General features: G+C 38.9%; 38 protein-coding genes. 7 read left to right on the top strand and 31 right to left on the bottom strand.

Annotation, left to right across the window (positions count from 1 at the left end; genetic code table 11):
• Positions 1-218: 218 nt before the first annotated feature.
• From safA to H0185_RS15850, 11 genes are all read right to left on the bottom strand, one after another.
• Positions 219-824 (bottom strand): SafA/ExsA family spore coat assembly protein, encoded by a 606-nt coding sequence (gene safA, locus H0185_RS15900; RefSeq protein ID WP_221874496.1) that lies wholly within the window; start codon positions 822-824, stop codon positions 219-221.
• A gap of 76 nt (positions 825-900) precedes the next feature.
• Positions 901-1,380 (bottom strand): ribonuclease E activity regulator RraA, encoded by a 480-nt coding sequence (gene rraA, locus H0185_RS15895; protein WP_221874495.1) that lies wholly within the window; start codon positions 1,378-1,380, stop codon positions 901-903.
• 94 nt (positions 1,381-1,474) lie between these two features.
• Positions 1,475-2,284 (bottom strand): bifunctional DNA-formamidopyrimidine glycosylase/DNA-(apurinic or apyrimidinic site) lyase, encoded by an 810-nt coding sequence (gene mutM, locus H0185_RS15890; RefSeq protein ID WP_221874494.1) that lies wholly within the window; start codon positions 2,282-2,284, stop codon positions 1,475-1,477.
• 99 nt (positions 2,285-2,383) lie between these two features.
• On the bottom strand, positions 2,384-3,109 hold the full coding sequence (locus H0185_RS15885) for a CBS domain-containing protein (RefSeq protein ID WP_221874493.1): 726 nt from the start codon (positions 3,107-3,109) through the stop codon (positions 2,384-2,386).
• 136 nt (positions 3,110-3,245) lie between these two features.
• Entirely contained in the window at positions 3,246-3,383 is a 138-nt protein-coding gene (locus H0185_RS15880) for a hypothetical protein (protein WP_221874492.1), read from the bottom strand.
• A gap of 62 nt (positions 3,384-3,445) precedes the next feature.
• A complete protein-coding gene (locus H0185_RS15875) occupies positions 3,446-4,924 on the bottom strand; it encodes an amidase family protein (protein WP_221874491.1) in 1,479 nt (492 codons plus the stop codon).
• A 104-nt stretch (positions 4,925-5,028) separates the two neighbouring features.
• Positions 5,029-6,174 (bottom strand): DEAD/DEAH box helicase, encoded by a 1,146-nt coding sequence (locus H0185_RS15870; protein ID WP_221874490.1) that lies wholly within the window; start codon positions 6,172-6,174, stop codon positions 5,029-5,031.
• Positions 6,175-6,878: 704 nt separating this feature from the next.
• A complete protein-coding gene (locus H0185_RS15865; RefSeq protein WP_221874489.1) occupies positions 6,879-8,057 on the bottom strand; it encodes a hypothetical protein in 1,179 nt (392 codons plus the stop codon).
• A 137-nt stretch (positions 8,058-8,194) separates the two neighbouring features.
• Positions 8,195-9,418, bottom strand: a complete 1,224-nt coding sequence (locus tag H0185_RS15860) for an HD-GYP domain-containing protein (RefSeq protein ID WP_221874488.1) — start codon at positions 9,416-9,418, stop codon at positions 8,195-8,197.
• A 182-nt stretch (positions 9,419-9,600) separates the two neighbouring features.
• Positions 9,601-10,824 carry an ATP-binding protein gene (locus H0185_RS15855; protein ID WP_221874487.1) on the bottom strand — a complete coding sequence of 408 codons (1,224 nt, stop codon included), beginning with the start codon at positions 10,822-10,824 and terminating at the stop codon, positions 9,601-9,603.
• Between the two features lie 524 nt (positions 10,825-11,348).
• Positions 11,349-11,690, bottom strand: coding sequence for a helix-turn-helix domain-containing protein (locus tag H0185_RS15850; RefSeq protein WP_221874486.1), 342 nt, complete (start codon positions 11,688-11,690; stop codon positions 11,349-11,351).
• A 577-nt stretch (positions 11,691-12,267) separates the two neighbouring features.
• On the opposite strand from H0185_RS15850, the gene H0185_RS15845 reads away from it, so the two are divergent.
• From H0185_RS15845 to H0185_RS24520, 3 genes are read left to right on the top strand one after another with little or no spacing between them, the layout of a single operon-like run.
• A complete protein-coding gene (locus H0185_RS15845; protein ID WP_221874562.1) occupies positions 12,268-13,101 on the top strand; it encodes a glycoside hydrolase family 16 protein in 834 nt (277 codons plus the stop codon).
• Positions 13,102-13,106: 5 nt separating this feature from the next.
• Positions 13,107-14,471, top strand: coding sequence for a glycosyltransferase family 2 protein (locus H0185_RS15840; protein WP_246629237.1), 1,365 nt, complete (start codon positions 13,107-13,109; stop codon positions 14,469-14,471).
• Positions 14,472-15,407 (top strand): polysaccharide deacetylase family protein, encoded by a 936-nt coding sequence (locus H0185_RS24520; RefSeq protein ID WP_221874485.1) that lies wholly within the window; start codon positions 14,472-14,474, stop codon positions 15,405-15,407.
• A 907-nt stretch (positions 15,408-16,314) separates the two neighbouring features.
• Here the strand turns inward: H0185_RS24520 and H0185_RS15830 are convergent.
• Complete coding sequence (locus H0185_RS15830; RefSeq protein ID WP_221874484.1) at positions 16,315-16,614, bottom strand: DUF5658 family protein; 300 nt, start codon at positions 16,612-16,614, stop codon at positions 16,315-16,317.
• A 401-nt stretch (positions 16,615-17,015) separates the two neighbouring features.
• Complete coding sequence (locus H0185_RS15825; protein WP_343223164.1) at positions 17,016-17,366, bottom strand: DUF454 family protein; 351 nt, start codon at positions 17,364-17,366, stop codon at positions 17,016-17,018.
• Positions 17,367-17,562: 196 nt separating this feature from the next.
• Between H0185_RS15825 and H0185_RS15820 the strand changes: the two genes are divergently transcribed.
• Together H0185_RS15820 and H0185_RS15815 are read left to right on the top strand one after the other, a co-directional pair.
• Positions 17,563-18,687, top strand: a complete 1,125-nt coding sequence (locus H0185_RS15820) for an ABC transporter ATP-binding protein (protein WP_221874482.1) — start codon at positions 17,563-17,565, stop codon at positions 18,685-18,687.
• Positions 18,687-20,258: an ABC transporter permease/substrate-binding protein gene (locus H0185_RS15815; RefSeq protein WP_221874481.1), complete on the top strand. Its 1,572-nt coding sequence runs from the start codon at positions 18,687-18,689 to the stop codon at positions 20,256-20,258. Before H0185_RS15820 ends, H0185_RS15815 begins: the two co-directional genes overlap by 1 nt.
• A 189-nt stretch (positions 20,259-20,447) precedes the next feature.
• Here the strand turns inward: H0185_RS15815 and H0185_RS15810 are convergent, their stop codons facing one another.
• The 14 genes from H0185_RS15810 to H0185_RS15745 form a co-directional block, all read right to left on the bottom strand.
• Complete coding sequence (locus H0185_RS15810; protein WP_221874480.1) at positions 20,448-21,065, bottom strand: GntR family transcriptional regulator; 618 nt, start codon at positions 21,063-21,065, stop codon at positions 20,448-20,450.
• Positions 21,066-21,284: 219 nt separating this feature from the next.
• Complete coding sequence (locus tag H0185_RS15805; protein WP_221874479.1) at positions 21,285-23,561, bottom strand: bifunctional diguanylate cyclase/phosphodiesterase; 2,277 nt, start codon at positions 23,559-23,561, stop codon at positions 21,285-21,287.
• A 358-nt stretch (positions 23,562-23,919) separates the two neighbouring features.
• Entirely contained in the window at positions 23,920-25,449 is a 1,530-nt protein-coding gene (locus H0185_RS15800) for an AbgT family transporter (protein ID WP_221874478.1), read from the bottom strand.
• Positions 25,450-25,636: 187 nt separating this feature from the next.
• Positions 25,637-26,593: a calcium/sodium antiporter gene (locus H0185_RS15795; protein WP_221874477.1), complete on the bottom strand. Its 957-nt coding sequence runs from the start codon at positions 26,591-26,593 to the stop codon at positions 25,637-25,639.
• A gap of 170 nt (positions 26,594-26,763) precedes the next feature.
• A complete protein-coding gene (locus H0185_RS15790) occupies positions 26,764-27,978 on the bottom strand; it encodes a benzoate/H(+) symporter BenE family transporter (RefSeq protein WP_221874476.1) in 1,215 nt (404 codons plus the stop codon).
• Between the two features lie 76 nt (positions 27,979-28,054).
• On the bottom strand, positions 28,055-29,572 hold the full coding sequence (gene scpC, locus H0185_RS15785) for a succinyl-CoA:acetate CoA-transferase ScpC (protein WP_221874475.1): 1,518 nt from the start codon (positions 29,570-29,572) through the stop codon (positions 28,055-28,057).
• Positions 29,573-29,744: 172 nt separating this feature from the next.
• Complete coding sequence (locus tag H0185_RS15780; RefSeq protein ID WP_221874474.1) at positions 29,745-30,389, bottom strand: LytTR family DNA-binding domain-containing protein; 645 nt, start codon at positions 30,387-30,389, stop codon at positions 29,745-29,747.
• 142 nt (positions 30,390-30,531) lie between these two features.
• Positions 30,532-30,903 (bottom strand): monovalent cation/H(+) antiporter subunit G, encoded by a 372-nt coding sequence (gene mnhG, locus H0185_RS15775; RefSeq protein WP_221874473.1) that lies wholly within the window; start codon positions 30,901-30,903, stop codon positions 30,532-30,534.
• Positions 30,881-31,165, bottom strand: coding sequence for a Na(+)/H(+) antiporter subunit F1 (locus tag H0185_RS15770; RefSeq protein WP_221874472.1), 285 nt, complete (start codon positions 31,163-31,165; stop codon positions 30,881-30,883). The genes mnhG and H0185_RS15770 overlap by 23 nt, the downstream gene beginning before the upstream one ends.
• Positions 31,165-31,641 carry a Na+/H+ antiporter subunit E gene (locus tag H0185_RS15765; protein ID WP_221874471.1) on the bottom strand — a complete coding sequence of 159 codons (477 nt, stop codon included), beginning with the start codon at positions 31,639-31,641 and terminating at the stop codon, positions 31,165-31,167. Before H0185_RS15765 ends, H0185_RS15770 begins: the two co-directional genes overlap by 1 nt.
• 49 nt (positions 31,642-31,690) lie before the next feature.
• Positions 31,691-33,181: a Na+/H+ antiporter subunit D gene (locus tag H0185_RS15760; protein ID WP_221874470.1), complete on the bottom strand. Its 1,491-nt coding sequence runs from the start codon at positions 33,179-33,181 to the stop codon at positions 31,691-31,693.
• The gene (locus H0185_RS15755; protein ID WP_221874469.1) at positions 33,174-33,512 is read right to left on the bottom strand and encodes a Na(+)/H(+) antiporter subunit C; all 339 of its coding nucleotides are present in this window, start codon (positions 33,510-33,512) and stop codon (positions 33,174-33,176) included. Before H0185_RS15755 ends, H0185_RS15760 begins: the two co-directional genes overlap by 8 nt.
• A 1-nt stretch (position 33,513) precedes the next feature.
• Entirely contained in the window at positions 33,514-33,939 is a 426-nt protein-coding gene (locus H0185_RS15750; protein ID WP_221874468.1) for a Na(+)/H(+) antiporter subunit B, read from the bottom strand.
• Positions 33,936-36,350, bottom strand: a complete 2,415-nt coding sequence (locus H0185_RS15745; RefSeq protein WP_221874467.1) for a Na+/H+ antiporter subunit A — start codon at positions 36,348-36,350, stop codon at positions 33,936-33,938. Before H0185_RS15745 ends, H0185_RS15750 begins: the two co-directional genes overlap by 4 nt.
• Before the next feature lie 144 nt (positions 36,351-36,494).
• Here H0185_RS15745 and H0185_RS15740 point away from each other — a divergent pair, with 144 nt between their 5' ends.
• Positions 36,495-37,190 carry a universal stress protein gene (locus H0185_RS15740; RefSeq protein ID WP_246629235.1) on the top strand — a complete coding sequence of 232 codons (696 nt, stop codon included), beginning with the start codon at positions 36,495-36,497 and terminating at the stop codon, positions 37,188-37,190.
• Positions 37,191-37,276: 86 nt separating this feature from the next.
• Here H0185_RS15740 and H0185_RS15735 read toward each other — a convergent pair whose 3' ends face one another.
• Complete coding sequence (locus tag H0185_RS15735; RefSeq protein ID WP_221874466.1) at positions 37,277-37,840, bottom strand: tyrosine-type recombinase/integrase; 564 nt, start codon at positions 37,838-37,840, stop codon at positions 37,277-37,279.
• A 240-nt stretch (positions 37,841-38,080) separates the two neighbouring features.
• Between H0185_RS15735 and proC the strand changes: the two genes are divergently transcribed.
• Positions 38,081-38,887 (top strand): pyrroline-5-carboxylate reductase, encoded by an 807-nt coding sequence (gene proC, locus H0185_RS15730; protein WP_221874559.1) that lies wholly within the window; start codon positions 38,081-38,083, stop codon positions 38,885-38,887.
• Between the two features lie 168 nt (positions 38,888-39,055).
• On the opposite strand, the gene H0185_RS15725 is transcribed toward proC, so the two are convergent.
• From H0185_RS15725 to H0185_RS15715, 3 genes are all read right to left on the bottom strand, one after another.
• Positions 39,056-40,333, bottom strand: a complete 1,278-nt coding sequence (locus tag H0185_RS15725) for a hemolysin family protein (protein WP_221874465.1) — start codon at positions 40,331-40,333, stop codon at positions 39,056-39,058.
• Positions 40,334-40,476: 143 nt separating this feature from the next.
• Positions 40,477-40,716 carry a hypothetical protein gene (locus tag H0185_RS15720; RefSeq protein WP_221874464.1) on the bottom strand — a complete coding sequence of 80 codons (240 nt, stop codon included), beginning with the start codon at positions 40,714-40,716 and terminating at the stop codon, positions 40,477-40,479.
• Positions 40,717-40,761: 45 nt separating this feature from the next.
• The gene (locus H0185_RS15715; protein ID WP_221874463.1) at positions 40,762-42,324 is read right to left on the bottom strand and encodes an NAD(P)H-hydrate dehydratase; all 1,563 of its coding nucleotides are present in this window, start codon (positions 42,322-42,324) and stop codon (positions 40,762-40,764) included.
• Between the last annotated feature and the right edge of the window lie 149 nt (positions 42,325-42,473).

The raw sequence follows: 42,473 nt of genomic DNA, 5'->3' as shown, positions 1-42,473 counted from the left end.
GGGCTCCTATCATCCTTATTGATTACCTTTCTGACTGCTCTTGCGCTTACTTAGGGTTTCAATCATCCTTATTAATGACCTTTCTTCATCCTTTCGTGCCTTCTTAGGTCACCAATCGTACCTATTGATGACTTTATGCTCCTCTCACATTCCCTCTATGCACCTCATCGAACAAACAAAAAAACACCAGCAAGCCAAATGTGCCGGTGTTCTTTCCATTATTTCGATATAAACATTTGGGTCCAGTAATGTCCGTAGGATCCGCCTGTTGCGTGGCCGACGCCGATATGCGTGTAGCCGCTTTTTAAAATATTTTCGCGGTGTCCTGGGCTGTCCATCCAGGCTTTGACCACTTCTTGTGGTGTGCGCTGTCCCGCGGCAATATTTTCTCCAGCACTTCGATAAGAGACTCCGAAGCTTTTCATCATGTCAAACGGAGAACCGTATGTTGGACTATTATGCTGGAAGTAGTTTTTATCTCTCATATCAACAGATTTGTATCTAGCAACGCGCGAAAGTTCCCAATCCGCTACTAGCGGCTTTAGGCCATGCTTTGCACGTTCCTGGTTGGTCAATTGGATCACCTGATTTTCAATGCTTTTCGTTGCATCGATGTTCGGAATCGAAATTTTTTGACCAGGATAAATCAAAGCTGGATTTTTAATATGTGGGTTTGCCCCAATGATTTCTGACAATCCGACCTGATACCAAACGGAAATTTTCCACATGGTATCCCCTCGACTTACCGTATGTACCTGCTGGGCAAACGATACAGTAGGAATCATGACAAGTAAAACGAGCGTTAACATAATCTTTTTCAGCATAAATTCACTCCTCCTTTCCTCGATTAGGATGAGAAAAAAGAGTGAATTTATACCGGCAACTTTTTAAAAATTTTTACTATAGAAGTTTTTGGTCGGAAACAATTACTCCGTCTTGATCCGCATAAACATAAGCCCCCGGTTTCCAATCAACCCCACCAAACTTAACGGTCACCTGCTTCTCGCCTTTCCCTTCCTTCTTACTTTTTAGCGGATTGCTTCCAAGTGCAAAAATCCCAACATCCAACTTGGCCAAATCCTCCGAATCACGAACACAACCATTAATGATGATTCCAGCAAGCTTTCGAGTCTCGGCAATCCCACCAAGACGGTCCCCCATTAAAGCACAGCGTCGCGAGCCTCCGCCATCGACAACAAGGACACTTCCCTCCGGAATCGACTCTAACATTTCAACAACAAGAACATTGTCCTCAAACACCTTTACAGTCGAAACTGGGCCGAAAAATTTCGGGTTCTTCCCATAAGATTTAAACTCACTTTGACAAACCTCTAGCTTGCTCGCAAAGTCATCACAAATATCAGCTGTTTTAAAGTCCATTCTATTCACCCCTATAGGTTCTTTTTTAAAACAGTTCTCTAAACATTCTGCTTTCTCCTCTTTTTATAATTAGGAAATGAATAGAAGGGCTCCATTAATTCTGGCAGTTAGGGCAATAGAACGTTTTCCGAGATGAAACCGTTTCTAGAATAATTGGTGTTTGACACCTTATACAAGGCTCACCCTCGCGATCATAAACGGCACAAATCTTGTTATAGCCGCCTGTTTTATGATCATTTTTATATAGCGGATTGTCCATATAACCACCGGCTTCAATGGCTCGATGGAACACAGTTTTCATCCCATTAAATAAGGCATTAAACTCAGAGGGTTCGAGCTCACCAAACTTTCGGATTGTCTTAATCCTAGCCTCAAAACAGATTTCGTCTGAGTAGCAGTTCCCGATCCCCGCAATCACCTCTTGGTTCACAAGGGTGGTTTTAATCATGCCACGCCTCTCCGTGAAAATCTCTTGGAACTTTCCTATTGTAAAAGTAGAATCTAGTGGCTCCGGACCAAGGTCACTCAGTTCTGAGGTCAGTTCCTTTGCATTATAAAGGTGTAGAAAACCTAATCGCAGACCAATAAAATAAAGCTCCTCGTTCCCAAAGGAAAGGATTACCTGCTTCGTCCGGTCAGGGTTATCTTCGTCATTCCCAAGATACATCCAGCCTCCAAGCATGAGATGAAGCAGCAGACTTTTCCCAGAGCTTAGTTGAAAAATCAGGTGTTTGGCTCGGCGGTCAATCTTTGTAATGGTGTTTCCTTGAAGCTCCTGAATAAATTGACTCGGCGGGATATTAATGCTCTTTTCACGGTTTACCTCAATCTCAGTCATCGGCTTTCCAACAATTCGTTCACTTAACAACCTTCGATAGGTTTCCATCTCCGGCAATTCTGGCATAAATCGCATCCCCTTTCCCACATCTTTTTCCTTAGTATGTTTGGGAAGGATAAAAATAAAACAAGGCTCCCTGTAATTGGAAGCCTTGTTTTACTTTAATCATCCATTTGGCTCAGGATCAAGTAAATCCCAAGGAGTTAAAATCGCTTTCGGTTTGCTGTTGGACGTGCCATCTTCAGAAAGAATAACAGCCTGTAGTTTTTTATCTTGAGCATGATATTGGTCAAACATCTCTTCGACCTCATACAAGTTTGTTGTTCCTTTAATAAAATCAACATAATATTCCTTGTTGTTGTTCAACAAGTCCCTCACTCTTACATTTCCTAGCGAGATCACATTACTAGTCATTTCCTTCGCCATCCAGCGAATAATATCAGAAGCAGTAAGCAGCCCAATGTATTGATAATTTTTATCATAAATCGGAAAACGAGTAAAATCGAATTTATTGATGGCCTTGAGCACATCCTTTAAATAGGCATCTTCATAATAATAAAATACAGGAGCCGAGGAAATCGCTATTGCTAGGGGCGGCTTCTCAAAATTAGTCGCAATGTATTCAATCCGGCGAACAACTTTTATATGCGGCTCAGCAATATAATAATCAACATCCACCTTTTCATGAACGATGGCATTCCTAAGCCTGGCAAACTGATAGAGCTCATCTTTGTATTTCCGGATAATGGAGTGGCTTTTTTGACCGACATTCAAGAGTTCAACAAAGGAATCGTTATGGGCATCCTTCACCATATCTTTTAAACATCTATGTATGCGATTAAAGGCCACCTCAAACTGACCTGATTGCGTTTGTTCGGCTTTCTTTTCCAAGACGGTTCCCTCCAAATGAAGTAACATGTCCATTTATTGTACCTTAAATATAGTAAAAAACACATAAGGTGCCTCCGCTAGCACGGAAAGCACCTTAATCTTTTATGGTCAGCTTTGTGCTAGCCTTAACTGTTGATCAATCAGATGGATTACTCGGTTCGTTCTTTTTCTTATCACTCGTTGTCCATTCAACCAATTCTTCGCTTACATTCTGACCTTTTTTTCTATTGTTGTTGCGCTGTGCGCCTGGATTACCGTATCTTTGCCTGCCCATATCACTCGACTCCTTTATTAGGGATTACAAGTTTAGTTTGAGCAATTTTAAATGGATTATGCTTAAGAATTCAGTCCTATTAAAGGTGGCTTCCGGACCTTTGTTGCTTGTTCAAACCCATAGGCAAGTGGAATCAAGGTGGTTTCACTATAGGCTGTTCCTGTAAAAGTAATGCCAAAAGGCTCTCCCTCTAAGGTATAGCCCGCTGGGACTGTTATCGAAGGATAACCCGCAATCGCAGCAATAGCACTGCCATGGTCATGTGGAAAGACCAGCGCACTGACATCGTATTTATTTAAGGCATAATCAATTCCTTGTTCTTTAGACATGTATTGATCATGCTCAAGCGCCTGAATATACTCTTTCTCTGTAAGCGTACCGCTGGTCGCTTCGGACTCAAGCAGCACAGCTTGGCCATACTTCAACATTCGCTCAAGATGATGTTTGTTAAAAGCAATGAGCTGGGTTAAGTTGCGGACTTTGACGGATGGGTGAAGCTGACTTAAATAAGCGTTCAAGTCTGGTTTGAACTCATAGGTGAGAACATCGTATCCCCAGTCTACCTTTGCCGCAGAAATTTCTACATCTAATATTTCCGCACCAAGCTGCTTCAACTTCTCCACAGAGTCTTCAAAAATTTTTCGTTTTTCCTCTGATAAGCCTTCGTAAAAAACAGGATCGCGTGGGACACCAAGTTTAGCTCCCCTCAAGCCATTTTTATCAAGAGCACTTTGGAAGTCTTGTGTGTGTCTGTTTGTCATCGTAATTGGATCACGTTCATCTCTACCCGAAAGTGCAGCCAGCAGATAGACTGCATCCTTTACACTTCTTGCCATTGGTCCAGCTGTATCTTGAGTATGAGAAATTGGAATAATTCCTCTTCTGCTAATAAGGCCAACGGTAGGTTTAATGCCGACAAGTGAGTTTTGGCCACTCGGATTTAAAATTGAACCTGAAGTTTCCGTTCCAACAGCAACAGCGGCAAAGTTCGCGGCAATTGCCGCGCCTGAACCAGCACTAGAGCCACCGACAATGAACTTTTTGGGACCATAAGGATTTAAGACTTGACCACCCCTAGAGCTGTAACCAGTTGGCATATCCTCCGCCATAAAATTCGCCCATTCAGTCATATTCGTTTTCCCTAGCAGGATGGCACCCGCTTCCCTTAACTGAGTGGCCACATATGAATCATCAGGCGCAATAGAGTGTTCTAGTGCCAGCGAACCAGCGCTCGTATGCATTTTATCATGGGTATCAATATTATCCTTCAATAGGACTGGAATCCCATGCAACGGACCCCGGGGACCCTTCTCCTTGCGTTCAGCGTCTAACGCCTCGGCAATGTGGAGTGCATCTGGATTGATTTCTAAGATAGAATTAATGGAAGGTCCACTTTTATCAAATTCAGCAATCCTGCTTAAATACAGCAAAACAAGCTGTTTTGAGGTCAACTCACCACTTGCCATTTTGGTTTGCATGTCATCGATTGTCGCCTCAGGAAGCCAATTTTCCAATAGGTTTTGTAATTTAGGGTTTTCCATATAATTTGTGTCCTTTCTAGAGAAGTTCGTTAACTATTAGTTCTTTTATTATCATGCAAATCCCTTTAAAATCACAGAAAAAAAGCTATGGCAAAATACCATAGCTAGCTTCTTACATCAACAATCTTTCCACTATAAAAATCTTTCTGAGTAGGCGTAATCCCTAATTCCTTACAGAACTTCTTTAACTCACGCTCTTCCCGCTCATTCACGATGCTAATAACTGTACCCTCAGCTCCGAATCGACCAGTACGACCTGAGCGATGAATATACTGCTCACGATCACGCGGGAAATCAAAGTGTACTACATGTGTAACCCCTTTAATATCAAGTCCACGAGCTGCAATATCGGTTACCAGCAGCATCTCATTTTTCCCTTCACGGAACTGCTTCATGTTTGCTTGCCGCTGTTGCTTCGTTAGCTCGCTATGTAGCATCATGGCCGGAATATCTTTAAAATTAAGCTTTTCCGTCGTCACCTGAAGAGTACCAATATCTTTAATAAAAACAAGTCCTTTAAACGCATCCAAACGAGACAACTTCTCAAGAACTTTAATTTTATCACGCTGTTCACTGATAAAATAAATATGTTCAACAGTTCCAGATGCAATCGTAGAATCTTGTTTAATTTTAATGACTTCCGGGTCCTTTGTGAGGGCTCTAGCAGCCTGCTCCGTATGGTTCGGAAGAGTCGCTGAAAATAACAGCACTTGACGGCTATCGGCTAGCGTCGATTTGACGATGCTTTCAACCGTATTTCGGTGTTCAGGGGTAAGCAGCTGATCGCCTTCATCAAGAACGACCGTCTTCACTTCATGCATCTTGATTTTCTTTTGTTTGATAAGCTCATTGACTCTACCAGGAGTACCGACAATTAAATGAGGACTCTTTTTGAGTTTTTCTAGCTGTCGCTTCGGATTCGCCCCTCCGATAATTGAGGTGGAAGTAATTCCACTGCCAGTACCCCATTTTTGGACTTCACCAAGAATTTGCATCACCAATTCCTGTGAAGAAGCCAAAATAACCGCCTGGGTATTTTGTTTTTTCGTATCAATTTTATTTAAAACGGGTAACAAATACGCTAATGTTTTTCCTGTACCAGTCGGTGATTCAGCAATCACATCCTGCCCAGCAACGATAAGTGGAATCGTGCGTGCCTGTACATCTGTTGGCGTCGCAAACTCAGCCTTGCCCCACGCTTCCTGTAAAAATGGTTTCAGCTCTTGAATAATAGATTGATTTTCAGTCATTTCCGTCTCCTTTAAAACACTTTCTAACTTCTAAGATGAATACTAGCCTAAAAACCTCACTCAAGTCCAGTATTCCCTGTTTTTTTGGACATAAAAGAAGAACAGTGGGTGGGCTGTTCGGGTGTAAGTAGCTTGAATTTTGGGATAGGATTCATTCTATTTGCAGGTTTTATCCTTTTATTTGCACGATTGTCCAGCATATTTGTAACATTAACTAGTCTATTTGCACTTTGTATTGTTCTATTTGCAGAAAATCTGTTTCTATTTGCATTCCGCTTTTCTATTCACGTTTTTCACAATTCTATTCACGCATTTGACCTTTCTATTAACACTTTTTCTTGTTCTATTCACGAACTTCCATCTTCTATTCGCACTCCACTTTTCTATTCACGTGTTTCAACCTCCTTTTCACCCGACTGAACTTTCAATTCCCCCATATACTTGTTCTATTCATGAATTTTCACCTTCTATTCGCAAACACACTGACATCTAGGGGTTACCTGTGAGATTGCAAGTTGAAGCGCAATACCGTCCAACTTCTTCAAAGCATCAACCAACATCCCTACCCATTCCCTTTAACTATCAATTATGTATTCTCCTCAATTAGTGAAATTCCTTTAACTGGCTAAATGCATATATTACCTAAATAAAAAAGCATCGGGGTCACTCCCGACACTTGTATCACAATTAGAAAAAAGTTATTTTTACACTGTTTTATATTTCTTCAACCAGGAGTATCCTAATAATCCAAAAACAATCACAAACTGTAAGAAAAAGACTGTAGCATCCCAAAATTGGATACTGTTAATCGGTTCCGTAAATCCTGGCATAATAAGAATTCCTGCATGAATTATTAATGGAGTATTATAGAACACCAGGATTATAATGGTAAGTAAGATACCCACAAGATAAAAGATGGCATAAGGACGAACGAGCCTTTCTTCTCCGTCAAAGACTTGGCTTGTCTTTACTGCTGGAAGGAAGGGCGCCCAACGTCTTAAATAACTTTGACCATTTTCCATTAGGTTATAACAACCCGATCTGTTTTCAAGAACATAGTACAAGTCTGTCTTCATGTAAACACAGCATTGATACAGGATACGGAAAAACGTATTAATCACAATCATTTTAGAAATCCCTACCACAATAGCTTGATTTTCAAAAACAAGCTGAGTCAACAATGCAAAAAACAGTACAAAGGAATCAAAATACATCCCTGCAAGGTAAAGTCGCTCTCTTTTTTCATTAGGCAATGACCAAACCCTAGACATATCTGTTTCGAGCACAACAAAAAATAGACGATGACCCACTCCAATTCTGGTTGGCAAATCTTCCGCTCGAACTGCCAGGACATGCCCCATCTCATGGATGAGCACCAAAACAAAAGTTAAGCTGAGAAAAACAAGGATGTTGCTAGTCATTAACTCAAAAAGAAACACATCTTTGTAGGTAGGAAAAAGGTGCGGCTTCCAGATGAAAAGAAAAATACAACCTATAAATGCACATGTATATAATATTATCGTATATCGATTAAAAAAGAAGCCTCCTAGCTTAGGATAAATCCATGCAAACCCATTTTGCATGACCGTTTTCTGCTCATTTCTAGGAATATCCACTCCATCCACTTTACTCACAAGTCCTATTTCCAGAAGATCCTGTATAAATGACTTCACATCCACATCATTAGCTGGATATCGTTCTTTAAGAACATTCTCGACTTCAATGATTTCCCTATCTTGATTTAACATCGTGATTGCATCGATACAGACTTCCGGCATTTCATAAAACTCATTAGTAGCAATATCTTCAACGATATAATGTCTTTTATCTTTGCGAATAATTAGCGGATGAAGATTCACCTTAGAACGATTGCCCAGTACCATTTAATCAGCACCTTTTTAAATAAAATAAGGGTGCGGTCCTATACCACACCCCCTCACTATTCCTCAGCCTCTTCCATACCCCGGTAAAAATGGGCACCACCAGCAAGTTGTTTTTATCTTAGCCAGTTTACGAATTTTCATCCTATTTCCTCCTTATTATTGCTATTTTGAAGGGGAACCGCCTCGGACCAATCATAGGACTTATGGTAGTTCACCCATTCAGGAAAGGTTGTTTCAAAAACTTCTACCAATTTTGGATCAAATTGCGTACCTTTTCCATCAATAATCCGTCTATATGCCTCATCAACTGACATAGCACTTCGATAGGATCTTGAAGAGGTCATCGCGTCAAATGCGTCCGCTATAGAAACCACTCTAGCAAGTAATGGAATGTCAGTGCCAGCTAATTGATCTGGATAACCCGTTCCATCCCAGCGTTCATGATGATATTTAATCACATCAATACTCATATATAAGCCATCGACTTTTCGAATTGCTTCAGTACCAACAACGGGATGGGTCTTTATAATTTCATACTCTTCATTTGTTAATTTTCCACGTTTCATTAAAATTTCGTCAGGAATGCTTACTTTACCGATATCATGCAGCAAGCAGGCATAATAGAAAGATTGTATTTCAGCTTTAGAATACTTATTAAGGGCAATTGCAAGCGTTTTTGCGTAAAATGCTACTCGTTCACTATGACCTCTAGTATATTGGTCCTTTAATTCAATCGTTGCAATAACACCTTTTACAATTCCCTCTAACTGATTATCATAGGAAGTTTTAATTGCTCCAACATATACTTGGAATCTTTTAAGTATAATTGATGCAATAAAAGCAAGAATGATGACAAGCATTGCAGGAAAAATAACCTCTGTTGTTCCTAAAAACAAGCCCATCATTAGATATTTTAAAATTAGACCAATACAAACAAACCAAAAGAAGTGTGTATTAACAAATATCGGTGAAAAAAGTAACAGTAATAGTTCCGCAGCGTTTCCAATCCGGAGCGATTCCGAACTGTATAAAAAGGGAACGGATTCACTAAAAATAGAAATCAAGAAATAGCAAAGGACAAAATAATATTTAACTTGAAAAAGTTTTCCCTTCTTCAGCATAAAGTAAGTTAATGGAAGAAGACTAAAGATTAATACATAAAAGATGTAATTCCATAATACAGGCCCTTCTGCATTCCCATACTGCAAATAATCTAAGTAAAAGAATTGATAATATATTTCGTAAAAGAAATATATTACATAAAAGAGCGCAAGAAACCATTTAAGAGTGTGCTTTTCCGTCTGAAGGAGAGCCTTATCATTTATTTGATTTTTTATTTTGTTACCCCACACGTTAAACATGACTCCATTCCTCTTCTATAAGTTTAATAGGCTATTGATTTCTACCATCTTTTTTAAAGTAAAATACCTATCACCATGAATTTTATTCGCCACCAATCGACAATCCTACATTAATTATAAACCAAAAGTACTACTACAAGAATAGACCAATAGATATTTTTATTAACATTTATCGAAATCCACTAGTAATAGAGAATGACATCAATTGTTGTCCCATCATTAGGCACACTATTAATTTCTAACTTTCCACCGTGCTCTTCAATTATCTTCTTTGTTACCATTAATCCTAGACCTGTACCGTTTGGCTTAGTTGTATAAAAAGGAGCCCCTATTTTTTCAATCTGCGCTTGAGGAATACCTTCCCCTTCATCTTGAACACTGATGATAAATTGATTGTCTTTAAACCGGGCCTTAATATAAATATTTCCACCGTCCATCATCGATTCTACTGAGTTTTTTAATAAATTTAGAAAAACCTGTTTTAATTGGTTCTCATCACAATATATATGCGGTATGGTTTCGTCAATATCAGTCTGTATTGTGATAAATTGCCTAGAAGCTTGTGGTTCTATTACTGAAACAACGTAATTTAGGATCCCTTCTATGCTAACATTCGACTTTGATGTTCCAGTCGGTTTCCCTAGAATTAGAAGATCCGAAACAATTAAGTTAATCCGGTCAATCTCGTTTAACATGATAGGATAAAAATTTTCTTCAGACTTCTCTTTCTCTAACTGTAACTGTGTAAAACCCTTAAGTGAGGATAATGGATTCTTGATTTCATGCGCAATAGAAGTCGCCATTTGTCCAACCACCGCAAGCTTTTCTTTTTGCTTTGCTTCCTCATACGCTAAGTTCATACCGTTAATATAAGAAATAAAGCGAGTCAACACTATCCAGCCGAATAAGGCTAAAAAGAGAACCAGCATAATCGGGAGAAGGACCGAATTACTATGGAATAGCACCCCATAAGCAACGTATTTCAGAACCATAGATATCGAAATAATCCAAAAGAAACGCTTATTCACAAAAATGGGTGAAAAAATCAAAAATAAGACTTCGACAAAATTGCCGTTCATATATGGTGAATCCGTACCCCAATAGATTAATAGATTATTGGTAAAATCCAACAGTAGAAACGCATAAAAATAAATATACTTTATTAAAAATGGCTGCCCTTTTTTAATAAGGTATAGGACAATTGGAAGAAGCAAAAAGAGTGCTCCATACATATAATAGCCTAACCCTTTGTCAGGTAACCCCATATCCTTATGATTAAAATAAGCAAACAAATAATAATAGACAAAATCATATCCTATATAGACAAAATAAAATAGAAGAGTAAACAATTTAATCGCCTTTATCTCTTCTATTCTTAAAACTTCTTCCCTGGTACCATCATTCATACTCCAGGATCTCCTTTTGCTCTTTTTAACATATCGTAACTCATTAAACTTCACAGAAACAACAAATAAATATCCCTAAGTAGTAATGTCTTAACCAATATATATTATTATATCTGATTCTGTTTGGATAGATGAATTAGGAAATCACCATAATTTGCATAAGGATTATGAAAGGAAGAGGATTAACCAAAAGGAAGTTGTTCTACATTAATAATGTGGAAGAATAATTATTTTTGGAGAGAGGATTAAGTGGCAAAGTAAAACTAATTGAAATATAGTGCTTGACCTTAAAAATAAAAAAAGACATAAGAAGACACCTCTTATATTGAAATATTTGATATGACTATTAGATTCTTATGTTATTACTTATATTGATACAAGTTCGACTTTCTTTCTAAAGAGAATAACTTTTGATAACCAGTCAGTATTCCCTTCTCAACTTTTGATATAGAATCCCCCCTATTAACATTCATTATAAATGAATAGTTAAGGCAATATAGTAATGTCTATCAACTATGCATTTATTACTTTTTCAATAGTTCAATAAATTCTTGGATTTTTTCTAATTTCATTGAATTCATTTGTCCCACTGGAAGTTCAATTTCAACCTTAAAAGTGGCTTTTACAGTCAAATCTGGACTAGCTAAACCAGTAGCAGGCGTATCTTCTTCCCCCAATTTTACTAACTCTTCAACTTGGACATCGAATGTCTTGGCAAGCTTATGTAAAATATCCAAACTTGGGTTACTTTGTATATCTCTCTCAATCAGACTTAAGTACGATTTTGAAATACCTGTTCGCTCACTTAAGGTATCCAAAGTGAACCCTTTTCTCCTTCGAAGCTCTTTTAATCTTTTTCCATCCATATTGTTTCCTCTCCTTTTCCTAGTCGTATCCTGTACCGAAAGATTCCTAAAGCTACTAATATTCTAGCTCCTATCAAACCAAAAAAATACGAAAATAAGAATACCATCGGTAACCATATACTTACCGAGGCTTTCATCGCTGATCCAAAGAATATTTCTATTCTCCCCCTATTACACCTTTTTGTTCTTTTTAGTGAACCTTACTTATGTAAAATAATAGTGCTTATTCTTCCGAAAGTAAACATTTTTAACAAAATTCGTTCTCAATATAAGACAACAATATTCGACACTTTTTATTATTTAAAGATTAAAATATTTAATTCACATGGTCAATATTGCCGACGAATGTTCCTTATATGAACAATTTTCATTAAAACCGTTCTTTAAAAAGAAATTTCTACTTTTATTTTCGGAAGACCCATTGTATAATCCAGATATAGTGTTCATTATTTAGAACAAATTTTATAGTGAACAATTAACTGAAAATTGTTAAATCTGGAGGTGATTAATAATTAAAGTGGGCAAAGGTAAAATACTTTTCTCTATCGGGATATTATTTATCATTTCCCTACTGACTATGGTCTATTGCTGTCCCAATAGACCTTCGACATTAAAAGAGAAAGAAGCTGATAAATTGGACACACCTAATAATCCTATATCCTATGCATATGATGACAAAGATGCCCAGTCAACTACAGAGGAGGTACGTCAACAAAGCAAGCAAGAATACATCGATGGTTGGCAATTAGTCTGGGAGGATGATTTCAATTGGGGTGGTCTTGAACCTTCCAAGTGGAATATCGTTGATTGGGCAGCTGAAAAAAATGAGGAACTGCAGTATTATTCTCCTAATAATGTCAAAGTAGAGGATGGCTATCTCAAGTTAATAGCAAAAAAGGAAACGTATGGTGGAAGAAATTATACATCAGGGGCTATAAATACAAAAGGGAAATATAGTTTTTTATATGGGAAAGTGGAAATGCGCGCGAAACTACCAAAGGGACAGGGGATGTTTCCAGCCTTTTGGATGATGACCAATAAAGAGAACACCTGGCTCCCGGAAATTGACATATTGGAAATGCTCGGTCATAAGCCGGAAGAAATTTGGATGGTATTTCATTGGTTAGATGAGAATGAATCACTTAAAAGTGTATCAAATAGCATAATTGGGCCGGACTTTTCTGAGTCCTTCCATACCTTTGGAATAGAATGGTCAGCTGATTCTATTGTGTGGTTTATTGACGGTGAGGAAAGGTTCAGAACAACTAACCATATCCCAAAGGAGGAGATGTATATATATCTTAATACAGCTATTGGTGGTGTTTGGCCAGGGAATCCTGATGAAACGACCAAGTTTCCCACTTTCTATGAAATTGATTATGTAAAGGTCTACCAAAAAAACGGGAGGTAACAATTATGATCTATGCTACTTTAGTATTGTTTTCTCTCTTTATTCTCTTTCAACTACTCTATATCTTTATCCCCCTTTTCTCAGGAAAAGGACGGAGCGAAGGAATCAAGCTGCTGGAGGAAAAAGAGTTCTCTATATTAATTCCTGCTTTCAATGAGGAAAAGACGATTTTGAATTGTTTACAGGGCATCGTAAACCTTGGTTACTCAAATTATGAAGCCATCTTTATTAATGATGGGTCAAGCGATCAAACAATGAAAGTATTATACGAGTATTTAGACTTAAAGCCTATTCAAAGAACTCCTACACAGATAGGACAACATGAACCCGCAAGAGGCTTCTATCAATCTGCTAACTTCCCAAGGGTTTTTTTATTAGATAAAGAGAATGGAGGAAAAGCGGATGCGTTAAACGCAGGAATAGCCTATTCCAAAAAGAGTCTCATCATTACACTCGATGCGGATAGCATTCTTGCCCCCGATGCTCTCGCTGCCATGAACACCTCCTTCGAGGATGAAAAGGTCCTTGCTGCAGGCGGCATGATACAAATATCACAGGGCTTTACCGGTAGCCACATCAAGCCAAAACCTGTATTTAATCTACCTGGGATAATTCGCTATCAAATTATACAATACCTAACTGACTTTTATTTACATAAAACAACTCAGGAAAAGCTGAAATCAATTACAGTTATCGCTGGCGCATTTGGTGCCTTTCGCAGACATGCATTATTAGAGATTAATGGATATCGTAAAACCGTTGGGGAAGACCTTGATATTACTTTAAGAATTCATAAGCTTATTAAAACTAAATATAAAAAGCACAAATTAATTTTTGTACCGCAGGCTCTTTGCTACACGGAATGCCCATCTAGCTACAAAGCACTGTTCAGTCAAAGGTTTAGATGGCAAAGGGGTTTCATTGATTGTCTACTTCATTTTCGAAAATCTTATTTTACGAACTTAGGCTTCCCGGTTTCGATTTATCTCTTGGTTGACTCTCTGATATTAGGTACTTTAAATGCCTACCCAACAATATTAATTCCAATCATTCTCTTATTCACTAAAAATTACAGTATGGCCTTATTCTTCCTATCGTTCACCTTTCTGTTAGCTCTTTTTCGAAGTATAATGGCACTTCTCGTTGCAGGAAGGTTTGGTCACGTGTATTCTCGTAAGGATCTACTAAAGATTACCCTCTTTGTTCCCTTTGAGATTCTAACCTATCGTTTATTGGGGTTAGTATTTGTGACATTTGGAACGATACTTTATTTTAAAGATAAAGATGTTTGGAATAACGTTGACAGAATTGGAACGAATAAGCAAAGTTATGGAGAGGGAATTATGTTAAACAGGAAGGAAGTGGGGTAAGTGAAACGAAATTTAATAAATTTTCTATTCCCATTGGTGTTCCTATTGACCTTTTCCTGTCTCATCTATATTTTTTCAGATACATTGGTCCATGCTTTTAATCCTGGACACTCTGTATTTCCGCAAGATAAAAAGGTTGATATCACTGATTGTCAGGAATGGACTCAAACGGTTAGAGATTTTAATCTAAAACCAGGGGAAGAGGCAAACCGGATTACGGTACTGATGTACCATAAAATCATCGATGACCAAAACATTCAAGAGGGGCATTATCAAGATGGTAATTCCTTACAAGAAACTATCGTCCTAAAATCTGAATTTGAAAAACAAATGGCGTTGTTAAAAAAGCATGATTATGTGACGTTAACCGCAGCCGAGTTTAACCTGTTTATGGATAACAAAATTGACATTCCCCAAAATAGTATCTTACTTACCTTTGATGATGGTTTTAAAAACAATTACCAAGAAGCTTATCCAATTCTAAAAAAATACAACTTTACTGCACTCAACTTTGTCATCACAGGAAATATTACAGAAAAGGATAACAAGTATGATCCAATGGGACAACAATATCTTAGCGTATCAGATATGAAAAAAAGTTGTGATATATTTGATTTTGAAAGTCATACGTATAATTTCCACCAAAGGAATGAAGATGGAAAGGCCTACTTAGTGACCAAAGATAAGGAAGCTATCATGAAAGATCTTAAAATTAGTCTAGGGAATATAAGCGATAACCAGCCACTTTTCTCCTATCCCTACGGTGAATATGATTTAGAGACCATCGAAGTTATAAAAGAACTAGGTATACAATCAGCATTCACTGTAAAATATGACGATGTAAGACCAGGAAAAGATTTATATGAAATACCTAGGAAAACGGTATTCCCAAATGATACAATAGTGGATTTTATGGACAAAATTAATCTAAAATAGCTACGTCTCCTTATCTTTCAATAAAGAGTTGTAGAGTGTTTATAGCACCTATGATGTTCTTTATCAAGAACAAAGTGGAAGACCACTGTTTTGAATTAACAGTGGTCTTCCTTTAAAAGCTGAGAAGGCTAAATTTTTTAAAGTTCAGCGTGATTGATACCTTAATCAGTTATCAGGTAATCCTTATTCGGGTAATCAAATTGTTGAACATGTTCAACCACTTGATGTCATATTCAACGCGAACAATTGGTATTTGGGAATTACTATTCTTTATCAACAATTCTATAAGAGGATTCTCCCCCCTCAAATGGTAACCCTATGCTACTGATATTTATCATGCAATTTCCATTTATGTAGCGCAAGTATGGCTTGTGAGATATGAGCGTATATACATAAATCAACATCTTGAATCATCATTTTTACTGCAAGTGCTTTTCATATGGAAGAACGGTTTCAAAACAGACTAGTTAGGTTGAATGATACGCATGAACTTACATTCCTTCTATTTCTAATCTCTAGGTTTAACTCAGTAAACAAACTGCGAAGATATTCTATACTTTCCTCATTTCCAAGGCCGGTTCAGGTACTTCCCCTTTATTTACACCACGTCCAACCCATTCATCGTATTTGTTTTTAGCGAACGAGGGAGATCAAAAGACCGCTGCTATTCTGGTCCCCGGTAACAAAGATCTCCGAGTACATACACTTTGTCCACATATCTTTTCTTTATATCTGATAGAACAGCATCAAGCACATATGCTTCCCGTGGATGTAGGAAATGAAAGCTAGTCTCATTACCATTACTCCCTTTTATTAATTACTACTATAGTTAGCTTGTCTGGTTTTATGAGTAAAATCAATTTATAATCAAGGCAGCATTAATGTCCATGCTTAAAAATGGATTAGATTAGAGTAAGAATAAAAATAGCCAGAAACAGTGAAGTCCAAAGACAATTGTATACATCCCCGATGCCACAAATGTGACTCCCTTTACTACCCTAGATGATGGAACCACTTTGAAGAAAATGAATAAGTAGAGGCAGAAGGATAGTGAAAATTTCATGAAGAAAAACAGGCTAGAATTCATTTGATAGAGTTTATCCATAAATGGGTTTAACTCAGAAATCAAACCATTTTCGAGGCCGTAGGACGTGACGAAGGCGTCAATCATGTTTAAAAGTGCTAAATAGTAAAATAGCTTTTTCATTGGTACCTCTTTTTCTTTGGTCTTCTCACGCTATATTATTTTTCAGACCTTCAGACTATAGCCCTAGTTACTTTTAAAGGTAAAAAAATGACCTTTATTTTTTCCTGCTAGCTAATCAAAGTCAAAAATCCCAAATACTTGTATTTCTTTTTCAAAGAATATTTGTCACTTTCTTTTCGTTCTTTATAACGTATATACTAGTTTATCTTAAAGGATTCTTCACCTTGTGTAAATAGAAATAGTTGTTTTGTTCCAAGTATTAAGCGACTACTTCCTCTTTTATACGCATCCCAAAATTATTTTTTTCATTGTTCTTCAAAGAATAACTATGAAGTAAAAGACCCTCCTTTCTATGTTAAGGCTTAGAAAGAAGGGTCTTTTATTTTACCTGTTATTAATCCTTACTTACTAGGTCTAGTCTTAATCTTAGTAAAGAAATAATAATACTTATACCCCACAACCCCCAGCAACAACAACCGAATCCAAAGATTATCCAAGATAATAAACGGGATGGCAATCATCACATCAGCAAACAAGTTTATCGTAATCTTCTGCTTCAGGGTCATCGCCTTTTCACGCACAAATCCTTCAAGATGCTTCTTATAAAGATTGGTTTCTTTAAACCAAATTTCAAATTGTTCGGAGCCTTTAACAAAGAAGAATAACGCTAATAGCAGAAGTGGTGTTGTTGGCAATAATGGCAGGATGACACCTAGCATTCCTAACCCCATAAATAAAAAGCCAAATAGTATATATAAAAGTTTTATGAGTTTAATCTCAAATCCCTCCAGTACAGCCTTTTGACGAATCTATTATACCATCCAAATGAATACAGAGAAAAACTCTAGCCTAGTTGTTGTTAAGTCAAGGAGATGCAAAGTAACAACTTTTATGTTAGTATAGGATTGTTGCTTATTCATAGATAACCAGAATAATAGGAGGTATGGAATGATAAAGTTCGAAAATATAACGAAAAAATATAATCGGCACACTGTTATTGATGATTTCAGTTTAAATATTGAAGCCGGTCAGCTGGTTGTTTTTATCGGGCCTAGTGGTTGCGGAAAAACGACTTTGTTGAAAATGATTAACCGGTTGATTCAACCTTCATCAGGAAAGATTTATGTGAATGGTGAGGATATTTCTAAGATTGACCCAATTGAATTGCGCAGGAATATTGGCTATGTCATTCAAAGCACTGGACTTTTCCCGCATATGACCATTAAGGAAAACTTGGAACTTATACCAAATCTAAAGGGTGAAGATCCCGAGGCGATTGAAAAGAAAACTGAAGAATTGCTAGAATTGGTTGGTTTAGACCCTAAGGCATTTTTGCATCGTTTCCCGAAAGAGCTTAGCGGTGGACAGCAGCAAAGAATTGGGGTAGCAAGAGCCTTCTCCACAAACTCCGACATCATCCTAATGGATGAACCCTTCAGCGCGTTAGACCCTGTCACCAGAAGTTCCCTCCAGGAAGAACTTTTCAATATGCAGAAGGAACTCAATAAAACCATTATCTTCGTTACGCATGATATGGACGAGGCTTATAAAATTGCGGATAAAATCTGTCTATTAAAAGATGGCGAGATTCTTCAATATGATACGCCTGAAAATATCTTGAAAAATCCTGCTTCTGAATTTGTTGAAGGTTTTATTGGCAAACGTCGTGTTTGGAACAACCCAGAAGTTCTCAAAGCAGAAGATATTATGATTTCCAACCCTGTAAAAGTAACACCGAAACGGAATGTGCTCCAGGCGATTGAGATTATGAAAGAAAACAAAGTTGATAGTCTGATGGTGACCGATCGACATAATCAATTGTTAGGAATGGTGACCTTAAAGGCGATTAAGCTACAAGAACGAGCTTCCCTTCTTGATGATGTGATGGAGCATAATGTTTATGCAGTATCTGAACAAGAAGACTTAATCTCTGTGTTAAAAATGATGAATGATCATAAAATTGGCTATTTACCTGTGGTCAATGAATCGAAGCAATTGACTGGATTGATTACAAGAAGCAGTATTTTATCTGCTTTAAGCAGCCAGTTAATTGATTTGGAGGTGGCGTTTTAATGAGTAACTTTTTCACTTATGTATCAGGGAACTATGAGCAAATTTTATCTTTATTAGGTCAGCATCTCTATTTAACTGTCTTTTCAGTGCTAATGGCGATTGTCATTGGGGTTCCACTTGGGATTCTTATTTCTAAAAGCAAGAAATTATCAAAACCGATTATCGGCATCACCAATGTGATTCAGGCCGTGCCAAGTTTGGCTTTACTTGGTTTCCTGATTCCATTTATCGGGATTGGAAGTACACCAGCGATTGTCATGGTCATTCTTTATTCCCTATTGCCAATAGTAAAAAATACGTACACAGGCTTGACGAATATTGACTCAGATATTCTTGAGGCCGCAAAAGGGATTGGCTTAACAAGTAGCCAAACCATGAAAAAGGTTCAGTTACCCCTTGCCTTTCCAGTGATTATGGCCGGAGTTCGGATTTCTGCGGTTACCGCTGTTGGGTTAATGACCATCGCCGCATTTATCGGCGCAGGTGGACTAGGATATCTTGTGTTTTCCGGAATCTCGACGGTCGATAATAATATGATTTTAGCGGGCGCTATTCCTGCCTGTATTCTTGCTTTATTGATTGACTTTGTTGTTGGAAAATTAGAAGGAAAACTATCTTATACGAACAAAGTTGGTTCTACCAATACTGTTAAAAAGACTCGGCGTTTCATGAACAAAAAAGTATGGGTTCCAGCTACTGCGGTTGTTTTAGTTTTAGCTGTTGGCATGACGTTTGTTTACCCAATGGTGAACGCAAAAGAGACCATTACAATTGGATCAAAAAACTTTAGTGAGCAAATGGTTCTTGGGCATATGCTTGCTGATTTGATTGAAGAAAAAACAGATATCGAGGTTGAACGAAAGCTAAACCTCGGTGGAACACAGGTGGCCTTTAGTGCGGTGAACAAGGGCGATATCGATCTGTACGTGGAGTATACTGGCACAGGTCTCGTCAATATTTTGAAGCAAGAAGCAATGACAGACCCTGATAAAGTCTATGATATTGTAACGAAAGAATTTGCAGAGAAGTACCATCTTTCAACCTTGAAACCACTCGGCTTCAATAACACGTACACATTAGCTGTTCGTCCTGAAACTGCGGAGCAATATGGATTGAAGACGATTTCTGATCTTGCGGAAGTAAGCAATGAATTAAAGATTGGCGCAACCATTGAGTTCACCAACCGTGAAGATGGATTACCTGGTCTTTTAAATGCTTATAATATGGATTTTGCAGGGAATGAAGCTGTTGATGGTGGTTTAAGATACACTGCCCTTGAAAGCAAGGAGACAGATGTCATCGATGCCTTTTTAACAGACGGTTTGCTTGAAGCGTTTGGGTTAACGGTATTAGAGGATGATAAAAACTTCTTCCCTCCATACTATGCGATTCCGATCGTAAGAGAAGATACGTTGGAGGAATACCCAGAGCTTGAGGAAGTCATTAATTTACTTGCCGGAAAGCTCACCGACGCTAAAATGCGTGAATTGAACTATAAAGTGGATAGCTTGAAAGAATCCCCTGAGAAAGTAGCGGAAGAGTTCCTTATTAATGAGGGGTTAATGAAATAAAACAAGGCGGAGTGATCCGCCTTGTTTTTTTATGTAAAAGCTTTGTGAACGAATAGTGCATGGAGACCCTCTGTTTTACCGTTATATAAGTTCTCAACCTGATTCCGGCAAATAGTACCCTTCTATTTTACCGTTGTATAGATTTCCGACCCAGTTCGGGCAATTAGAGCACCATGTTACTGCCCTCGCTTACTCCCCAATAAAATGAACCACTCGCTCATAAGTTTTCTCATCGCCGATGATGAGAAGAACATCTTCAGGCTGTATGCTTGCATATGGGCCTGGCGATAGGGTAAGTTCGCCCTTCCGCTTTATACCCACAATGGTTCCTCCAGTGTTTTGCCAAAACATAAGCTCTCCAATCGTCTTCCCAATATGGATACATGTTGCTGGAATCTCCACTTCGATTGGACTAAGTGGATTTGTATGCCGCAACTTTCTTGTAAAATCAATCATCTTTTCAAGCGTTTGTCCGAGCTCTTCATCCAGTCTTTCCCGTTCACTAATCAGTGTTCGCATCTGAATCTCAAGCTCTTTCATCGTTGTAAGTCCTGAAAAGCGCTTTATATATTTAAAGGCGTTTTCGCGAGATGAAATCACCACTCCGCTGCCTTTTGTCGATTGAACAATCTCGACATCCTCGAGAATTTTGATCGCTTTTCGGACCGTTTCTGGTGAAACATTATACTCACTCGCCAAGGTAGACCGGCCGCGAATCTTTTCGCCTACTTTAAATTTTTCATCGTAAATTCGATTCGCAATATCAATGGCGATTCGTTCATATGCAGGCATTTTTGCTTGCTGCATCTTGCTCACATCCTTGTTCGTCCACTCCCACCTTCTATAGAAGATGGGTTATTAACACATGCCCCTCGCCACTTCAAGAAAGGAGCAAACCAAATAGGGTTGTAAATAATCGCAGGATTACTCCTAGACAATGAAAGCAAATCCATTCACAACATCTTATTATATCACTCAGATCCGGGACGAGGAAAAATTCACTCTGTTAGATTCATTCACAACATTTTACTCAATAGAAGCCCAAATCTGATTTTTGTATAACAACAATTCTACCTCTGCCAATGAGAGTGGAGGACTATAGAAATACCCTTGCCCTCGATAACAACCATTTTCAATGAGAAACTCTGCTTGTTCCTTTTTCTCAATCCCCTCAGCAATCAATTCAAAGTGGAGATTCTTTCCCATTTCGACGATGGTTTTAACTAGCGAAGCGGCAATCGGATTGGTTGTACTTTCATGGACAAAGGATTGATCAATTTTTATAAAATCAATCGGTAGTTTGCTTAAGACACTTAAAGAAGAATACCCTGTCCCAAAATCATCGATTGAGATTTTCACTCCTAGTTTCTTTAATTCCTGAAGAATGAGGGTTGATTGATGGATGTTTTGCATCACACTTTCGGTAATTTCTAGGCCCAAATACTGTGGAGGGAATTGGTTTTCACTTAGGACTTGATGAACAGTGTCTACGAAGTGCGGATCCTCAAACTGTTTTGCTGACACATTCACCGCCATTTTTACCCTGATACCCGCATCGTACCACTTTTTGTTTTGTTTCCCTGCCTCTTGAAGAATCCATTTTCCTAAAGGAACAATTAAACTACTCTCCTCAGCAATGGGGATAAATTCCGCCGGAGAGATGACCCCTAACTCTGGATGCTTCCAACGAACCAATGCTTCGACTCCATAGATGTGTTCTGTTTGCAGTTCAAGCTTTGGTTGGTATTCGAGATAAAACTCATGGTGATCGATTGCTTGTTTAAGATTGTGCTCTAGCATAAACTTTCGATCAAGCAGGCTCCCTTGTTCGTGAACGTAAAATTTGAAATTGTTCTTCCCGCTTTTTTTAGCTAAATACATCGCTATGTCTGCCTTGGAATTAAGCGTTTCTTTATCATCGCCATCCTGAGGATATAAGCTAATTCCGATGCTAGGTGACGTGTAAAATGGCTTGTTTTGAATCATAAATGGAGATTTAAAAGCTTCAATGATCCTATTTGAAATCCTCCGTATTCTTTCTTCATCCGCCTCTTCCATTAAAATAGCAAACTCATCCCCACCAAGACGGGCTACCAAGTCTTTATCCTGAACGCTATCGCGTAATCTCACAGATACTAGTTTCAACAGCTCATCCCCTGCATCGTGTCCCATCGTATCATTAATGAACTTAAAGCGATCTAGATCTATGAACATCACACCTAATATCTGCTTCTGCTCTTGACTACGTTTCAAAGCGTCTTCAAGATACTCATTATACCTATGCCGGTTTGGCAAACCGGTTAAAGCATCATGGTAAGCCATGAATCGAATGTTTTCTTGGTACTCTTTTTTTGCAGTCACATCGATTGCGACAATCATAATTGCTGGTTTCCCATTAAAATTTATTTCTTTGCCTAACATTTCGAGATAAATGCTTTTACCATCACTAGGTCTGACGATTTTGTATTCTGCATACTCACTCGCGATACTATGTGTTTGTATCTCCTTAATCCTTCTAATTGCCTTACTATTTTCAGAAGGATCGAGAAAATCATAGATGGATCTTCCTAGTAACTCAGAATAATGGTTAACGCCTAACAACTGAACAGTGGCATTGTTGCCATAAACAATACGTTCGTTCTGGTGAATCATGATCATATTAGGCGAAAGGTCCACTACGCTACGATAACGACTTTCGCTTTCTTGTAGCTTTGCTTCCGTCTTTTTCCTTGCTGATATATCAACGACAACCCCATTAATTTTAATAACCTCGCTAGAATTCTCCTTAAATATTGGAGTCCCTGATAAATACACCCAAACGGCTTCTCCATGCACATTAATAAAACGGACTTCCATCTCACTAGATTCTCCCGATAATGCCCTAACGTAAAAATCCAGTGCCCTTTGACTATCTTCAGGGTGAAAAATCTTGGTCCAAAAGGAGTAGTCATTATAAAATTGCTCGACCGTAAACCCTGACAATTTTTCAATTCCCTTTGAGACGTAAATTCTTTGATTCAGAATATCATTGGACCAAATGGTTGCATCAACACTATCAAAAATTTGTTGGAGAAATTCTTTCTGCCCCTGCAATTCCTTTTGACTGATTAATAGTTCTTGATAATAAAAACGAGCCTTATCGTACTGACCTCCCAGGGTCCACGCGGCAATGTTTCCAAGGATAGCAAGCGAGGCGCTAATGATAAAAAGCATGATTCCATTTTCACGATAAGTATGCTGTAAAAGCCATAAACTAATAATGAAAAAAGGGAATGTTGCAGTGATTCTTCCTATGTATTTCATACTTTCTCCTAATAAATGATTTTACTTTCTTGTTTGGAGGCTCGTTTCTATTGCTGCCTCTTTCACATCATAACGGTTTCATTTTAGATTGTATATCACCATTGATTCCTATATCACTACAATTTAGACCAACTAGATTAGTCATTTTCTCCTACTCTCATCCTTACAAAGGTGAAAGTGCTTTAATCAAACGTTTGATTAAATAGGAGTGACTGTATCAAGGGTTTAACCAGCTATGAGTGTAAGTAAATATGTTTGCCCTTCTTCATTCTTTTCCATTATGTCGCTAAAACCAACAAATATGTCTTCCTAAATGCAAAAAACTCCCCTCCTATGACGGAGAGAAGTTTTTTTAAGATTATTTTGTATAGTAAATCGGTGAACCTGGGCCTATATCTTGTCCAGTTAGCATCCAAACAATCAACATAATTACCCAGAAGATTGTAAATGCGATTGAGTATGGAAGCATCGTTGAAATAAGTGTTCCAATCCCAACCTTTTTATCATACTTCTGTGCAAAGGCAATGACGATGGCGAAGTATGGCATCAATGGTGAGATGATGTTTGTTGTGGAATCAGCAATACGATACGTAAGCTGAGTCAACTCAGGTGAATACCCAATTCCCATCATCATCGGAACGAAAACCGGAGCCATAATGGCCCATTTCGCTGATGCACTTCCGATAAACAAATTAATAAATCCAGATATGACAATAAAGGTTAAAATTAGAGGAATTCCTTTAAATCCTGTGGACTCAAGGAACTCTGCACCATTTACCGCCAATACAATTCCTAACTTTGATTCGCTGAAATAAGCGACAAACTGTCCAGCAACGAAAGCGAGCACGATATAAGAACCCATTGTTGCCATTGTCTCTGATAATTGATTGGCCACATCTTTATCATTTTTAATTGACTTCGTGACTTTCCCATAAACAAACCCTGGGATAAAGAACATGATTAAGATGACTGGAACTAAGACTTGAAGGAATGGTGAATCAACGAATTTCTCTACCCCTCCACGTAGTGGTCCCCATTCAGGTACAGCAAGTAAAGCAATTCCAATCCCTGCAACAAGTAGGGAAATAAACGCAGCCCATAACCCCTTCTTTTCTTCCGGACGCAGGTAGTTTACTTCTTCCTTGACGTCCCCTTCATACTTACCAAGTCTAGGTTCAACAATTTTTTCTGTCACTAGCGTACCGACAATGGTGATTAAGAAAACAGAAGCAATCATGAAATATAAGTTCATCGCAACGTTCATCTGATCCGCATACACTGGATCTAACATTGACGCTGCATCTTGGGTAAGCCCACCAAGTAATGGGTCCAATGATGTTAGGAGTAGGTTTGCACTATACCCACCAGAAACACCAGCAAAGGCTGCCGCTAAACCAGCAAGTGGGTGACGACCTAACCCTGCGAATAGTACCGCTCCAAGTGGTGTTAACACAACATAACCAGCATCAGAAGCCATAGAAGACATAACTCCCGCAAAGACTAAGGCCGCTGTAATTAACTGTTTGGGAACAGAAGTAACTAGCCCACGTAGGGCAGCAGAAATTAATCCAGAACGCTCAGCAATACCAATTCCAAGCATAGTAACAAGCACGGTTCCGAGTGGAGCAAAACCAGTAAAGTTCCCAACCATGCTTTGGAACAAGTACAGAATTCCGTCTGAGCTAAGGAGATTTCTTACTTCAATCACTTCTCCCTCATTCATTGGGTCTGGCACACTCATGCCCATACTCGAGAATATCGCAGATAAGACAACAACCGCTAAGGCAAAAATTGCGAAAAGAGTAACCGGGTCAGGTAATTTATTTCCAACACGTTCAATGGTATTCAAAGAACGCATAACAATACCTTGTTTTTTCTGATTCAACATTAGAAGAAAATACTTCCTTTCTTTTATGAAAATTTTCTTACAATATGAAAAAATACAACATATGTGATTATACGGAAGATGATCGATGAAAGGAAGAGGAAAAAGGGAATTCGGAATAGGGAGTATATTAGCAAGAATATAAAAATGGTGCTTAACCACTTAAGTAAAGGAGTTAAGCACCATCTGATTAGTTTCTAATAATGATATAAGTTAGATAAGCAAGATAAACAATCGCAAGGATTGCGCCTTCTTTTTTGGATATTTTGTATCTTGATCTAGAGAAAATCAACAAAACAATGGTAAATACAATCATAAAGATTAAATCAAAAAAGATCTTTGAATCTACAGCTAATGGCGCTATTGATGCAGATGCGCCGATAACGAGCAAGATATTGAAGATATTACTTCCGACTATATTTCCAAGCGCAATCTCGCTCTCTTTCTTCAAGGCTGCGGTGATGGAGGTGATAAGCTCTGGGAGAGATGTTCCGACTGCAACAATGGTTAACCCGACAAGTGTTTCACTCATTCCAATTGATAGAGCAATATCGGTTGCATTATCAACAACCAGGTCTCCACCGAAAATAATCCCCGCAAGTCCACCAAGAGTGAAGAAAATATTCTTCCCCCAGGTAATTCCTGTCGTATCCCCTGTATCGACATTGCCCTTTTCACGGTTATTCCGGGCCACTTCAAATATGTAGTAAAGAAAAATAGCAAAGAACAGGAGCAAGATGATTCCTTCCGTTCTTGTGATCAGGTTTGCACCTGCACCTTGGAGAGCCATGTCACTAATCAATACCCATAAAGCCACACTGGCAAGCAGTGTAAATGGAATTTCTTTACGAATGGTTTCACTTTCTACTTTTAGCGGGTTAAGAATCGCAGTTATCCCGACAACCAACGTAATGTTAAAAATATTACTACCAACTACATTCCCTAAAGAAACATCGCTGTTGCCTTCCAAGGCAGCAATAATACTGACCGTTGCTTCTGGTGAACTTGTACCAAATGCAACAATTGTTAAACCAACCAACATAGGAGGTACCTTTAATAGCCGCGCAATCTTGGAAGAACCTTCTACAAAGAAATCAGCTCCCTTAATTAGCAAAGCAAAACCTACTAACAATAATACATACGTCATTCACTACACCTCTTCATTTACTTATATGAAGCCTTCAAACAATTTAATCGTGGTAGATTCTAACAGGATAACGAAATAATTGGAAATAATCAAACATTTTAACATGAAAAAAGGGGTGACAGGCACCATCCAGAAACTGGATGGTGCCTGTCACCCCTTTAGTCACCCCTTTATCTTTCAATGGTCCTTGCTAACACTGCGCCAACAATTAACCCCCAGACAGGTGCACTAATATGAAAAAAGCTTACATTCGATAAGGTTACGATAAAAGCAGCTAATGCACTAAGGCGATAGCGATTTTCTGAAAAGCCTTTTTGCAAACTGCTGTGAAGAACTGTAATTAATGAGAACCCCGCAACGAGCGAGACAAACGCCCCGGGGAGTGACTGGATGAAGGGAACGATTTTCCAAGCGAATACCCCGAATAAAACAGTTACTATCCCTGAAACGACTGAACCCATATACCGTTTCGCTCGAGGACCAGCATCTGGACCAGAGCAGATTGCTGTCATCATTCCTGCAATATTGGAGCATTGCCCTCCAAAAAAACCTGCTAGTATTGAAAAAGCCCCGCTCGTCGAAACAATTTTTCTTATCGGCGGTTTAAAGTCCGAGCTCTCCAATGCCCCAATCCCTGGAGCCGCATCATTGCTTAAAATCAGCATCGCTAGAGGAAGAGCAAGTGTGATGAGCCCCATTCCAGTAAACTCAGGTGTTTGTAAACTTGGCCAGGAAAACGCCAATTGCTCCGTGGCAAATGCAAGATTTTCTGTTAAGAACAAAACAACAAAAGCAGCAGCTATCGCGATGACAACTGGAGGCACTTTTTTTATATATTTCGTACACAGGAGAAAACTCAATACCGCTGCAGCTCCAACCATCGGCATTTCTTTTACAGCTGGGACGATTTGAACGACATACCCCGTTACCAACCCACCGAGCATAGCCGAAATGACTTCTTTAGGAACCCATTTAATAATTTTTGTAAAAAATCCACTGAGCCCTACCAAAAGGATAATCACTCCAGACATTACATAACCGCCGATTAATTGTGGGTAAGTAAATTGTGTCGTGACCGTGGCTAAAAAGGCAACCCCTGTGATTGAGTGACCTCCGGTAATCGGAATACGGTATAAGAGTGGCATGATGATACTAAAAATACCACCGAAAAAGTACACCGCAAACATCCAATTGATTGTTTGCTGGTCTGTAAATCCACCAGATGCTGCCGCTTGTAATATAATAATTGCGGGGCCGGTCATCACTAAGACACTAGAGACCAACCCCGCTGAAATATTTTGACTGTTTAAATCTCGAAATAGTCCGTTCCATTTTCGAGATTGTGAAGGTGCATTATGTTCCTGATATTCATCTGGCAATCCCATTTCTACCACTCCTGTTAAAAGGTAATACTATTATCTTTAGATAGAAAAGAAGAATTGTCAAATAATTCAGCTTAATTTATTTCACTTCAACTAAGGATACATCTTGCATCGTGCCGTTTTTTGCAAAATTTGTGTGCCAAGCGAAGGCCTTTTCGAGGACATGTGGCGTTTGACCACCTCTAGTTAGTGCCTCTTGATAATATTCCCAAAGTTGTTTGCGGTACATTGGATGTACACAATTCTCAATTATGACCTCCACTCGTTCCCTTGGTGCCAGACCACGTAAATCTGCATAACCTTGTTCGGTGACGATGACATCCACATCATGCTCGGTATGATCCACATGGGAAACAAATGGAACAATGCTCGAAATCTTCCCGTCTTTCGCAATCGATTTCGTTACAAAGATAGCAAGGCGTGCATTTCGTGCGAAATCACCTGAGCCGCCGATTCCATTCATCATTTTTGTCCCAAGAACATGTGTGGAATTCACGTTCCCATAAATATCTAGCTCTAGAGCCGTATTAATGGAAATCAATCCGAGGCGACGAATGATTTCTGGATGATTAGAGATTTCCTGCGGACGCATAATTAACCGATCACGATATTGTTCGAAATTAGAGAAAACCTGCTTCATTTTTGCGTCTGATAGTGTAATCGAGCAACAAGAAGCAAAGCGGACCTTTCCTGCATCCATTAAATCAAAGACTGCATCCTGTAAGACCTCTGAGTAAACCTCTAAGTCTTCAAACTCTGAATCTAGCATTCCATGAAGGACAGCGTTTGCCACAGAACCAATTCCTGATTGAAGGGGAGCAAGCTTCTCTGTTAATCTTCCCTGCTCGATTTCCTTGCGAAGGAAGTTCAATAAGTGATCTGCCATCACTTTCGTTTCCTCGTCTGGTGCTACAATGGTAGATGGGGAATCTTGTTGGTCCGTAAAGACAATTCCCTTAATTTTCTCAGGGTCAACCTTTATTCCTAAGGAACCGATACGGTCGTCTGCTTTTGTTAAGGCAATTGGATCTCTTTCTCCTTGTTTCCCAGGATCATATAAATCATGCAGCCCCTCAAGGGTGGTTGACTGCGCCATATTAATCTCAACAATAATCGATTTGGCATGCTCAGCAAACGTTAATGAGTTGCCAATCGAAGTTGTCGGGATAATCATTCCATCCTCTGTAATCGAAACCGCTTCCAAAATTGCGTAATCTACTGAGTCGATGACATTGGCTCGTACCAATTCTGCTGTATGAGATAGATGCTGATCAACAAATAAAAAGTCTCCATTGTTAATGCCTTTACGCATCGTTGGGTCTGCTTGGAATGGTAGTCTTTTCCCGAGAATTCCAGCTTCAGCAAATAATTTATCAACATCCGAACCTAGAGAGGCCCCTGTATAAACGTTCACTTTAAAAGATTCATGTTTAGCACGGTCAGCCAAGGCAAATGGTACCGCTTTCACATCACCTGCACGTGTAAAGCCACTTAAGCCCAAGGTCATTCCGTCTTCAATCCATGATGCTGCTTCCTCTGGAGTTACTACGCGCTCACGCAAGCGCTCATTTCGTATCCGTGCTATTCTTTTCTCCATTTATTGACCTCTCCTTAAATAGATTTACCATTATTTTACCCAAGAAGAGATAGAAATTTTAATTTTCCGAATACAATACGAATTTTTTTGATAAAACAGCATTTTCATAGTACAAAACAGAAAAAATCGTAAGAATCCAGCAATTTTAAGGATAAAAGAGCAGACTCTACCTTTAAAAACCTAATAATTTCCTAAAATAACTCGAATAGGATTGGCTGACAGGAACTTGCTCCCCATTGTCCATGGCTAATAGAAAGGTAGAATGTGAATCTGGAAAAATCTCTTTTATATGATTTACATTGACGATAAAGGAACGATGGCAACGGATAAACGAATCTTTTGGAAGCAAATATTCAAATTCCTGAAGCGAGTATTTATGCGATCCACAATAAACATCGGTGTAGACATGGGTCTTTTTCTCTTTTGCCTCTAAAAAGACTACCTTTGAAAACGGAATTGGGTTCCAGCCATCTAAGGTTTTCACCGTTACGACCGATTTCCCCTCTGTCAAGGCAGGCGAGATTGCCGTTACACAGCCTTCCACTTCCCCATTATGAAGAAACGGAACCGCCATCCCGTGGTATGGCACGCCAAACAGATCTCGGTTAATAAACTCAGAAACCTTTTGCTCAGTCGCAATTGCTTTATAGGCAATGGTTCCCTTTTTTAAAGGATCCCCCGGTTTAATTTTTAAATCAATGCGTTTACTCGGGCGGTAATAGATATACTCTTTTGTGTTTGATACTGCGATTGAAATTTCATCTGAAAACAATTCGCCAATAACATCGAGCAGCGAACTAAGTGTTATACTCTGCATCCTAGCACCCCACTCCCAAAATTTCAAAGTTTAGAATTCTACTATTATTTTACCGTTATTTTCAGTCTTTGTCCCGCAATTCGATATGTAAAAAAGGCATCACATTTATTTGTGATGCCCATCCTACTACCATAAACTTTCCTCACACCTGATCTTCAACCATGTTTTCTTTTAAATAAGGCTTTAAATCATCTTTAACACTTTCCTTGGCTAATTCCACATTGCTTCGATACGCGGAACGGCAAATCATATGCGCAGCAATTGGTGCGGTAAGGAACACAAAGAAGATACCTAGCAATAACCGTATACTGACATATTCTTCGGTAATTAGGAAAAAAAGAAACGCTCCGAAAAGAACACCAAGAACTCCGAGTGTTGTACTTTTTGAGGCTGCATGTGATCGAGTATATACATCAGGCAAGCGAATTAACCCTACCGCACTAAGAAAGGTAAAAACCGACCCGATAAAAATAAATAGTGGGCCAATAAGCTCACTCCACTCTTTTACGTTCAATGACAACACCTCTTTCTAAGGATCGTGCAAAGGCAATCGTACCAATAAAAGAAAGGATTCCGATAATTAATATAACCTCAAGAAAAGCATGTGTTCGATTAAGGACAGAAAATATTGCAACTCCCGCAACTAGGGTAATTCCAATTGTATCTAATGCCTGGATTCGGTCTGGCATTGAAGGACCTTTCCAGACCCGATAAAGACAGGCCAGTATGGTTAAAACCAACATCACAATTGATCCCAGCATGAGCAATTCAAACATTAGCGGGTCACCTCTTTTATCGCTTTTTCAAAAACTTTCTTCGATTTAATAACACTGTCGCTAGATTCCGGAATATCCATCGCATGGATAAAAAATGCCTTACTATCATGGGATACCTCAACCACGACTGACCCTGGAGTTAGGGATAAGAGTAGAGCCAACAAGGTGACTTCCAATTCTCCTTCCAACTCGGTCTCAAGTCGAAAGATTCCCGGGGTCACTTTTATCTTCGGACTCAAAATTTGACGTGCAACGAGCAAGCTGGATGACATTAATTCCGCTATAAACACAAAGAACAGCTTAATAATTGCCACGAGTCTTTTTCCATAAAAAGAAGTTGGTAAAAATCTGCGTATCATTAACAGAACAATAAAACCAACAATATATCCTACAATAAAGGCTAATGCACTCCACTCTTCTTGAAGAAACATCCATAAAAAGGCAATAAATATATTTAATAGCACTTGGATGGGCAATTGTAACCACCCCTTTATATTTTTTTTGTGGCATCATTCTTAAAATACCTTACTGTAAGGAATTGCTCCCCAATACAGCATGGATATAATGTAAAGGATTCATTAAATCATCGGCTGCTATTTTCACATATGGCTGCATTGCCTCTGCCCCTACCCCTAGTAAAACAGTCAACATGGTCAGAAGAACAATTGGAAACATAACCCCTTTTGTTGTTCCCTTTTCCATTTCCTGACTTAAGTTTGTTTCACCCCAAAAGGCATTCATAAATATTTTCATAACAGAGTACAATACCATTAAACTTGTCATTAACCCGACTCCGCCTAACCAATAATAGCCTGCCTCAAAGGTTCCTTTTGTAATAAACACCTTGCCTAGAAACCCGCTTAGCGGGGGAATCCCGGACACTGACAATGCAGCGATAAAGAACATCCACCCTAAATATGGATGAGTCCGAATAAGACCTGTCACTTCACCCAATTTATCTGTTCCCGTTAGGCTAATAATTGTCCCTCCAATCAGGAAGAGGAGTGCTTTGATAATCATGTCATGAACAAGATAATTGATTGAACCTGTTATCCCGATAAGGCTATAGGATGCCAAACCAGCAATAATAAGCCCAACAGAGATGATGACATTGTATGTCAGTATTCTCTTAATATCTGAAAAGGCGATTGCACCAAATGCTCCTAAAACCATAGTTGCAACTCCCATAATCCCTAATAGAAGATGGGTGATTTGTGGCTCATGATAAAAGATGAGAGTAAACGTACGAAACAACGCATAAATTCCTACCTTAGTTAACAGCGCAGCAAAAATAGCACCGATTGCTGTTGGAGGAGCACTGTAGGACCCCGGTAACCAATAAAATAGGAACAACGCAGCTTTCAAACCGAAGACGATAATAAATAGGAGCGATACTGTCGTCGTCACGCCATCTTGTCCCACTTCGGCGATCCTAGCAGACAGATGTGCCATATTTAATGTTCCTACCACAGCATATAGATAAGCAATCCCAACGAGGAAAAGCGAAGAGGATAGGACGTTAATTAAGATGTATTTGATGGACTCTCGGAGCTGAATCTTTGTGCCCCCTAATGATAAGAGTACATACGAGGAGATAAGCATAACCTCAAAACAAACAAATAGATTAAAAAGGTCCCCTGTCAAAAATGACCCATACACTCCGGTAATCAAAAATAAATACAATGGGTAAAAATAGTTTGCCTCACGCTCAGTCCCTATTGAACGAAATGCATAACCTAAACAAGCAAAGGCAACCAGACTTGTGGTCAGAAGTAGTAGGGCGGAAAACATATCTACCACGAAGCTAATCCCAAATGGCGCTTCCCAGCCTCCAAGTTGGAGAGATTGAATTCCTTTAGTCTTTACTTGATAAATTAAAATTAACGAAATGATGCTGGTAACTAAAAGCGCAGCGGCACTAGCCACACGATGAAACACAATTTTCTTTCGGAAGATAATTAAGACCATCCCAGTAATCAACGGGATAATAATTAGCAAGATAAGCGCATTATTCATCCTCGTAACCCCTTAATTGTTCCATATCATCAGTCCTTAATGTTTTATATGATCTGTATGCCAACACTAAAAATAGTGCGGTTACAGCAAAGTTAATAACAATCGCTGTCAATATTAGCGCCTGAGGCAATGCATCTGTATAGCTCAGGTCTTCTCCTCCAAGCAATGGGGGACCTCCTGTTTTAAGGCCTCCCATTGTAAGGATGAGCAGATTTACACCATGACCAATAATCGATGTTCCCAAGATGATCCTGATTAAACTCTTGGTCAACACCAGATAAGTTCCAAGAGAAAACAGGAATCCAATTGTAATCGCCATTAATGTTTCCATCTTACTCATCCTCACTTATGCTTAAAATAATCGTCACAGAGGAGCCAATGACCGCGAGAGCCACCCCTAAATCGAATAATAGAGCCGTTGCCAACTCTGTCTCACCAAAGACTGGGAGGTGAAAATATCCGTATGTTTGACTTAAAAACGGAGCATTAAATAAAAACGAACCCATCCCAGTTCCTACAGCAATAAGAACACCTATTGCCCCCATTATCTTAAAATCAAACGGGAGGTTTTCCGTTACTGTTTCAATATCATAAGTAAGAAACAGAAGGATTAATGCAGCCGATACCCCTAACCCTCCTATAAAACCTCCACCTGGATGATGATGACCTGAAAAAAAGAGGTTGATGGAGAAGGTTAGAATGATTAATACAGCTACTTTAATCACTGCTTTAAGTAATAGGTCATTTGCACGCTTCATTCTTCCCCATCCTTCCTCGCTAAGCGTAGTTTTATTAAAGTAAATACACCTAAAGACGCGATCATGAGTACGACAATTTCCATCATCGTATCGAAGCCTCTGAAGTCAACAAGAATGGCATTAACAATGTTTTTCGCGCCAGCAAGTTCATATGACTTCTCAAAGAAACTAGAAATCGGTTCAAACAACCGATTCGCATCAGCAGACAAAGCAAGGGTTGTAACGAGTACTCCGACCCCAAGAGAGACAAGCAAGTTTGATAATTTGAACCCGACTCCTTTTCCTCGCTTTTTAAATTCAGGCAGATGGTAAAAACAAAGTAAGAACAGAGCGACCGTGGCTGTTTCAACGACAAGCTGTGTTAAAGCCAAATCTGGTGCTCTAAAAATAACGAAGAGAATGGATACCAAATAGCCTACTGCTCCAAGTGCAATAATAGCTGTTAATCTAGATTTTGCTGTTACGACTAGAACACCTGAGAGAATAATTCCTATTACAATCCCGTATTCATAAAAACTTATAGGAGCATCATTGGTAAAATCAAACGTTAATCCTCCGGACAACAACAAACTACCACCAACAACTAAAATCATAAACGTGAAAATATACACTAAATAACTTCGAACAGAACCATTCATATATCTTCTAGTTAGTCCAAGGGAGAATTCCTCCATTTTGACGATCCCTTGATCATAGAGGATATTTAATCTTCCTTCTGGAGAGAAAAATCTATATATCCCTTGCCATTTTCTAAGGGTAAGATACAGAAGCGTACCAATCACGACAACTCCAATCGTCATATACAATTCTGTTGTCCAACCATGCCATGGCTCAATATGAATATCAATTCCGCCTGTTTCAACGAATGCTGGCAAGATTGCCATTAAAGCTGGTTGTAGAACATAATCAGAAAGGATATTTGGGAAGAAAAATAAAATGATAACCAGTGATGCTAGAATGACCGGTGGAATTAACATCCCAGTCGGGGCTTCATGTGCTTCCTTTTCAAGTCTTTCAGGATAATGTTTGCCTGTAAATGTCTTAAAGATAAGAATCATTGAGTAGATAAAGGTAAAGACACTGGCAACCCATGCGATAACGGGAAAAAGCGCTCCAATATTATCCATTCCAAAAATATCTAAAGATGTCGAGTTTACGACACCAGTAAAAAACATCTCTTTGCTTAGAAAGCCATTAAATGGTGGCAAACCGGCCATTGAAAAACTTCCAATTAAAGCGACCGTGAACGAGATTGGCATCACCGTCAGTAATCCGCCTAATCTACGAATATTACGTGTTCCTGTCTCATGGTCAATGATTCCGACTACCATGAACAAGCTTCCTTTAAAGGTGGAGTGGTTAATTAAATGGAAGATTGCTGCTAGTATTGCAACAGCATAAAATGCAGATTCCTCTCCATTTCCATAATAAATCGCTGCTGAACCAAGCCCTAGGAGAGTCATAATCAATCCTAATTGGCTGATTGTAGAGTAAGCGAGCAAAGCCTTTAAATCTATCTGCCTTACTGCGGTAATTGAACCATATAACATGGTAATGATCCCGACGCTCGAGATCATCCAAAACCACTCTGCGCTTCCACCAAATACCGGGGTAAACCTTGCAACCAAGTAAATGCCAGCCTTTACCATTGTGGCTGAATGCAAGTAGGCGCTAATTGGTGTTGGAGCTTCCATCGCATCCGGAAGCCAAATACTAAATGGAAACTGAGCTGATTTTGTAAAAGCACCTAATAGAAGCAAGATCATCGCAGGAAGAAATAATGTATGACCGTCAATGATCTCTTTTTGACTAATCATTTCTCTAATGCTATAGGTATCCGCCATCATCGAAAGCATCACAAACCCTGCAAGCATTGAAAGTCCACCAAAAATGGTAATTAACATCGACTTTTGGGCCCCATAGCGTGAACGTTGTCGTTCATACCAGTAAGCAATTAACAAGAATGAAGAAATACTCGTCAATTCCCAAAAAACATAAAAAACGAAAATATTATCTGAGAATACGACTCCAAGCATCGCTCCCATGAAAAGCAGGATATACACATAGAAATTGTGCAATGCCTCCCGGTGCTTGGACATATAGTAAATGGAGTATACGACTACCAATGCCCCCACACCACTTATCAAAAGAGCAAATATTAGTGATAAACCATCAATATAAGCAGTGAAGTTGATCCCTACGGACGGGATCCATGGGGCTGTGAGAAGTATCGTTTCTCCGGTTGATACCACCGGGATATAACGAAGCAAGTATATAAATAGGAAAACAGGCACTATTAATACGAACCATCCTGTATGGATTCTAGGTGAGAAAACTTTATATAGGAATGGAACAACGATTGCAAATAAAAATGGCAATAAGATGATGATATGGAACCATGACCAAGCCAATGCTACCTCCCCCTTAAAACAGAAATTTCTTTAATATTTTATTTTCCAATTTGTGATTGACTGTAAACGAACCATGAGCTATAGTCATACATAGTTTAACAGTACAGGTTCATATCAAACCCAGCTAATTTGAGGTGACATTAATTGAAGAAATTTAAAGGACGCATGGATGAAAGCATCCTCGTCTGTGTATATTATGGTCCTAACGGTGAGCGTCTCATTCAGCGTGGATGTAAGATGGCGCAAATGATGGATTGCCCTCTTTATATCCTTACCATTGATGCAAAGCCCTTTGATGAACTGGATGCCGAAAAATCCGATTATATTACAAGATGGAAACAAATAGCAGAACTTCACAGTGCAGAAGCGTTTATTTTAAAAGATAACGAGAAACGCCCTGTATCAAAAGTCATCGCCGAGGTTGCTAGGGAAAAACGAATCACACAAATTATTCTAGGGCAAACTGCACAAAGCCGCTGGGAACAAATAGCAAAAGGTTCCATTATTAATACACTTTTAAGAGAAATTCCTTTTGTGGACCTTCATATCGTTTCAGTCTCACGCGGACTGAATAACCAAGAGGGCCAATTTGAAAAAGGAGTGCGCGCCTATCTTACAAAAGAGGGCGAAAAATATCGTCTAGTTTTCAAACATTCTAAGGATGTTGAATACGAAGGGATCTTCTTTAAAGACATCGGCACAGATTTTAATAATGGTGTTTTTAAATTCATGAAAAATAGAGAAACCGTCCACGTGAATATTACTGAGGATTATGTTACAGATTTCACGTGTAACGTTAACATTAGCGAGCAGATAAATGATGACACTCAAGATAAATAAGTAACCAGCCCCCCTAATTATAGTGGGGGTTTTTTGTATGTTTTCTCACATAAAAAAATCGAACTGAATGCCCTAATAAATGTAGTCTAGAGGTTTACATCCACTTTTATAGGAAGTTGCTCCCCTTTTTCAATGCCTATGTAGCGCAAAGTCTCTGTAGGGCTATTATGATTATAAATGGACTTTAGGATAGATATCGCAATCCCCTTACGGTAAGCATGATATCCAAATGTTTTACGAAGTGTATGAGTTCCGATTTTACCTGGAATCCCAACTTCTTTTGCAGCATGATTGATTATACGGTAAGCTTGCTGACGCGTAATCGGCTGATTGATCTTCTTCGATTTAAACAAATAGTCGGTATGGTTAAATTCATGACTAGCTAAGTAAATTTCTAATTCACTTCTCACACTATGATTTAAGTAGTAAGCCTTTTTTTCTTCATGTTTAGGGTCATCAATATAGAGAAACTCCTTAAGCATACTTCCTTCACGTATATCCTCAACTTTTAGAGAGAGCAAATCACTTACACGAATCCCAGTATTTATCCCTAAGACAAAAAGTAAAAGATCTCGCTGTGATTGTCTCCTTAATAACTTTTTCATTTCATTTATTTTTCCGATATCCTTAATGGGTTCAACGTACTCCACAATTATCCCCCTATTAGCTATATGTTACTTAGTTATAAAAATAACATATACTATGTAACATTACAAACGATAACTCTTGATTAAATAGGTACCTATTTTTCGTAAAATTTTCACTCTATGAGTTATTACGATTCACTTTCCATTCTGGAACATACTCCTACATGTTATAATCAATTATTAATCCTACATGTTATAATCAATTATTAAATTAATAGAAGAAAGAATAAGGAGGATCTAATGATTCATTCTAAAATTGGATTTATTGGCTGCGGCAACATGGCAAAAGCAATGATTGGTGGTCTTGTCACATCAGGCAATGTAAGGGTAGAAAATATGTATGTATCAAACCGCTCACTTCCAAAACTTGAAGAGGTTAAGCGTCAATATGAGATTCAAGTAACACAGGACAATACTGAGGTTGCACGTCAATGTGAAATCATTTTTCTTGCTGTAAAACCTTATCAATATGCTTCTGTTATTGAAGAAATTAAAGAATTTGTCGATCACAATGCAATCATCATCATGATTGCTGCTGGACAAACCATTGACCAAAACGAACAGCGTTTTGGTAGACGAATGAAGATGGTTCGTACGATGCCAAACACCCCTGTCCTAGTTGGCGAAGGCATGACAGGAGTTTGCATCAATGATTTAATCACAGACGAAGACAAGCTTGAACTTGAAACAATCTTTGAGTGCTTTGGTAAAGTAGAATTTATTGAGGAACATTTAATGGATGCAGTTAGTGGTGTTAGCGGTGCTTCTCCGGCATACGCCTACATGTTTATTGAGGCACTTGCTGATGGAGCTGTCCTACAAGGAATGCCAAGGAAGCAAGCCTATACATTTGCAGCACAAGCATTATTAGGAGCTGCAAAGATGGTATTGGAAACAGACCTTCACCCTGGAGAATTAAAGGATCAGGTTTGCTCTCCTGGAGGGGCCACAATTGAAGCAGTCGCAAGTCTTGAAAAAAGCGGCTTTCGCTCAAGTGTAATTCAAGCACTTCATGCCTGTGTAGAGAAATCTAAAAATATGAACGACTAATCGTTGGGGATGGAGTAAAGTACATATAAAACGAGCATAGGAAAATCTACCTGTATTTATAAAACGACGTATATGGAATTCAAATGGTGTCAACAATGCTTAATGTATTCCCCCTTTATATTTAAAAAGCATCTGCCACTTGGGCAGATGCAATTTTTTTATCTTTTTTTAATTTTCTTCTGACTCTTCATTCTGATTTTTCGGGAATATTTCTACCCTTACCTTGCGTACGCGGTGATTATCGACTTCTTGAACAGAGATATGAAGATTCTCATAATCAAAGCCTTCCCCTTCTTTCGGGATTCTTTCCAACGTTTCAAACAACCAACCACCCAAACTATGACTTGAGCTTTCTGGCATTGGCACATGCAAAAGGTCTGAAAAGTCATCTAGTTGGAATTGAGCATCAAATTCATATAACGTTTCACTAAGCTTTGTCATGATGTTAATTTTTTCATCATGTTCGTCCCAAATCTCGCCGACTAATTCTTCGAGAATGTCTTCAAGGGTGATCAATCCAGAAGTTCCGCCAAATTCATCGACCACGATGGCCATATGACTTTTTAACCTTTGTAATTCAGGCAAGAGCGTTGCTACTTTCATTGATTTAACGACGAATACCGGTTTTCGTAATAATGCTTCTACGTTTGCATCATTATGCTGGATAAGTTCCGAAAAGAATTCACGCTCAGATAAAATTCCAATGATATTATCAATATTGTCCTTATATACAGGGACTCGTGAAAATCGCTCCGTTAAGAAAATATCTTTAATTTCTTCAATTGGCTGGTTTAACTCGATGGCAATCATATCCATACGATGCGTTAAAACCTCGCCAACAATCACATCATTAAATTCTAAGGAACGATGCACAAGCTCTTTTTCTTCTTTGTCAATAACGCCTTCTTCTTCACTAATATCAACCATAACCTTGATTTCTTCTTCTGTGATAGAAGGGGTTGACTCGTTTTTAGAGAAGGTTCTTGAAACAAAGTCCTTTAGTTTAGCAAAGATAAAATTAATTGGCGTTAAAAGTTTTATAAGTAAGAATAGAATTCCAGATATCTTTAATGAGTAACTTTCAGCGTTCTCCTTCGCAATGGACTTTGGCAAGATTTCACCAAAGATTAAAATAAGGACTGTCATTCCAAATGTACTGATTATCAGTCCCGTTCCCGCTCCGAATAAACCTGTAAATACACTTGCCGCAATACTGGATGCAGCAATATTAACGATGTTATTTCCAACTAAGATTGTAGATAAGGCATTGTCAAAGTTCTCAGTAATGTGTAAGGCTTTTTTGCTACCAGCCTTATTCTCACTAACGTAATTCCTTAACCTGATTCTATTTACACTTGAAAAAGCTGTTTCTGCTGATGAAAAGAAAGCAGATAAAATAATTAAAACGATTAAAAAAACAATTAACCCTATGGGCACTTCAGCCACAAAAACTCACACTCCGTAATATAAAATTTATACACAATTAATTTTACAGATTAAGCTGTTATAAATCAATTGCTTTACCTTGCTGCATGGACATTCATCAACACTGCTTTAGATTCAAGTGTAATAAATCCTTGTTAAGCGGATTAGGAAGTCAGCTTCGCTAATTTTTCAGCATAGCGACTCTCATTAAAGGGAACCTGGTTCTTCATAATATCGTACATCTCTTCTACTAATATTCCAGCAATCAGCAATTTTGATTCTTCTTCTGTTTTCCCCATTTGCATTAACTTGTTTAACGTTTCTCCTGTACAAGGCGGATCATTTTCCTTTAGTTGGTTTTCAACGATTTCTAGTAACTTTTCTCGAAATTTTGGGTTCACCATTCCTTGATAATCATCCTTTTTCATTTGACTTGTATTTTGACAAAGTTATTTCATATAGTGATTTAATCTATTTTTCACTCCGGCAATCAGATCACCAGGCATGACACCGTAATGGGACAATATTTTTGCCTGATCCTCCCCGGCTTTTGCATGGAGGAAGCTTGCTGCGACAACAGCATGCAGTGGCGATGCACCTTGTGCAAGGAACGAAGTGATAAGACCTGTTAATATATCCCCACTTCCGCCTTTTCCTAACGCATCATGTCCATGCGGATTTATGTAGATCTCTCCGTCCGGTGTCGCAATAATTGAACGGTGACCTTTCAATAGTAGCAACACTTGATACTCTTCTGCAAATCTAAGTGCGATTTCAATCCTGTTTTCTTCTATCTCTTTTACCGATTTCCCAATTAATGTCGCCATTTCTCCTGGGTGAGGCGTACAAATGACGGGGCCATTATGGTGTTGGATGAACTTCAGATTCTTTCGCAGCAGGTAAAGAGCATCTGCGTCGATGACAATTGGCTGATTTGTTAAGCCCCGAAGCAATGTTAACAACCATCCTTCGCCACCTTTAAACCGACTCATCCCAGGTCCAACCGCGATGCAATCGTATTGTTGCAGACGAGGGGTTAGTTCTTCAATCGCTTCCTTTGAAAAGGAACCATCCTTTTCTTCAGGTAATGGTAAAAATAATGCCTCTGGATACTTAGTTGCCGCCATAGGATAGATTCCTTCAGGAATGGCTAAGGTCACTAATCCTGCACCGCTATGTAAGGCTGCCTTTGCGGTAAAAATAGGGGCTCCAACATAGGAGCGCGAACCTCCGACCACAAGGGCGTGTCCAAAGGTACCTTTATGACCGTTTTGTGGCCGCACAGGGATGGACTTTTTTATAAGCAATTCTGTTATTAGTTGTGGGAGCTTAAGTTGGAGGTCTTCTAGAATGGATGGTGGAACAGAAATATCAACAGCTTTCCATTCTCCAATGTATTTCGGTCCATCTTGAAGGAAAAAGCCTTTCTTAGGAAGTACAAAGGTTACTGTCTTTGTGGCTATAATCGCTTCGCCCACTACTTTGCCATCATCGCTGTTCACACCTGAGGGAATATCTACAGAAATGACCGGAATGGAAAGATCTTCGCGTTCGTTAACCATTTTTATTATCTGGTTTAGCGGGTCTCTTACAGCTCCTTTCACACCAGTTCCAAGGATGGCATCCACAATGATATCTGTTTGAGATAGATGCTGCTGGAAATCGTCGATATGCTTTAGGGTATATAGTTTTAAACCCCTATTTAGATAGGCGTTAAGATGGACCTTAGCGTCTCCCGTTATCTTTTCGGTTGGGACCAGTAACCAAAGTTCGGGCTCCCACCCTAGGTCGACAAGTTTTCGTGCCACAACAAAGCCATCCCCACCATTGTTTCCGCCTCCCGCTAGGATGAGTACGTTTGTTTTTTTATTATTGAGACTCTTGGAGGTCGCTATGATTTCCTCGACAATCCTCGAACCCGCATTCTCCATTAACACAACGCCTGGCAACCCAATCTTCTCCATCGTGTACCGATCCATTTGCTGCATTTCCTTTTGACCTGCTACAAACATGACCCACACCTCCGAGTATTTTTATTACTTTTATTATAAGGTAATTGGGGTTTTGATGAGGGCTTTTGTTGGTGGGGAACTTGGGGTTCTAGCTTTACCTTTTTGGTGGTTCACCTTTCTATTTGGGCACGCTGGATTTTCCTCCGTTA

The organism is Mesobacillus maritimus, assembly GCF_019749255.1.
Lineage (GTDB): Bacteria > Bacillota > Bacilli > Bacillales > Cytobacillaceae > Mesobacillus_B > Mesobacillus_B maritimus_A.
This window is presented reverse-complemented; position numbering and strand designations above follow the sequence as displayed.

What these genes read in the sequence shown, in the direction of transcription:
- safA (WP_221874496.1), bottom strand. Translation starts at nt 824, where the DNA reads ATGCTGAAAAAGATTATGTTAACGCTCGTTTTACTTGTCATGATTCCT.
- rraA (WP_221874495.1), bottom strand. Translation starts at nt 1,380, where the DNA reads ATGGACTTTAAAACAGCTGATATTTGTGATGACTTTGCGAGCAAGCTA.
- mutM (WP_221874494.1), bottom strand. Translation starts at nt 2,284, where the DNA reads ATGCCAGAATTGCCGGAGATGGAAACCTATCGAAGGTTGTTAAGTGAA.
- H0185_RS15880 (WP_221874492.1), bottom strand. Translation starts at nt 3,383, where the DNA reads ATGGGCAGGCAAAGATACGGTAATCCAGGCGCACAGCGCAACAACAAT.
- H0185_RS15875 (WP_221874491.1), bottom strand. Translation starts at nt 4,924, where the DNA reads ATGGAAAACCCTAAATTACAAAACCTATTGGAAAATTGGCTTCCTGAG.
- H0185_RS15870 (WP_221874490.1), bottom strand. Translation starts at nt 6,174, where the DNA reads ATGACTGAAAATCAATCTATTATTCAAGAGCTGAAACCATTTTTACAG.
- H0185_RS15865 (WP_221874489.1), bottom strand. Translation starts at nt 8,057, where the DNA reads ATGGTACTGGGCAATCGTTCTAAGGTGAATCTTCATCCGCTAATTATT.
- H0185_RS15860 (WP_221874488.1), bottom strand. Translation starts at nt 9,418, where the DNA reads ATGTTTAACGTGTGGGGTAACAAAATAAAAAATCAAATAAATGATAAG.
- H0185_RS15855 (WP_221874487.1), bottom strand. Translation starts at nt 10,824, where the DNA reads ATGAATGATGGTACCAGGGAAGAAGTTTTAAGAATAGAAGAGATAAAG.
- H0185_RS15850 (WP_221874486.1), bottom strand. Translation starts at nt 11,690, where the DNA reads ATGGATGGAAAAAGATTAAAAGAGCTTCGAAGGAGAAAAGGGTTCACT.
- H0185_RS15845 (WP_221874562.1), top strand. Translation starts at nt 12,268, where the DNA reads ATGGTCTATTGCTGTCCCAATAGACCTTCGACATTAAAAGAGAAAGAA.
- H0185_RS15840 (WP_246629237.1), top strand. Translation starts at nt 13,107, where the DNA reads ATGATCTATGCTACTTTAGTATTGTTTTCTCTCTTTATTCTCTTTCAA.
- H0185_RS15830 (WP_221874484.1), bottom strand. Translation starts at nt 16,614, where the DNA reads ATGAAAAAGCTATTTTACTATTTAGCACTTTTAAACATGATTGACGCC.
- H0185_RS15820 (WP_221874482.1), top strand. Translation starts at nt 17,563, where the DNA reads ATGATAAAGTTCGAAAATATAACGAAAAAATATAATCGGCACACTGTT.
- H0185_RS15815 (WP_221874481.1), top strand. Translation starts at nt 18,687, where the DNA reads ATGAGTAACTTTTTCACTTATGTATCAGGGAACTATGAGCAAATTTTA.
- H0185_RS15810 (WP_221874480.1), bottom strand. Translation starts at nt 21,065, where the DNA reads ATGCAGCAAGCAAAAATGCCTGCATATGAACGAATCGCCATTGATATT.
- H0185_RS15805 (WP_221874479.1), bottom strand. Translation starts at nt 23,561, where the DNA reads ATGAAATACATAGGAAGAATCACTGCAACATTCCCTTTTTTCATTATT.
- H0185_RS15800 (WP_221874478.1), bottom strand. Translation starts at nt 25,449, where the DNA reads ATGTTGAATCAGAAAAAACAAGGTATTGTTATGCGTTCTTTGAATACC.
- H0185_RS15795 (WP_221874477.1), bottom strand. Translation starts at nt 26,593, where the DNA reads ATGACGTATGTATTATTGTTAGTAGGTTTTGCTTTGCTAATTAAGGGA.
- H0185_RS15790 (WP_221874476.1), bottom strand. Translation starts at nt 27,978, where the DNA reads ATGGGATTGCCAGATGAATATCAGGAACATAATGCACCTTCACAATCT.
- scpC (WP_221874475.1), bottom strand. Translation starts at nt 29,572, where the DNA reads ATGGAGAAAAGAATAGCACGGATACGAAATGAGCGCTTGCGTGAGCGC.
- H0185_RS15780 (WP_221874474.1), bottom strand. Translation starts at nt 30,389, where the DNA reads ATGCAGAGTATAACACTTAGTTCGCTGCTCGATGTTATTGGCGAATTG.
- H0185_RS15770 (WP_221874472.1), bottom strand. Translation starts at nt 31,165, where the DNA reads ATGTTTGAATTGCTCATGCTGGGATCAATTGTGATGTTGGTTTTAACC.
- H0185_RS15760 (WP_221874470.1), bottom strand. Translation starts at nt 33,181, where the DNA reads ATGAATAATGCGCTTATCTTGCTAATTATTATCCCGTTGATTACTGGG.
- H0185_RS15755 (WP_221874469.1), bottom strand. Translation starts at nt 33,512, where the DNA reads ATGGAAACATTAATGGCGATTACAATTGGATTCCTGTTTTCTCTTGGA.
- H0185_RS15750 (WP_221874468.1), bottom strand. Translation starts at nt 33,939, where the DNA reads ATGAAGCGTGCAAATGACCTATTACTTAAAGCAGTGATTAAAGTAGCT.
- H0185_RS15720 (WP_221874464.1), bottom strand. Translation starts at nt 40,716, where the DNA reads ATGGTGAACCCAAAATTTCGAGAAAAGTTACTAGAAATCGTTGAAAAC.
- H0185_RS15715 (WP_221874463.1), bottom strand. Translation starts at nt 42,324, where the DNA reads ATGTTTGTAGCAGGTCAAAAGGAAATGCAGCAAATGGATCGGTACACG.